Below are 56,445 nucleotides of genomic sequence, written 5' to 3'. Positions count from 1 at the left end.
GATCATGTCCTTGGAGCGGGCCATCGCCTCGTCCTCGGTAATCGTGCCCGCCTCGGCCATCTTGTAATAGCCGGCGACGATGCTCTCGGCCGATTCCACGACGCTGCGGATTTCCGTTTTCTTGAATGACTCCAGGTTGTTGTACAACGTCTGCATCTGATACAGCAACGAGACGATGAAGCAGACGGTGAAGAACAACACCAATCCATAAAGCTTTCCAGCCAAGGATTTTGGAAGTAGTTTATGCATTGGATACGCTCCGGGAGGGCCAAATAGAATTTGGTGAAAACTAATCCTCAAGCGTTAAACTTTGCTTATCGGTGACCTAATACCGGCTCGAGAATTCTATTCTTGGAAAAGGTGGTAATCTAAAAGTATTTCTACCGGAGGATGATCCGCGCCCGGCGCACCTTGCCCCCGTCCCGATGCCCTTTCCCCGTTGTGCGCAGCGCACAAAAAAGCCCCGGGGTCACCCCCGGGGCCGTTTTCGGTTGCTGCGCCGCCAACTGCGGCGCGCGCTGGAACCTGCCGTGCTAGCTCGCGGCGACCGCGCCGAGGAAATGCTCGATCTGGCCGCGCAGGCGGGCGGTGTTCGACGCCGTTTCGGTCGTGGACCGCAGCACGTCCTTGGCCGTCTCGGTGGTCTGGGCGGCCTTTTCCGTTACGCCGACCATGTTCTCGGTCGCATGGCGGGTGCCGCCCGCGGCTTCCTGGACATTGGACGAAATCTCGATGGTCGCGGCGTTCTGCTCGCCGACGGCCGTCGTGATCGCCACCGTGTAGCCGTTGACCTCGCCCATGATCCGGGAGATTTCCTCGATCACCGTCACCGTCTCGCGGGTCGAGCCCTGGATGGCGTGGATCTGGGCCGAGATCTCTTCCGTCGCCTTGGAGGTCTGGGTGGCCAGTTCCTTCACCTCGGCGGCAACGACCGCAAAGCCCTTGCCGGCCTCACCGGCGCGGGCCGCCTCGATGGTGGCGTTGAGCGCCAGCAGGTTGGTCTGCTCGGCGATGGCCTGGATGAGGCTGACCACCTCGCCGATCTTCTGGGCGGCTTCGTCGAGGCTCGCGACCTTGGCGTTGGAGGCCTCGGCGCTCCTGGTCGCCTTTTCGACGATGGCGCTCGACTGGGTCGCCTGGCGGGTGATCTCCGCGATCGAGGCCGACAGCTCTTCGGCCGCCGACGCCACGGTCTGGACGTTCGCCGTCGCCTGTTCGGACGCCGAGGCGGCGCTTGCCGAATTGTGCTCGGTTTCCGCGGCGATGTCCTGCAGGTTCTTGGCTGCGCCTTCCAGGCGTACGGCGTTTTCCTCGACCGTTCCCAGCACCTCCTGGACGTCGGCCTGGAAGCTCTTGATCAGCCGGTCGATCTCCTTCTGGCGCTCGTGCTCCTTCAGGCGCTCCTCTTCGGTCTGCTGCTCCAGCTCGCCGCGCACGAGGGCGTTTTCCCGGAACACGGCGACGGCGCGGCTCATCTCGCCGATCTCGTCGCTGCGCTCGGTGCCCTCGACCGGATCCTTCAGATTGTTGTCGGCGAGCGACAGCATGCGCTGGCTGAGCGCCCGGATCGGCACCGTGACCGACCGCACGAGCAGGAAGCCGAGGCCGACCGCGACGACGACGAAGACGAGCGAAATGATGGCGCTGCGATAGGCGGCGGTCCAGAACGCCTCCTCAAGGTCCTGCATCAGAACGCCGGTGCCGAGGACCCAGCCCCAGGGTTTGAAGTAGCTGACATAGCTCATCTTCTGCAGGAACTTGCCGTCCGGGCTCTTCCAGGAATAGCCGACATAGGCGGCGCCCTTGCTGATCGCCGCGTTCTGGTATTCCTTGACGTAGAGCTTGCCGGTGCCGTCCCGCGCGTTGGAGCGGTCCTTGCCGATATTGCCCGGATTGACCGGGTGGACGATGGTCACCGCATCCTCGTTGTTGACGAAGATGTAGCTGCCGTCCTGATAGCGCATGGCGTTGAGCGCGGCCTTGGCCCGCTGAACCGCCTCCTCCTCGCTCAGTTCGCCCTTCACCGCCCGGTCGTGATAGGACGCGACGATGCTTTTTGCGGCTTCAACGACGCTTTTGATTTCCGCTTTCTTGAAAACCTCGAGGTTTTCATGCAGCGACTGCATCTGGTAGAGCAACGAAATGCCGAAGCAGATGGTGAAAAACCCGACCAGCCCGTAGAGTTTTCCCGCCATGGATTTCGGGAAGAGACGACGCATTGGATTGTCCTCAGATGATGCGCGATCGATGCCAGAATTGGCTGGCGGGAACCTAATCTGGATACAATTAATATTCTCCTTATGCGCCAGCGGTAACCGGCTGCGCAAAAACGACGCAACCCTTTGAAATATATTACTTCGTAGGAATCGGTAATTCCGGCGCAGGCGCTACTGCATGCAGCGCTTGCAACCCTTGAAAACACGCGCCGTGGTGGCCTTGCGGCCGCATCCCGTTCAGACCCGGCCGGCCGCCTCAGGCGGTCGGCAGGCGGTAGTCGCCGAACTGGTCCCTGAGTGCCGTCTTCTTGATCTTGCCGGTCGCCGTGTGCGGGATTTCCTCCACCAGGACGACGTCATCCGGCAGCCACCATTTGGCGACCCGGCCGGCCATGAAGGCGAGGATGTCGTCCCGGCTCGGCTCCCTGCCCTCGCGCGGCACGATGACGAGGAGCGGGCGTTCGTCCCATTTCGGATGGGCGACACCGATGACGGCCGCCTCGGCGACGTCCGGGTGGCCGACGGCGAGGTTTTCCAGGTCGATGGTCGAGATCCATTCGCCGCCGGACTTGATGACGTCCTTGGAACGGTCGGTGATCTGCATGTAGCCGTTTGCGTCCATATGGGCGACGTCACCGGTATCGAAGAAACCGTCGGCGTCGCAGATCTCGCCGCCCTCGCCCTTGAAATAGGCTTCCGCCACGGCGGGACCGCGCACCTTCAGCCGGCCGAAGGTCTTGCCGTCCCAGGGAACGTCCGTCCCCTCGTCGTCGGTCACCCGCATTTCCACGGTGAAGGGCGGATGGCCCTGCTTTTCCTGGATGTCGAGCCGGGCGGCGCCCTCAAGGTCGGCATATTCCGGCGTCAGCGTGCAGATCGAGCCGAGCGGGCTCATCTCCGTCATGCCCCAGGCGTGGTAGACCTCCACGCCATAGCGGGTCTGGAACGCCTCGGTCATCGCCCGCGGGCAGGCCGAGCCGCCGATGACGACGCGCTTCAGATAATCGAGCGTGCCGCCGGTGGCCTCCAGGTGGTGCAGCAGCATCAGCCAGACGGTCGGCACGGCGGCGGTCATGGTCACGCGCTCGTCCTGAAGCAGTCCGTGGATCGCCTCGCCCTCCATGCGCGGGCCGGGCAGCACCAGCGTTGCGCCGGCGAGCGGGCCGGAAAAGGCCAGCGACCAGCCATTGGCGTGGAACAGCGGCACCACGGGCATGACCCGGTCGCGGCTCGATATCGCCATCATGTCCGGGGTCACGGCGGCCATGGCGTGGAGCACGTTGGAGCGGTGGGAATAGACGACGCCCTTGGGCGATCCCGTCGTGCCGGAGGTGTAGCACATGCCGGCGGCGGTGTTCTCGTCGAAGGTCTTCCAGGCGAAATCATCGTCCGCCTCGGCCAGCCAGTCCTCATAGACGGCGACCTCTTTCGGCAGCGACACCTCCGGCATGTGGTCCGGGTCGGTGAGGACGATGATCTTTTCAATCGTCTTGAGGTCGGCTGCGATCTTTTCCACCAGCGGCAGGAAGGTGAGGTCGACGAACAGCAGCCGGTCCTCGGCGTGGTTGACGATCCAGGTGATCTGGTCGGCAAAGAGCCGCGGATTGACCGTGTGGTAGATGGCGCCGAGGCCGAGGAGGCCGTACCAGACCTCCATGTGGCGCCAAGTGTTCCAGGCAAGGGTCGCGCAGCGGTCGCCGAGCCCGATGCCCTCCCGCTCCAGCCGCTTGGCGACCCGCAAGGAGCGGCGGCGCAGGGTCGCATAATCGGTGCGATGGACCGGCCCCTCCACCGACCGCGAAACCACCTCGCGCCGGCCGTGATAGGTGGCGGCATGGTCAAGGACTTTGGTGCACAACAGCGGCCAGTCCTGCATCAGGCCCAGCATGGCGTCTCTCCCTGAGGTTTTGTTCTCGTTGGGTGCAATTAAGCGGCGGGGGAGAGGGTTTGTCGAGGGGGATGCGTGTGACCTATCGATATCGATATGCCAACACATCAGCCACCGTACAAGGAGTTTATCGGGGTAGTGATGCGCCTAATGTGGAGATGAAGCGCCCGCTCATAGGAGGTGCTGACAAACGGTCACATCTAGAAAACACCATCTTCCAATTGCGCCAGTGTTAAAATAAGCTGGCCCCAATGGAGTAACGTGAAAATTGCAAACATCTTACATTTATTATCGGGGAGATCTATGATACTTCAGAAAGCCTTTCGAATTCTTCTGCTTCATATTAAGAAGAACATATTTTTGTGGGCATCAACAACAGTTATTGGTTTTTTTGCGTCTTTAATTACTATATATCAATATTTTATTGAAGATGAAATATCTACGATATGTCGCGTGCGCCTTGAAACACAAAAACTTAATTATGCTTTCTCTAATATTAAGAAGAACTTCATCAGGGCAGAAGCATCGTACGATGAATTTGACAATGTTTTCCGAGCAAATATCGAATTCAATGAGAATATTACATTTGGGAAAGGGGGGCAGATTTTTCGCGACACTCAAAGGAAATTTGCGGTTCAGAATGCCGCAAGAAAACTAATAAATACTTTGACCGCCCTACAGAAGGAAGGCAGCAGCTATATTGCATCCGTAAATTTCATGGGCGGGGCGGATGGAACGGGAGGGAACGAAGATTTTTCAAGAAAACTAGACATCGGTGATTTGATTATTGCGGCGCGCACACCAACGATCAATGGAAACCCAACAGAAGAGACTTTAACATTCCAATCTGGGCAAAGCATCAATAATATAAAATTAGCGTTAGTACGCGCTGCTTTTGTTTCTGATATCTTCCTAAAAGAAGTAAACGATATTGGCCAGCATATTGTTTTCTCAGATCTATACACCGCTAAAACATACACCCTTATAGGCGCTAAATACCGATACGGCAGAATCGATATGAAAATAAACTGGGAGGATAAAGCAAAAATATTGCCATACCTTCCTATTTCTATAGAAACCGTATGCAATATAACAAATTGATATGACCAAATAATACCTAATGGCGATAATTAAAGATCAAAATATTTGTTATCATTATTTTCATGTTTAGATTTTAAGTTGGAATATATTATTACACGATTCGCGATCCATTAATTGATGCACTAATTCATCTTATGCACAGGGCGCCTGATGAAGTGACATTCGATCGGTCCGGCGACAAAAACAGTCAACACGGCCTTTCTTCTACCCCGCCCCGATCACCCCCAACACCTCTCCCAACGCCTCCACCACATGATCCGCATGCTCCGTCAACACCGCCAAGTCATGCATCCCCGTCGTCACCCCGATCGCCAACACCCCGGCGGCCCTTGCCGCGTGCATGTCGTGCAAGGAGTCGCCGACGAAGGCGATTTCGTGCGCCGCCAGCCCGTTCATCTTTGCGAAGGCGTTGATCTGGCCGGGGTCGGGTTTCCAGCCGTGGCCGGTGTCGTAGCCGATGACGTCCTTTAGATGCACGTCGATGCCGACGGTGGCGAGTTGGGCTCTAGCGCAGGATTCCGTGTCGTTGGTGATGCAGGCGGTGAGGATGTTGGCGGCGGCGAGGTCTTTTAAGAGGGCTTCCGCGCCGGGGAGGGTTGCGGCGTGGCGGACGGAGTTTTCCTCCAGGAGCCGATCGATGCGGGAGATGAGGGCGGCGTCGCAGGCGATGCCCAGCCGCTCGGCGAGGAATGGGGCGTAGTCGCCGGTGGCGTTGGCGAAAATGATGGAGTCGCGGGAGAAGCGCTGGGTCGCCAGGTCGTAGCCGGCGATTGCGGCAAGGTCCGCCAGCGTCGCCGCGTCGCCTGCGCAGAGCTCCGACAGCACCGCATGGGCGGCCGGGCCGAAGGTGGCGTCGAAATCGAGTAGCGTTCCGTCCTTGTCGAACAGCACAGCCCGGATCGTCACGTTTTTTTCTCCCCCTGCCGGTCTTCACGGTTCACCAACGATCAGGCGCGTCCGGCGCCGCGCGACGACATAGCAGCCCCTTGGCGCCGCGCCAACGGCGGGCCTTGCGGTCACCCCACAACTGTGATCAGGCTTGGAGGATCATCACGACCCGGCCGCGCCCTTTTTTCGACAAAAGAGAGAGCCCGACGGCCGCGCCTTCTTTTGTCATTTGAGGAGCCGACCATGCCGCTGACCAATGTCCAGGCGCGCGATCTCGCCACCATCCTCCACCCCTATACGCCGCTGCACACGCTGCCCCAGACCGGCCCCCTCGTGCTCGACCACGGCAAGGGCGTCTTCGTCTACGACACGCAAGGCAACGAATATATCGAGGGCATGTCCGGGCTCTGGTGCGCCGGCCTCGGCTTCGGCGACGAGGAGTTGATCGAGGCCGCCACCGAGCAGATGCACAAGCTCCCCTACTATCATTTGTTCGGCGGAAAGGGCATGGAGCCGGCCATCGAGCTTGGCGAAAAGCTGAAGGAGATCGCGCCGATGCCGGTCTCCAAGGTGTTCTTCACCTCGTCCGGCTCGGAGGCCAACGACACCCAGGTCAAGCTCGCCTGGTACTACAACAACGCCCTCGGCCGGCCGGAAAAGAAGAAGATCATCTCGCGCATGAAGGCCTATCACGGGGTCACCGTGATGAGCGGTTCGCTGACCGGGCTGCCGATCGTCCATGGCGACTTCGACCTGCCGGTGGCGGGCGTCCTCCACACCGACTGCCCGCACCACTATCGCTTCGCCGAGCCGGGCGAGAGCGAGGCCGATTTCGTCGCCCGGCTGGCGGCGAACCTGACAGCCTTGATCGAGGAGGAAGGCCCGGAGACCATCGCCGCCTTCATCGCCGAGCCGATCATGGGCGCGGGCGGCGTCATCCTGCCGCCGGAGGGCTATTTCCAGGCGATCCGGCCGATCCTTGCCGAGCACGACATCCTCTTCATCGACGACGAGGTGATCTGCGGCTTCGGGCGGACCGGCAACTGGTGGGGCGCGGAGACCTACGGGTTCGAGCCCGACACGCTGTCGGCCGCCAAGCAGATGACGTCGGCCTATGCGCCGCTCGGCGCGGTACTGGTGCCGGAGCGGATGGTCGAGGCGTTCGAGGCGGAATCCGCCAAGCTCGGCGCCTTTGGCCACGGCTTCACCTATGGCGGCCACCCGCTCGGCTGCGCCGTCGGCGCCAAGGCGATCGAGATCTACCAGAAGCGCGACATCATCGGCCATGTGCGGAAACTCGCGCCGCAGTTCGAGGCGCGGCTCGCAAAGCTGGCCGACCATCCGCTGGTCGGCGAGGCGCGCGGCAAGGGGCTCATCGGCGGCGTGGAGCTGGTCGCCGACAAGGCAACGAAGCGGCCGTTCGACGCCAAGGCCGGCGTTGCCGGCCGTATGGTCAAGTTCGCCGAGGCGCGCGGCGCGATCCTCCGGCCGATCGGCGACACCGTCGCCCTCTGCCCGCCGATGGTCATCACCGAGGCGGAACTGGACCTCCTGTTCGACAAGATGGAAGCGGCGCTGAATGACGCGGAGGACTGGGTGCGCAAGGAGGGGCTCAGGGAGAAGTGAGGAGTTTTTTCGCCCGCGGCCGAGCGTTCGCTGGCGCTCACTGGCCTTTCGCGGGGGCGGCGCGTCGGCGCCGGCGGCCATTCGGCCTTGCGATCCCTTTCGGGATCATTTGTCGCTCGCGGCCGCGCGTTCGCTGCGCTCACTGGCCTCCGCGGGGGCGGCGCATCGGCGCCGGCGGCCGGTCGCCCTTGCGATCCCTTTCGGGATCGAGGTGCCAAGCGTCCGGGCTGGAGCGCGGTGCCCGCTGCATACTCAATCGTCACCCCGGGCGGAGCGAAGCGCAGACCCGGGGCCTATTGCCCACCTCGACGCGGTAGCCCGTCGCGGACCTTGATACGGCCGTCACCGGCGCAAAGACCTTATTCCGCCAACCCACGGCATACCGTGTGGTGAGGGGCATTAGGCCCCGGCTCCGGGGCCGGGGTGACGGGAGAGGGAAACGATAGCGCGTGCCGGGTCTCCAGCGCCCGTATGCACCGCCTCACCCGCATCGCCATGCCGGCTCGCTCCACCTATTCATTCTGCATGCATTAAGTGGATTCAAGGGCCGTCTTATACTTTTGATGGATAAGGGGAATTCCTGAGATTCGCAGTTTTGGACTGGTCGGGAGGAGTAAACGCGCGGGCGAAAGTGTTAACGACCTGCCGCGGATCAGGCTCACGCCTTGTAACATTCCGCCTCGAATACGGTATCATGTGCCGCTCAAAGCATTTTCGTGATCACAGATTCGCATTCGTTCGCACGCGCGGTTTTTGTGCAACAGTGCCGACGGCGAAAAACGCTTTTCGACCAATTCCTTGCGCCTCTTAACGCGTTTCGCGGGCTTCCCGCAAAAGACCGTATTATTGACACAAGGGATTCCATTTTACTGTTTTCATTGTCATTTCGGAATCCGCGGCGATGCCGCCATCGGACGCGCCTTCGGGTATAACAAGTATTCGAAATACTCTTTCATCCCCACATGCCATGCACATTGAAGATGCGGCCCCGGTAGCAGGATGCCGAAAATTGCACCATGGCGCCGAAATCGGCGGGAGATGTCATAGAGCGACACAGAATGTGATTGGCTCGATAGGGAAGGTTTCAGAAACCATCACGATTATGGCGTAATCGCCTCCTAGGTGAGCCATCGCGTCCGAGACCGGGCGCACAACTGTCACAACCCGCGGACCCGGGGAAACGTGTCAGGGTCCGCAAACCACATGACGGGTGGGTTTTCGTTATGGACTACAAGACTGCCGAAGCACTGATCCGAAACGAGAAGGAATCGGATCTGGACCGTCTGTACAAGCCGGTCGGCATCGCGGCCGTCAGCGCTGCTGCCATTTGCTGCTCGGAAAAGAAGGACGCCGGCAAGTCGCGCAAGTGACGACCGGGTCTTCTTAAAAAACATCCCGACATCGCCGCTCCCCTTGCCGGCGTCACGCCGCGAGGACGGGTTATTCGGCGATTTCGCAGGGCGCGCCGCCAATGGCGGGACGGCGTTTGCGGTGAACGGGTCGGGATGTTCGGCGTTCGCGCTCTTCCCGTCTACGGGAACAGACGCACCGTTTGCCACGGCGCCTCGTCGTGGGCGCGGCTGAAGACCAGGCGGTCATGCAGCCGGAACGGGCGATCGCGCCAGAACTCGATCGATTGCGGCACCACGCGGAACCCCGACCAATGCGGCGGCCGGGGCACCTTGCCGATGCCGTATTTGGCGGCATAGCGCGCGACTTCCTTTTCCAGGTGGAAGCGGCTTTCCAGCGGCCGTGACTGCTTCGAGGCCCAGGCCCCGATGCGGCTCTGGCGCGCCCGGCTGTCGTAATAGGCGTCCGCCTCTTCCGCTGTAACCGCGACGACCGGACCGCGCACGCGCACCTGCCGGCGCAGGCTCTTCCAGTGAAAGCAGAGCGCGGCCTTCGGCGTTGCGGCGAGTTCGACGCCCTTGGCACTTTCCAGATTGGTGTAGAAGACGAAGCCGGTCGCATCGACGCCCTTCAGCAGCACCATGCGCACGTCCGGCAGGCCGGTCTCGTCGACGGTCGCCAGCGCCATGGCGTTCGGGTCGTTCGGTTCGGTCTTTTCCGCCTCGGCGAGCCAGTCGCCGAACAGGCGGAACGGCTCGTCGCTGTCGAAAATGTCGTGTTCTTCGGCCTCTTGGGTCACGGCTGGAGATCCTGATCGTTTGTCTGTTGTTGCTACTCGATCGCGGAATACAGCAAATCGCGCTGACAATCACCCCGCCAGCCGCTACAACTCGGTGGGCGCGCCGGCGGCGCGACCGGCCGCGGCAGCATTGCCGGCGTCTGGAATTTTTTCCTATCGGTTCCCATATTGCCGGTGAGAGACAGCCGATGGGCGCAAGGCGTGCCGTTGGCGAGACAGACAAGGTACGGGACGATCTGAATGCGTGATCCTTATACCGTTCTCGGTGTTTCGCGGGACGCTTCGGAGGGCGACGTCAAGAAGGCCTTCCGCAAGCTGGCGAAGAAGTTCCATCCGGACAGCAATCCGGGGGACAAGGCCGCGCAGGCGAAATTCTCCGAGATCAACACCGCCTACGAAATCGTCGGCGACAAGGAAAAGCGGGGCAAGTTCGACCGCGGCGAGATCGACGCCGAGGGCAAGCCGACCTTCCAGGGCTTCGAGGGCCATCCAGGCGGCGGCTTCGGCGGGTTCGGTGGTTTTGGCGGCTTCGGCGGCGACCGCGGCCAGGCCCATGGCTTCCGCCATTCGGCGGAAAACATGTCCGACGTCGGCATGGACGACATCCTCAGCCAGATTCTTGGCGGAATGGGGGGCGGCATGGGCGGCGGCCGGCGCGCCAAGGCCGGCGGCTTCGGCGGCCGGGCCCAGCCCCAGGCCGTGCGCGGCGAGGACGTTGCGGTGACGGCCTCCGTCAGCCTTGAGGACGTCGTCGCCGGCAAGAAGGCGCGGGTGACCCTGCCGACCGGCAAGACCCTCGATGTGGCGCTGCCCCAGGGCGTCGAAGACGGCCAGCAGATCCGCCTCAAGGGCCAGGGCCAGCCGGGCCAGCTCGGCGGGCCGGCCGGCGATGCGCTGGTCAAGGTCGCCTTTCAGCCGCACAAACTCTTCAAGGTCGATGGCCACACCTTGCGCCTCGACCTGCCGATCGGCCTCGACGAGGCCGTCCTCGGCGCCAAGGTCCGCGTGCCGACGCTGGAGGGCGCCGTCGAAATGACGGTTCCGGCCGGCTCCAATGGCGGGCGCACCATGCGGCTGCGCGGCAAGGGCCTGCCGCTTTCCAAGGGCGGCCGCGGCGACCTCCTCATCCAGCTCCGCATCGCCCTGCCGGAAGGCGGCGACGATGAGCTCGAAGAGCTGATGAAGAAGTGGCGCGAGGCCAAACGCTATTCGGCCCGCGGCGAGGAATTCGGCGCGGCGTAGGGCCGGCGTGCTCCAATGCGGGCAACGACGCTCCCGTCATCCCGGGCGAAGCGAAGCGGAGACCCGGGACCCATTGCCCCTGTCGACACAGTAGCCCCTCTCGATTCCTGACCTGACCGACAGCCGCGCCGAGGCCTCGCTCAAGCAACGCCCGGCATACCGCGTGGAGAGGGGCAATAGGCCCCGGCTCGGGGGCCGGGGTGACGACGGAGTTTTGGGCTAACGGTGGTGCATCAAAAAAGAAGTGGAGCCTGTGGCCGACGCCCGCTGGATTGCCGCGTCGGCCTGACGGCCTCCTCGCAATGACGTCTTGTTTATAAATCAAACACTTATTGTCATTGCGAGCGGAGCGAAGCAATCCAGGAGCGACCCGCTCCAACGCCCGCGACGGCGCCCCCCTACCCCGGCTTGCCGCTCAAAAAACTGTGGAACGCCGTGCGGGCTTCCTCGGAGCGCAGGCGCTCGCGGAAGAGGTCGGCTTCCTCCTCGATGCGGGCGATGACGTCCATCGGGTCGCCGCGCAGGAGGCGGCGCGCCGCTGTCAGGGCGGCCTGAGGCTTGGCGGCCAGTTCGCGGGCCGCGGCGAAGGCCTGGGTCTCCACGTCGTCGCTGCGCACCACCGCGTTGACGAGGCCGGCGGCGTGGGCCTGTTCGGCGTCGAAGGTGGCGCCGAGGCAGAGCAGCTCGAAGGCCCGCGGCAGGCCCAGGAGCCGCGGCGCGAGCAGACTGGACGCCGCCTCCGGCACCAGGCCGAGGTCGAGGAAGGGTGTGCGGAAGACCGAGTTCGGGCTGGCATAGACCAGGTCGCAGTGCATCAGCATGGTGGTGCCGATGCCGATGGCGAGCCCATCGACGGCAGCGATCATCGGCTTGTCGACGGTCGCCAGCGTCTTCAGGAAATGGATCACCGCATCGCCGAGCGCTCCCTCCTCGGCAAAACTCAAAAAATCCTCGATGTCGTTGCCGGCCGTGAACGCGCCGGGCACGCCGGCGAGCAGATGGACGCGAACGGCTTCGTCCTGCTCGCCGGTGCGAAGCCCCTCGGTGAGCGTCTCGTACATGGCGTTGGTGATCGCGTTCTTCTTTTCCGGCCGGTCAAGGCGCAGGCACTGGACGCCGGCCTCGCGGTCGATGCGGATGTGTTCGGTCATCGCGGTCACGCCGACAGGAGGTCGGGATCGGCGGCAAGGATGCTCGCCGCGCCGCCGGTGACCGTTTCCTTCAGGCCGCCGCTGGCCGTCAGGATGTTCTCGGCAAAGAACCGGGCGGTGTGGATGTGGGCGGCGGCGGCGCCCGAGCCATCGGCGGAACTCGCCGCGGCAAGCGCGCCGCGGGCAAGGCCGGCGCCGCCGGCGGCGAGCGACAGGAGCCTCAGATAGGGCGTTGCCCCGGCCAGCGCCTCGGAGATGCGCCCCTCGCCGACGGCGGAAAGGAGCCACTCGGTGGCGGCCTCGGCATCGTCCAGCGCGGCGTTCAAACGCTCGCCGATGCGGCCGAAGTCGACCCGGTTGGAGGCGCCGGCGCGCTCCGCCACGTCCCTCAGCTCAGAGAGGTATCCGCGCACGGCCTCGCCGCCGGACTGGGGCAGCTTGCGCATCACGAGGTCGATGGCCTGGATGCCGTTGGTGCCCTCGTAGATCATGGCGATGCGGGAATCGCGCAGGTGCTGGGCGGCGCCGGTCTCCTCCACATAGCCCATGCCGCCATGGATCTGGACGCCGATGGAGGCGACCTCAAAGCCGATGTCGGTGGAAAACGCCTTGGCGAGCGGCGTCAACAGGTTCGCCCGCTCCTGCCAGGTCTTTCCGGCCTCCCCCTCCTCGATGCGGCCGCGGTCGATGGCCTCGGCGCAGGCGTAGCAGATGGCGCGCGAGGCGTGGGCGAGCGCCTTCATGGTGGCGAGGTTGCGGCGCACATCCGGGTGCAGCGCGATCGGCGCCATGCCCTCGCCCTGCCAGTCCGGGCTGCGGCCCTGGCGGCGCTCCTCGGCATAGGCAAGCGCCTGCTGGAAGGCGCGTTCGGCGATGCCGACCCCTTGCAGGCCGACGATCAGGCGGGCGTTGTTCATCATCGTGAACATGCAGGCAAGGCCGCGGTTTTCTTCCCCGACCAGCCAGCCGACGGCACCGTCCTTGTCGCCATAGTGCATGGTGCAGGTGGGCGAGCCGTGGATGCCGAGCTTTTCCTCCACATTGGCGCAGACGAGGTCGTTGGCGGCACCCAAGCTGCCGTCCTCGTTGACGAGGTATTTCGGCACGGCAAAGAGCGAGATGCCCCTGGTGCCGGCCGGCGCATCGGGCAGGCGCGCCAGCACCAGATGGACGATGTTGTCGGTGAGGTCGTGCTCGCCATAGGTGATGAAGATCTTCTGGCCGAAGAGGCGGTAGCTGCCGTCGCCGGCGCGCTCGGCGCGGGTGCGCAGCGCGTTGAGGTCGGAGCCGGCCTGGGGCTCGGTCAGGTTCATGGTCGCCATCCACTCGCCCGAGACGAGCTTCGTCAGATAGCGCTCCTGGACCTCGGGGCTGGCATGGGCGGCGAAGGCCTCGATGGAGCCGACGGTCAGCGTCGGGCCGACGCCGAAGGCCATGGAGGCCGCGTTCCACATCTCCTGGGTCGCGGCCAGCATGATCGTCGGCAGCCCCTGGCCGCCGAATTCCTCCGGCGCCGAAAGCCCCGCCCAGCCGGCCGCGCACCAGGCCTCGTAGACCCGCCGCCAGCCCTCCGGCATGGTGACCTTGCCGTCCTTGAAGTGGGCGTGTTCCGCATCGCCGACGCGGTTCAGCGGCGCGATCTCCTCGCTGGCGAACTTGCCGGCTTCCTCCAGGATGGCGTCCATCAGGTCTTCGCTGAGGTCGCCGAAACGACCATCGGCAAGAAGCTCCGAGACGCCGGTCATGTGCTTCAGGGTGAAGGCGATATCGGATACCGGCGCGCGGTAGCTCATGAAATTCCTCCCGAAAGGACCGGCCCTCAGCCCTTGACGCCTGCGGCAAGCGGCGTCAAAACCGCGCCAGTTCGTATTTTTCCAGCACTCTATCGCCCCCCGCCGCCCCGTCAATGGCGGGTTGCGCGCGCCCGGTCTGCAAACCGGCCGGCGCCGGTTTCCCGGGACCGCCATGAAAATCTGGCCCATAGACCCTCTTCAAAAGCATTTCGACGACGACCCCGGCTTTGCCGAGGCGCTCCGGAACCTTGGCGCCGGAAGGCTTGTCGCCGTGCCGACCGAGACGGTTTACGGGCTTGCGGCCGACGCCACGAACGCCGATGCCGTCGCCGGCATCTTTGCCGCCAAGGAGCGGCCGAGCTTCAACCCGCTGATTTCCCATGTGGAGGATCTGGACGCCGCGGAACGCCACGGCGTCTTCGACGCGGCGGCGCGCACGCTGGCCGAGGCGTTCTGGCCAGGGCCGCTGACCCTCGTCGTGGAGCGCCGCAGCACCTCGCCGATCTGCGATCTGGCGACCGCCGGGCTGTCGACGGTCGGGCTCCGGGTGCCGGCGACCCGCGTGACGCGGGCGCTGACGGCCGCCCTCGGCCGGCCGCTCGCCGCCCCCAGCGCCAACCGCTCCGGACGGATCAGCACGACCACGGCCGAAGCCGTCGCGGCCGATCTCGGCGAGCGGATCGCCGGCATCGTCGACTGCGGGCCGACGCCCGTCGGCGTGGAATCGACGATCGTCGCCACCGTCGGCCCCGACCCGGTGCTCCTCCGTCCCGGCGGCATTCCCCGCGGCGCCATCGAAGAGCTTCTCGGCCGGCCCCTTGCGGCGCCGACGGACGCCGCGGACAGGCCCTCGGCGCCAGGCATGCTCGCCTCGCACTATGCGCCCGATGCCAAGGTCAGGCTCGATGCGGAGGACGTGCGGCCCGGCGAGGCGCTGCTTGCCTTCGGGCCGGAATTGCCGCCCGGAGCGGACGGCGCCATTGCCGTTGCCAACCTCTCGCCGGCCGGGGATCTGACGGAAGCCGCCAAGGCTCTCTTCGGCCTGATGCGCCGGCTCGACGCCAGCGGCGCGGCGACCATCGCCGTCATGCCGATCCCCGATGACGGGCTCGGCGAGGCGATCCGCGACCGGCTTTCCAGGGCGGCTGCACCGCGAAATATGCATCGTCCGTAAAATACACTTGTTGACAAGCGTCCCGGCTCCATCGTCTGATTTCCAACCCGGGAGTTACAGGAAACGCCATTGGCCACGCTTTACATTTCGCACCCCGTGTTCCTGGAACACGTCACGCCGCTCGGCCATCCGGAGCGCGCCGACCGCCTACGCGCCATCGACCGCATCCTGGAACATGAGCGTTTCCAGTCGCTGCAGCGGGACGTGCCGCCGAAGGCCACGATGGAACAACTGCTGTTCGCCCATCCGGAAGAGCACATCCTCGACGTCGAGGCGTCGATCCCGATGGAGGGCGTTGCCCATCTCGATTCCGACACCACCGTGTCGTCGGGAAGCTGGGAGGCGGCCTCGCGGGCGGCCGGCGCGGCAATCCTTGCCGTCGACGACGTCATGAAGGGGATCGTCCAGAACGCCTTTTGCGCGATCCGCCCGCCGGGGCACCATGCCGAGGCCGACACCTCGATGGGCTTCTGCCTCTTCAACAATGCTGCCATCGGCGCCCGCCAGGCGCAGAGGAAGCACGGCGCGGAGCGTGTCGCGATCATCGATTTCGACGTCCATCACGGCAACGGCACCCAGGACATCTTCTGGAACGACCCCACCGTGATGTACGCCTCCACGCACCAGTTCCCGCTCTATCCGGGCACCGGGGCGGCGAACGAGACCGGCGTCGGCAACATCGTCAACGCGCCACTCGATCCGGGCGCGGGCGGGGCAGAATTCCGCGAGGCGTTCGACATCGCGATCCTGCCGGCGGTGGAGAAGTTCAAGCCGGACCTGATCATCATCTCGGCAGGCTTCGACGGCCACGCCCGCGACCCGCTCGCCCATCTCAACCTGGTGGAGGCCGATTTCGCCTGGGCGACCAAGAAGCTGATGGACATCGCCGACCGCACCTGCGAGGGCCGCGTGGTCTCGCTCCTGGAAGGCGGCTACGACCTGGAATCCCTCGCCCGCTCCACCGCTGCCCATGTGCTGTCGCTGATGGGCTCCTGACGCCCGGCATCGCCGGGTTGACCTTTGGGGCTCGACGGCAAATCCTTGGGCGCGAGGGGAATCAGCGGGCCGCCTGCCCGTCATCAACGAAGGGATCGCGGAGTGGCCGAGAAAAGCGCGCGCGGAGCGGAAGCCGGGGCCGACATTGCCGACATGAGCTTCGAGAAGGCGCTGGCGGAGCTGGAGACCATCGTCGAAAAGCTGGAGCGCGGCGACGTCCCGCTTGCCGAATCCATCGCCATCTACGAGCGCGGCGAAGCGCTGAAGAAGCACTGCGACACGCTCCTCAAGGCGGCCGAGGCCAAGGTGGAGAAGATCCGCACCGACGGCGAGGGCAATCCGGTCGGCACCGAACCGCTCGACGTCGAGTAACCAAAAACACGCCGCTCACCTGAAAATACTGGCAAGCCGCGCCGCGCGCCCCATCTTTCTGCACTGCAGTCTTTCGGGAGCTTGCCCATGGTTCGCCCGCCAATGCCCGGCCATCCAACGTCCAGCCACCGGACCGGCGCATGAGCGCCGACAATCCGGCCATCGACACGGTGATCGCCGCGCGCACGCGCGATCTCGGCGGCTTCGAGGTGGCGCGGGTGCTGCCCTCGGCGCGCCGGCGCATGGTCGGGCCGTTCATCTTCCTCGACCAGATGGGACCGGCCGAATTCCTCACCGGCACCGGCATCGACGTGCGCCCGCACCCGCATATCGGGCTCTCCACCCTCACCTATCTCTATTCCGGCGCGCTGATGCACCGGGACTCTGAGGGCCATGCCCAGGTGATCCGGCCCGGCGAGGTCAACTGGATGACGGCCGGGCGGGGCATTGCCCATTCGGAGCGCTCGCCGGAGGAGGCCCGTGCGAAAACGCACGACCTCTTCGGGCTGCAGTTCTGGGTCGCGCTGCCGAAGGACCGCGAGGAGACGGACCCGTCCTTCATCCATTATTCGAACGACGAGGTTGCGACCGTCGTCGGCAACGGCATCGACGTGACGGTGGTCGCCGGCACGCTGTGGGGCGCGACGTCGGAGGTGGAGACCGTCGCCGACCTCGTCTTTGCCGACATCGCGCTCGATCCCGGCGCGGCCGTGCCGGTCGATGCCGACCACGAGGAGCGCGCGGTCTATGTGCTCTCCGGACGCATCGACCTTGCGGGCAGCACCTTTTCGGCCGGCGAGCTGGCGGTGCTGGCGCCCGGCCATGCCACCATCCTGAAGGCCGAAGAAGAGTCCCGGGTCGCCCTTCTCGGCGGGCCGACGGCCGACGGGCCGCGCCACATCTGGTGGAATTTCGTTTCCTCGTCCAAGGAGCGGATCGAGGACGCCAAGGCCGACTGGAAGGCCGGCCGGTTCCCGCTCGTTGCCGGCGACGAGACCGAGTTCGTCCCCTTGCCGGAGCAGTAGTGTCTAGCCTTGTTGACAGATCGCCTGCCGCAATTGGCCGCGGAGCCTCATGTGTCAATTTTACTTGACACGTTTACGGTTCTTGTGCCCTTGCTATAAGGCTTGGTGTTTTCCGAATTCTGACAGTGCGATACGGACGTGACAGACAAACCGAACACCCCGCTGCTCGATCAGGTGAGCAGCCCCGCCGACCTCAGGAAGCTCGACCCCGCCCAGTTGCGGCAGCTCGCCGATGAGCTGCGCGAGGAGGTGATCGACACCGTATCGGTCACCGGCGGCCATCTCGGCGCCGGCCTCGGCGTCGTCGAGCTCACCGTCGCCCTGCATTACATCTTCGATACGCCGGACGACCGGCTGATCTGGGACGTCGGCCACCAGTGCTATCCGCACAAAATCCTGACCGAGCGCCGTGACCGCATCCGCACCCTGCGCCAGGGCGGCGGCCTTTCCGGCTTCACCAAGCGCAAGGAATCCGGCTACGACCCGTTCGGCGCCGGCCATTCCTCGACCTCGATCTCCGCCGGCCTCGGCTTTGCCGTCGCCCGCGACCTTGCCGGCAAGCAGAACAACGTCATCGCGGTCATCGGTGACGGCTCGATGTCGGCCGGCATGGCCTATGAGGCGATGAACAATGCCGGCGCCCAGGAATCCCGGCTGATCGTCATCCTCAACGACAACGAGATGTCGATCGCCCCGCCGGTCGGCGCCATGAGTTCCTACCTTGCCCGGCTGGTCTCGAGCCGCACCTTCCTGCAGCTCCGCGATATGGGCAAGCAACTGCTCAGGCGAATGCCGAAGATCTTTCACGAGCCGGTCTCGCGCGCGGAAGAATACGCCCGCGGCATGTGGACGGGCGGCACGCTGTTCGAAGAGCTGGGCTTTTACTATGTCGGCCCGATCGACGGCCACAACCTCGACCACCTGCTGCCGGTCCTGAAGAATGTGCGCGACGTCAAGGACGGGCCGATCCTCGTCCATGTCGTCACCCAGAAGGGCAAGGGCTACGAGCCGGCCGAGCGCTCCACCGACAAGTATCACGGCGTCGCCAAGTTCGACGTGGTCACCGGCGCGCAGGTGAAATCGGCGGGGACGGCGCCCTCCTACACCAAGGTGTTCGCCGAGGCGATCACCGAGGAAGCGGCCAGGGACGACAAGATCGTCGCCGTGACCGCGGCGATGCCCGCCGGCACCGGCCTCGACAAGTTCGCCGAGAAATACCCCAAGCGCTTCTTCGACGTCGGCATTGCCGAACAGCATGCCGTCACCTTCTCCGCCGGCCTTGCCGCGGAAGGGCTGAAGCCGTTCTGCGCCATCTATTCGACCTTCCTGCAGCGCGCCTACGACCAGGTGGTGCACGACGTCGCCATCCAGGGCCTGCCGGTGCGCTTTGCCATCGACCGGGCCGGGATCGTCGGCGCCGACGGCGCCACCCATGCCGGCGCCTTCGACCTTGCCTATCTCTCCTGCCTGCCGAACATGGTGGTGATGGCCGCCGCCGACGAGGCGGACCTCGTCCACATGGTGACGACCGCCGCCGCCTATAATGACGGCCCGATCGCGTTCCGCTATCCGCGCGGCGAGGGCCGCGGCGTGGAGATGCCGGAAAAGGGCGAGGTGCTGGAGATCGGCCGCGGCCGGATCCTGCGCAAGGGCTCCAAGGTGGCGCTGCTGTCGATCGGCGCGCGGCTCGGCCAGTGCCTCACCGCCGCCGACGAACTGGACGCGGCAGGACTTTCGACGACCGTTGCCGACGCCCGCTTCGCCAAGCCGCTCGACCGCGATCTGATCAGCCGGCTTGCCGGCAATCACGAGGTCCTGATCATCGTCGAAGAAGGCTCCGTCGGCGGCTTCTCCGCCCAGGTCTTCGACTTCCTCGCCGATGACGGGCTCCTGGAAAACAGCCTCAAGGTCCGCTCGCTGCACCTGCCCGACGCCTTCCTCGACCATGGCAGCACCGAGGCGATCTACGGCGAGGTCGGGCTCGACGCCAAGGGCATCGTCTCCAAGGTCTTCGAGGCGCTCGGCCACCAGACTGTTTCCGACTTCCGGCGGGCGTAAACGCGCGGTTGCCGCTGAACGAAACGCTCAAGCGCATGGCGCGTCCGATCCAACGGACGCGCCATCGTTTTGCTGTTCGCTTTTTTCCCCTCTCCTTGCCGCAAAACCGGTTCCCAGGTGCGGGCGACACCCGTTACAGTCGGTTTTTCCGAACGTGGCCCTTTTTGCGCCGCACGCCGCGGCTAACAACGCGGTGGCGGGGCGCTACCTCTATGCGGGGAGATTTCATGACCGTTTCGGCGACTTCAGCAGAAACCCGAGGCTTTTTCCGCCTTCCGGCGGCGTTTTTCGCGCTGGCGCTGGCCACCCTGGTGCCATCGCTGCTGGCGACACCGGCCGCGGCCCAGCGCGGCGACGTGCAGCGCTGCGCCCGGACCTGCCTTGACGATTTCGGCAGCATCAACCATCCCGGTTACCGGCGCTGCGTCTCGCGGCGCTGCCTCGGCTCCGGGCCGGTAATCCGACGCGCGCCCGATCCCGTGGCGCCGCCCGCACCCGTTGTCCGCCAGGGACCCGACCAGCCGCAGGTGCGCTCCGTGCAGCGCCAGCTCACCGAACTCGGCTACGATCCGGGGCCGGTCGACGGGCTCTATGGCGAGCAGACGGCGGAGACGATCCGCCAGTTCCTCGCCGACCGTGGCATTCGCGGCAACGGCCGCATCACCAGGCGCCTCCATCGCGAACTGGCCGCGGCCCGCGCCGAGCAGCGCCGAGGCGTCGCCCGGCAGCAGCCCCGGACTGAGCCCCGTACCGAGCCGCGCGCTGCACCGCGGACCGAGCGCGCCAGAGCGCCGATTACCGACGACCTGGCGCCGACCGCACCGGCCGCAAAGCCGAAGCCTCCCCAGCCGAAGGTCGCCGAGGCCGCGCCGGCCGACGAGCCGGATACCGCCGACGACGCAGCGGACGACCGCGCTGCCGATGAGGACATGGCCGACATGCCCGAGGATGCGAACGGTGCCGACGAGGCCACTGCCGAGGACGCGCCGAGCGACGAGGCCTCGGCCGAGCCGGCCGAAAGCGAGGCGCCCGAGGCGACCGCCCCGCGCCGCGCCAAGCCGCGCGACATCCTTGCCGAAGCGGCCGAAGCCAGACGGAAGGCCGAGGAGGCCGAAAACGCAGGGGCCGAGAACGCGGACGACGGCGCCGAGCAGCCCGACGCCATCGCCGAGACCGCTGAAGCCTCCGAGGCGCCCGACGCCGACGAGCCGGAAGCGGCCACGGCCGATGTGACGGATGACGGCCCGCGCGCGCTCATTGCCGACATCTACACCCTGCCCGACCCGGATGTGGGCGTATGGGCGAAGAACCGCCGGCTCTGGTACTTCTCCGACCACATGCTGGAGCTGGTCGAGGCGGCGGAAGCGGCGATGAAGGAAAAGAACGGTTCGGAGGAACTCGACTTCAACCCGATCGTGCCGGGCCAGGACTACAACATCACCGACCTGTCGATTTCCGAACCGAAGATCGACGGCGATACGGCGACGGTGACGGTCAAGTTCACCAACACGCTCGGCGGGGACTCCAAGACCCACGAACTGGTCTACACCCTCGTCACGCTGGACGACTCCTGGCTGATCGACGACATCGTCACCGACGGCACGGCGCTCTCCGACACGCTTCAGGACATCGCCGGCAACTGACGGACCGTATCGTGTGACAGACAAAAGGCGGAGCGACCCAGTCGCCCCGCCTTTTTCGTCAGCTCGGAAACGTTGCGTCGCCATAAAGCATGTTGCGTTTTTTCTGAAACACGTAACATGCTTTAGGTCTTTGTTTTGCCGCGATTTCTTATCCAAAAAGTCTATCAACTTTTTGGGAAAGCGCTCTAAGGATTGGACACCAGCGGCCGGGCGCACTGGCGGCGCATCTTGGCGAGGTGCTCCTCGGCGCCCTCAAGCGAGTGCTCGGAGCGCTTGCCGTCGATCTCGATGGCGAGCGAGGTCCCTTTGACGAGGCGGCCCAGCAGCGGATCGAAGCGATTGATGGTGACGAGCGGCAGCCAGGCGGCGTTCATCTCGTCGCGCACGATCCCGGCCGCGCGGCGCAGCTTGCGATCGTCGACGAAGAAGGTCGCCTGCATCTGCCGCGGCTTGGTCGGCGGCTCGGCAAGGTGGCTGGAGAACAGCGAGATGCGCACCGTCTGGGTGGCGCGGTCGCAGTCGAGCCAGAGGGCGATGTCGTCGCATTCATTGCAGCCGACGAGGCCGGCCGAGGCGCCGGTATCGGTCTTTGAACTGACCCAGAAATAGTCGGCGCCGGCGGCCTGGATCACCGAGGCGGCCAGCAAGGCGATTGCTGTCAGGATGAGACGCACGGCGATTTTCTCCCGAAAAACAACTGGATGGGGCGAGATTACACGAATGGCGCGACGTCGCCATTACGATTTCGCAGTGCCGCCTATAGGCCGAGCGAATGGCTCGGACAATTAATTTATACGAGATGTAACCAAATTTCGATTGCAATGCCATTTTTCGTAACATAGGTTTCGATCCAGCATCGGCTGCGACCAGTTGCCGCAAGAAACCCGGACCGCTGACGCGCCGGAAACAACAACGACATCGGGAGCGCCTTTTTTAGAAAAGGCGCCGAAACGACCCCAAGGACAGGAGCCGAAAATGGCCGAGAGAGAACGCTTCGCCGACAAGATGGAATTCCCGCCGGAGACGGATCAGCCCAACGTCTATCCGCTGACCTGGGTCCGCAAGACCCAGAAGATGGAAGAGATCTGGGACGCCGCCCAGCGCGAGGTCTGGGACCCCAAGAAGCTGTCCTGGGACACCTTCGACCCGGAGCGCTATTCCTGGGAGGAACGAGAGGCGATCGCCTATTGGTGGACGATCCTGTCGGTGTTCGATGCCTCCGCCCCGCCGGTCTTCGCCGAGGCGCTGATCAAGTGCTACGAGGAGCATGAGGAGGACCCGGTCCGCCGCTGCTTCTTCTCGGTCACCCGCGACGAGCAGAACCACGAGCAGATGTGCGGCCTGACCATCACCAAGCTGCTCGACCATCCGGACGCCATTTCCTACGAGCCGAAGACCGACCTCGGACGGCGCCTGCAGCGCAACGCCAAGTGGCTCTATTTCAACGGCGGGCGCTACTGGAACGGCTACAAGAAGGCGGTGCCGAAATATTCGCTGGCCGTCCTCTTCTCCTCCTTCCTGATGGGCGAGATTGCCGCCGCCACCATCTTCCACCAGATGGCCAAGGGCTGTTCGGAGCCGGTGTTCCAGGAGGCATTCAAGAATATCGGCCGCGACGAGGGCCGGCACATGGCGATCTGCATGTCGCTGATGGAGCGCGACTACCCGAACCTCACCGACGAGGAAAAGCCGATCATCACCAAGCAGATCCGCGCCGGCTACCTGTTCCTGTCGGCGGTCCTGTTCGAGCCGCCGGAGGAGTTCTGGGACATCCCGTCCGACTTCATCGCCACCCAGCGCGAGGCCGAGGAAGTCGCGCGCGCCGCCGGCTTCGGCATTCCGACCTATGAGGAAAAGAAGGAAAACTGGAAGCGGGCGATGCTCAACCTGAAGGCCGTGCTCGACAAGTACGACACGGAATTCCCGGCGATCCCGGAAGTCGGCATTACCGGCCGCGAGATCACCGACGTCGACATGGACGAGATCATCCCGGTCTTCTGATTCTTTTGGAATGGGACGCAGCCCCGGGGATAGCCCCCGGGGCTGCGTTGCTGCCGGGCGGCGTGTGCGTATGCTCGAAGGTCTCCGATCCGACGCTTGGTGAGACCTTTGTGCCATGGCAGGATCGGCAACCAGACAAAAAGCAAAAAAACGGGAGGCGCGCCGATGGCGACGATCCGCATGTTCCCTTCCGGCCAGGAGGTGGAATCCCTTCCCGGCGACACCGTGCTGGCGGCGCTGGAGCGCACCGGCTATGCGCTGCCGAACAACTGCCGGGCCGGCGCCTGCGGCGAGTGCAAGGTCAAGGTGCGCTCCGGCGAATTCGACCAGGGCATGGTGCTCGACATGGCGCTGTCGCCGGAGGACCGGGAGGCCGGCTTCGGGTTGATGTGCATGGCCAAGCCGATCTCCGACGTCATGGAGATCGAGTGGGGCACGGAAGACGCCCAGCCGAAGCTGTTCCCGTCGGCCGAGAACATGTTCTACGTGCTGACCGACCGCGTCCCGCGCACGCCGAGCATCCTGGAAATCCGCCTGAGGCCCATCGGGTCCGCCATGCGCTACTGGCCGGGCCAGTACGTGACCCTCGGCGACGAGCGCAACGGCGTGCCGACCCGCTGCTACTCCATCGCCAACCCGCCGCAGCCGGACGGCGAGATCACCCTCCACGTCACCCGCATCGACGAGGGCACCACGAGCCTGTGGGTCCACGACACGCTGAAGATCGGCGACAAGGTGCGGCTCTCCGGCCCCTACGGCACCTTCATCGGCGATCCGTCGGCCAAGACCCCGGTGCTGTGCCTTGCCGCCGGCTCCGGCCTTGCCCCGATCCTGTCGCTGGCGACGGCGGCGCTGACCCGCGGCGGCTTCAAATACCCGGCGACGGTGCTCTTCTCCGCCCGCACTGAAGCCGACCTCTACGAGACCGGCCTCCTGAAATTCCTGGAAGCGAAATACCGCAATTTCCGGTTCCGCACGACACTGACGCGCGAGACGGGGCCGGACCTTTCGGGCCGCATTCCGGAACTTCTGCCGGACCTTTATCCGGACCTTTCCGGCTACAGCGTCTATATCGCCGGCAGTCCGGAATTCGTCGACGAGTGCACGGCCGTCGCAAGGCGCCTCGGCGCAAAGGACGACCTCATCCACACGGAAGGCTTCGTCGGCCAGAACGTTGCCACCGAGCCGCCTTCGGAGCGGTTGATGGGGAGCGGCTGATGGGGAACGGCTGATGGGCAGTGCCTGATCCGGCCCTTGCCGCAAATCACCTGACAGATCGCACCGGCCGCCACATGCGGCCGCGCTCGTTTCGCGCGATTTGGTATACATCTGCAACCGCGATTTTCACCAATCTTTCATAGCTTTGCAGCAATGTGACCGGGCACGTTGCGAGCGCGATTGACCGTGCCCACATTTCGTGCCAGAGGCCGCTGCAGGAAAAGTTCTGAGCGTTCCAACCGACCCAAAGCCGGCACCGACGCGCGTCGTTTCCGTATCGGCTTTTTGACTGTTTCGACCGGGTTTGGAGTTTGCCATGGCAACGCTCATCGCTCCCATTTCCGCGCTGCTCTTTGCCGTTGCCGCCATGCTCGTCGGACACGGCCTGCAGTCGACGCTGCTGCCGATCCGCGCCGAGCAGGCGCATTTCGGCGACGTCGCCATCGGCCTGATGTCCTCGGGATATTTCGCGGGCTTCGTCGCCGGCTGCCTGCTTGTGCCCTTCGCCATCATGCGGGCGGGACACATCCGCGCCTTCGCCGCCATCGTCTCGATCGCCTCGGCCGCCGCCCTGATCCACCCGCTCCTGGTCGATCCGGTGTCCTGGACGCTGGCCCGCGCCGTCTCCGGCTTCGGCGTCGCCGGCTTCTACATGATCGTGGAAAGCTGGCTCAACGAGCGCGCCACCAACACCACCCGCGGCATGGTCATGTCGATCTACGTCGTCGTGAACTATGCGGCGATCTCGGCCGGCCAGGTGATGACGACACTGTTTGACGGCAACCTCTTCGTGCCGTTCATCATCGCCTCCATGTTCGTCTCGCTCGCCGTCGTGCCCGTGGCGCTGACGCGCTCGCAGCAGCCGGCGCCGATCACGCTCGTGCGGTTCCGCCCGCGGCTCCTCTACCAGAACTCGCCGACGGCAATCATCGGCTGCATCCTCATCGGCTTTGCCATCGGCTCGTCCTGGACGCTGGCCACCGTGTTCGCCACCCGCATCGGCTTGAGCCCCGACCAGGCGGCGTTCTTCGTCGCCGCCATCCTGCTCGGCGGCGGGCTCGGCCAGTGGCCGTTCGGCCGCCTGTCCGACCGCGTCGACCGGCGCATCGTGCTCGGTGCCACCTGTGCCGGCACCATCGTTGTCTGTGGCGTGCTGGTGTTCGCCACCACCCTGCCGCCGTTGACGATCATCCTCTTGGGCGGCCTGTTCGGCATCTTCAGCCAGCCGGCCTATGCCATCGCGGTGGCCCACGCCTTCGACTATGTCGAACCGGACGGCCACGTGGAAACCTCGTCGGGCATGCTGCTGGCCTTCGGCATCGGTTCCATCATCGGCCCGTTCTGCGCCTCCATGATGATGCGGGCAGCCGGCCCCGAGCAGCTCTTCGTCATGATCGGCATCACCGAGGCCGTGCTGCTCGCCTACATCATCTACCGGGTACGCATCCACCAGGCGCCGACGGAGGAGGACAAGAGCGACTGGGATCTCGGCTCGACGGCCCCGGTCGGCGGCGTCATCACGCCGGAGCCGCTGGACGCCGACGACCCGGACGTCGTCATTCCCGAGGAGGTCTTCTTCGAGGCGAGCCTCGACACCCCGGATGCGGAAATACCGGAGGGCGAGGAGGCGGCCGAGCCGGAACTGGCGACGGCCGACGGCCCGGAACGCTGACCGCCACCCCCTCCGCTCGGGACCGGTAATAACGGCAGATCGCCTGCGTATTTCGTCGCGCGACCCATTCGGGTCTTGCGTTGCGCCCGTGTCGTGCGGCATCACTGGTCATCCCCAATCCCCCGCGAGCGTCAATCATGAAAAGCCTCGGAGTCCTGCGTATCGTCCTCTGGGTCCTGGTCGCCGGAGCCGCCTTCGGCGCGGTCGCCGTCGGCATCGGCTGGTACCGGGTGGAGTTCGCGCAAAATGGCGACGACCTCGGCACTCCGGTGACGGAGATCGGCGGGCCGTTCACGCTCACCGACACCGATGGCAACAAGGTCTCCGACAGCGACTTTGCCGGCAAGCCGCGGGCGATGTTCTTCGGCTTCACCTATTGCCCCGACGTCTGCCCGACGACGATGTCTGAGATCGACGGCTGGATGGACGCGCTCGGGCCGGACGCCGACAAGATCGCCTTCATTTACGTCACCGTCGACCCGGAGCGCGACACGCCGGAAAAGCTGAAGGAGTTCATTTCCGCCTTCGACACCCGCATCATCGGCCTCACCGGCACCCCGGAAGAGCTCGATCCGGTGCTCGACGAATTCCGGGTCTACCGCAAGAAGATCCCGCTCGACGACGGCGACTACACCATGGACCACACCGCCTCGGTCTATCTGCTGGACGGCCAGGGCCGCTTCGTCGGCGCCATCACCTACCAGGCGGAAAAGGACAAGGCGCTCGCCAAGCTGCGCAAGCTGATCGAGCGGTCCGAGAGCTGACCGCGCCGCCCGCCCTTGTCGCCATGACCGAGCGCCAGCGCCTCGACCAGCGCCTCGTCGCGCTGAAGCTTGCCGACAGCCGGGCGCGGGCCCGCGACGCGATCCTGCGCGGCACCGTCACCGTCGACGGCACGGTGGTCGAAAAGCCCGGGGCCCTCGTCTCCGAGGCCTGTGCGATCGCCATCGACGATCCCGCGGCCGGCTATGTCTCGCGGGCCGCGCTGAAGCTGATCGCCGGGCTCGATGCTTTCGACCTCGATCCGGCGGGCCGTTCCTGCCTCGACATCGGCGCCTCCACCGGCGGCTTCACCCAGGTGCTGCTGGAACGCGGTGCGCGCGACGTCACCGCCCTCGACGTCGGCCACGGGCAATTGCACGACCGGCTACGAGCCGACGACCGTGTCCTTGCGCTGGACGGGTACAATGCGCGCGACCTCACGGCCGACGATCTTCCAGGCCCGCCGCAGGCACTCGTCTCCGACGTCAGCTTCATCTCGCTGAAGCTCGCCCTCGGCCCGGCGCTGGATTTGGCCGCGCCCGGCGCCTTCGGCGTTTTTCTGATCAAGCCGCAATTCGAGGTCGGACGGGAGCATATCGGCAAGGGCGGCATCGTCCGCGACACGGGCATCGCGGAAGCCTCAGTTACCGGCGTCCTCGACTGGATCGGGACCCGGCCCGGCTGGCGCGTCGTCGGCACCGTCCCCTCCCCCATTTCCGGCGCCGACGGCAACCGCGAAACGGTTGCTGGCGCCATCAAGGATGCCTCCTGATGTCACTTGCCGACCGCATCGAAACGCTCACCATCGACCAGCTCGGGCACCGCGGCGACGGCGTCGCGACGCTGGACGGCGCGGCCGTCTATGTGCCCTACGCCCTTGCCGGCGAGACCGTGCGCGCCCGGATCGAAGACGGCCGCGCCGAGCTCCTGGAAGTGGTGGAGCCTTCGCCGGAGCGGCAGGCGCCGGCCTGTCGCCATTTCGGCTCCTGCGGCGGCTGCGCCCTGCAGCACCTGGCGGCCGAACCGTACCTCGCCTTCAAGCGCGACCTCGTCGTCGAGGCGCTGAAGGCGCGCGGGCTCGATACTCCCGTTGCCGCAACGACGCCGATCGCGCCCGGAACGCGCCGGCGGGCCGTCCTTTCCGCGGTCAGGACGGGCAAGGGCGTCGCCCTCGGCTATCACGCGCTGAAATCCCACCAGGTCGTGCATATCTCCGAATGCCCGGTGCTGGTGCCGGAGATCGTCGCCGCCCTGCCCCGGCTCTCGCGCCTAGCGGCGATCGCCGCCCCGCGGCGGGGCGCCTTGCGCATGACCGTGCTCGCCGCCGACAACGGCCTCGACATCCACCTGACCGACACGGCAAAGCTCACGGACGATTTGCGCCAGCAACTGGTCCGGCACACGCTGGAGGCCGACCATGCGCGGCTCGCCATCGACGACGAGACGATCCTTGAGACCCGCCCGCCGGTGCTCGACATGGCCGGAACGAAGGCGCTGCCGGTGCCCGGCGGCTTCACCCAGGCGAGCGCCGCCGCGGAGAGCGGCCTCTTTTCCGCCATCGCGCCTGCCCTTGCCCGAACCAAAAGGGTCACGGAACTCTTCTCCGGCATCGGCACCTTCACCTTGCGGATTGCGCGCGAGCATGCCGTCGAGGCCTTCGAGGGCGATGCGGCGGCCGTGGACGCCCTTCGTACGACCGCACGGCACGGCAGCGGCCTCAAGCCGATCGCCGCGGAGCGCCGCGACCTCTTCCGCCGGCCGCTGATGGCCAGGGAGCTGAAGAAGGCCGAGGCGGTCGTCTTCGACCCGCCGCGGGCCGGCGCGAAAGACCAGGCGACGGCGCTCGCAAGCTCGAACGTTCCCACCGTCGTCGCCGTCTCCTGCAATCCGGCAACGCTCGCCCGCGACGTGCGCCTCCTCGTCGACGGCGGCTATCGGCTCACCACCGTCCAGCCGGTGGACCAGTTCCTGTGGTCGCCCCATATAGAGGTGGTTGCAACGCTGACCAAAGGCTGAGCGCGACGCCAGCGACCCGACCGAAGGTCGCAAGCGCAATCGCGCGCCGGCCGGTCAGGCCGCCCCCGCGGAGGCATGGGCGAAGCCCATTGACCGTGAGCGAGAAAAGGAGCTTTGCGCATGGAGACAAGCCCGGTCGAACGCCTGATGCTTCGCACCCAATACGCCCTCGGACAGGGCGCCCGCCTTGCCTGGTACGGAGCGCAGGAAGCCGCGGCAAGGCGGGTGATCGCGCGTCTCGACAGGAAGGCCGGAGACGCCAGGCCGAAGGCGCCGAAGCCGAAAGGGCCGGTGCCGGACCGCGACCAGGTGTTTGCCGACATCACCGCGCTGCTGCGGCGGGACATGGAGAATGTCGAAAACGGCCTTTATCCGGTGCCGGAGGAGGCCGACAGCCTGGCCGAACTCCTGACGCTCAGCCGGCGCTATTTCGCCGATCTTCCGAAGGTGCACCGGCGGCAGGTGGAAAAATCCCACCAGGAGGTGTTCACCACCAGCCGCAAGAACGCGATGCCGCGTTACTATCTGCAGAATTTCCACTACCAGTCCGGCGGCTGGCTGTCGGAGGAGTCGGCCGACCTCTACGACTTCCAGGTCGAGGTGCTGTTTCGCGGCGCAGCCGCGGCGATGCGCCGACAGGCGTTGCTGCCGATCGCCGAAATGGTGCGCGAGGCCGACCAGCGCCATCTGGTGCTCGCCGACATCGCCTGCGGCTCCGGCGCCTTCCTCAACGATATCGCCCGCGCCTTCCCGCGGCTCAGCAAGATCGGCATCGACCTCTCCGAGCCCTATCTGAAAACAGCGCAACGCCGGCTGAGAAAGGCTTCGCACCAGGGGTTTGCCGTTGCCAACGCGGAGGCCCTGCCGCTCGCCGACGACAGCCTCGATGCGGTCAGCAACATCTATCTCTTCCACGAACTGCCGGCCAAGGTGCGCAGGATCGTCGCCGCCGAATTCGCCCGGGTGCTGAAGCCCGGCGGACGCCTCATCTTCGTCGACTCGCTCCAGCGCGGCGACCGGCCCGACTATGATGGCATGCTGGAAAACTTCCCCCACCTTTTCCACGAGCCCTACTACGCCCACTATCTCGACGACGACGTCATGGGCGTCTTCGAGGCGAACGGGTTGGTTGCCGAGAAAAGCTGGACGGCGTTCCTGTCGAAGATCGTGGTGATGCGGAAGGCCTGAGGCCGACTGACTGTAACCGCCGACGGCTCCCTACTTCGTCAACTCGCGCAGCAGCTTCACGACCGTCTGGGATTCCAGGTCCATCTGCTCGTATTCGGCAAGTGCCGTTTCCTTGTCGCCGCGGGCGCAGGCGGCGGCGGCGGCCTTGCCGTGGCTGTGGACCGCCTTGTGCGGCTCCTTCAGGGCGCGGAAGGACGGGTGGGCGAGGAGCTTGGGGTCGCTGACCTTGTCGTACCAGCGGCCGAGCCGGCAGGAATGGTGCTCCGACAACTCCTCGGCCTTCAGGCTGGTGCGGCCGACCAGCATCTCGGCGAGCCGTTTCTTCCACAGCACGTGGTCGGACTGGGCGCGGTAGAGCACGCAGTTCGGGATGTTGTGGCTTTCCAGGTGGTCGAACTGCTCGTCGATCAGCTTTTCCGAGGCACCGACGGCCGAGATCACCATCTCGGCGCGGTCGCGGGCGACGTTGGTGAGGTCTGCGATCCTGGTCACCTTGCCGGCGATCTCCGCCGTCGCCTCGCGCTGCTGGGCGAGCACGTTGGCGATCTCGCTCATGCGGGCGGCAACGCCTGAGGCCTCTTCGTTCATCTCGCGGATCCTGGCGCCGACGGTGTTGACCGTCCCCTCGCCCTCGCCGACGAGGTCGGCGCTGCGTTGCACGGCGCTCGACATCGCCGTCATCTCCTCGTTGAGGGTGCCGACGCGGGCGCGGATCTGCTCGGTGGTCCTGGAGGTCTGCTCCGACAGCGCTTTGACCTCGCTGGCCACGACCGCAAAGCCCCGGCCGGCCTCGCCGGCACGGGCGGCCTCGATGGTCGCGTTCAGCGCCAACAGCTTGGTCTGGTCGGAAATCTCCTCGATCGACCGGGTCATTTCGTTGATCTGCTCGGCCGCCTGTTCCAGCACATGCAACCGGTCGGACATGGAGCCGACCTGGTCGCTGATGTCACGCATGGCGCTCGCCGAGCGCTCGACCTCCGCGATCGCCCCTTGCGCGCCCTCCTCGACCTTGCCGGCCTCGGCGGCGGCGTCGCTGCTACTCTGGGCGACCTGGTCCGTCGAGGTCGCCATTTCCTCGATCGCGACCGCCATGGTCGTGCTGTTGGTGTTGATGTCGCGGATGTCGCCGGTCAGCCGCGAGACCGCGGCCATGGCATCGCTCGCCTGCATCGAATAGGAGACGGTGCGTACCAGCGCATCGTGGGCGTCGTCGGCGAGAAACTCGGCCAGCCGCTGCACGGTCCTGCCGACATCGCCCGGCAGGTCGTCCGCGGTGTTGAAGACGCCGTGGGTGAGATCGTTGAGGACCCGGATCAGATCCGCCTTTGCCGGTGCGTCTTCGTCGGGCAATGCAGCCATGGCGATGGGTCCGGACGCAGCGTCCGGAGACCGGCGAAACAGTTCCAGCATGGTGGCATCTCCGAATGCGGGGGCAGTTGAGGCTTGGTGAACAACCCCTAACAATTATAGGTTAAGCAGGGGTTTCCAGCTTCGCGCAGCAGCACCCGGGAAAATGCGTAAATCGGCGGATATCCGGGGGCTTTCCGCCTACGGGTATTTCTGCCACATACAATCTTGAGGGGGCGCGATCGGGCTATGCGCCCACCTGCCCGCGGTGGCGCAGGAAGTGGTCGGCAAGGACGATGGCGGCCATCGCCTCGCCGACGGGCACCGCGCGGATGCCGACGCAGGGGTCGTGGCGGCCCTTGGTCATGACGTCGACCTCTTCGCCCGAGCGGGTGATCGACTTTCGCGGCGTCAGGATCGAGGAGGTCGGCTTGACGGCGAAGCGGGCAACGACCGGCTGGCCACTGGAAATGCCGCCGAGGATGCCGCCGGCCTTGTTGGAGAGGTAGTCCGGGGCGCCGTCCTTGCCGATGCGGATCTCGTCGGCGTTCTCCTCGCCGGTGAGCGCGGCGGCCTCAAAGCCGGCGCCGATCTCAACGCCCTTCACCGCATTGATCGACATCAGGGCGGACGCGAGATCCTGATCGAGCTTGCCATAGATCGGCGCGCCGAGGCCGGCGGGAACGCCGTCGGCGACGACTTCGACGACCGCGCCGACGGAGGAGCCGGCCTTGCGGATGCCGTCCAGATAATCGGCCCAGAGCTCGGCGGTCTTTGCATCGGGGCAGAAGAACGGGTTTTTCGCAGTCTCGTCCCAGTCCCACCTGTCCCGATCGATCTTGTGCGGGCCGATCTGGACGAGGGCTCCGCGGATGGTCACGCCTTCGACGACCTTGCGGGCGACGGCGCCGGCGGCGACCCGCATCGCCGTTTCGCGGGCGGAGGAGCGTCCGCCGCCGCGATAGTCGCGGATGCCGTATTTGGCGTCGTAGGTGATATCGGCATGGCCGGGCCGGTAGCGCTCGGCAATGTCCGAATAATCCTTGGAGCGCTGGTCGGTGTTCTCGATCAGGAGCGAGATCGGCGTTCCGGTCGTCACCTGCTCGCCGGTCTCCGGGTGCGAAAAGACGCCGGAGAGGATTTTTACCGCGTCGGCCTCGCGGCGCTGGGTGGTGAAGCGCGACTGGCCGGGCTTGCGGCGGTCGAGCTCGGCCTGGATGTCGGCCTCGCTCAACGGGATCAGCGGCGGACAGCCGTCGACGACGCAGCCGATGGCGGGTCCATGGCTTTCGCCCCAGGTGGTGACGCGGAAAAGATGGCCGAAACTGTTGTGGGACATTGCCGATCAACTGCTCAATCGTGTGACCGGTCTTTTAGGAGGGAAGACGCGGCCGCGTCAATTCGCGGCCGCGCTGTCATTTGTTTTGTTGCCGCCTCAGCGCAGCTCAGGCAGCGGCGCCGGCACGCCAGCGAACGGCCATCTCGGCGACGCGCTTGCCGAGATGTTTTGCCGTGGCGCGATCGGCCGGCGGCGGCGCCACGTCGGGGCCGGCATCGATGTCCGACTGGGCCATGGCGCCGAGATAAGCGCCGATCCGGTTGAGGTCCTCCGGGCTGCCGGTGGTCGAATTGTTGCCTGGCATCATGCCGAGGCTGACCCAGACCATGCTCTGCTGGGCGGCAAAGAGGGAAAGCTCCACGAGCGTGTTCAGCTTGTCGCCCGACTGGCTGCCGGAATTGGTGAAGCCGGCGGCCAGCTTGTCCTTCCAACTCTGCTCCATCCACGCCTTGGAGCCCTTTTCCATGAACTGCTTAAAGCGGGCCGAGGCGCTGCCCATATAGGTCGGCGCGCCGAAGATCATGGCATCGACCCGGTCCAGAAGGTCGAACTGCTCCTCGGCCTCGTCGACGGTCAGGAAGTGGACGACGGCGCCGGGCACCTCGGCAACGCCGTCGCGAACGGCCTCGGCCTGCACCTTCGTGTGGCCGTAGCCGCTATGATAAATCACGGCAACTTCGGCCGCGCCCTCGGTGGTCATCTGGATATCTCCTTGCAATGGACGGGCGATCGGGAGGGATCGCCGCTAATCGGTGTCAGACCCGCAAGTGGCGCATCGCATCCGAAATTGCAATTACGTACAAAAATGATAGGTAGTATCAAAATAGGTACTGAGAACACGTGGCAGGACGCGTATTGAGCGCCAGAAACACGGACGAAGCGGACAACAGGCAGATGGCCAAAGACATCGACCCCGACAGCATGCACTGCAATTGCCCGGTGACGACGACGCTGGAAATCCTCGGCGGGCGCTGGAAGCCGATCATCCTCTACTGCCTGCAGGACGGGCCCGTGCGCTTCAACGCTCTGAAGCGGATGATCCCGGGCATCACCCAGCGGATGCTGACGCTGAGCCTGCGCGAGCTGGAGAGCGACGGGCTGATCCTCCGGCATGTGCGCGAGGTGGTGCCGCCGCATGTGGACTACGCCATGAGCCCGCTCGGGGAGAGCCTCAAGCCCGTGCTCCACGCCATGAGCGAATGGGGCGCCTACTACCGCACCCAGACGGCGCCGCCTCAGGCAACGTCGGACGCCGCCTGAGGCCGGCGTAGCCGGACGCACGAGACATAGCGTCGCTGCCGGTAACGGCTGCCCGCCGCCCACAGGAATGTGAACGGCTTCCCGCAATTTTTTCGCAATTGCAGATTATCCGGGCGCTTGCCATAACGATTGCCGACTCCCGGCCACGGCATAGACGCCGAAGGATGCCGGGCCAAAACGACAAGGATCCTAGCTATGCGTTCACCTCTGAGGGCTCTGGCCGTTGCGGCCGTTCTGGGCAGCCTGGCCTTCCTGCCGGCCGGCGCGCTGGCGGTGGAAAAGGAAGGCACGATCGCCAGGATGGACACCAATATCGGCGCCATCATCCTGACCGACGGGACCCAGATCATGCTGCCCGAGGAGTTCAACGTCGAAGGCCTCGATCCGGGCAAGCACATCTATATCGATTACGACGTCATCGAGGGCCAGAACGTGGCCCAGATCATCGAGATCATCGGCGAGGACCAGCCGGCCGAATAGGCCGCGGTCCCGTCCCTCAGATCCAGATCAGCGCGCCGTCCCGCCAGCGAAAGACCCGGTCCTGGGGCGCTTCCTGGATGGGGATTTCCTGGCTCTCAAGGCCGAGGAGAAAGCCGCGCAGGGCCCGGCTGGTGCCGCCATGGGCAACGCACAGCGTCGGCGCCGTGAGGCCATCGTACCAGGCCTTCACCCGCTCCGACATGGTGGCGTAGCTCTCGCCGTCCTCCGGCGTGAAGGCCCATTTGTCGGCCTTGCGGGAGGCAAAGGCGGCCGCGTCGCGGGCCTTGATCTCCTTGTAGGTGAAGCCCTCCCAGATGCCGAACTTCACTTCGGCGACCCGTTGCTCGATACGATAGCCGTCGCGCGAGAGGCCCATCGCCTCGCGGGCGATCTCCATCGTCTCGCGGGCGCGGCCGAGCGGCGAAGCGATGAAATCGAGATCGGCGGTGTCGATCCCTTCTTTTTCGAAGTGCTCCTTGAGCGCCAGCCCGTTGCGGCGTGCCTCGCCGCGGCCGGTGTCGTTCAGGGGGATGTCGGTCTGGCCCTGCAGGCGGCCCTCGACGTTCCAGTCAGTCTGGCCGTGGCGCAGGAAATAGAGCACGGGAGGGGCCATCGCGGGCACCTTTCGGACGATACTGTCTTGATCTTCGGGCCGGGGGAGGCCGGCCGGGAGTTGGTCAGACCTTCAGCACCAGCTTGCCGACATTGCCGCCGGTATAGAGGAGCTTCAGGGTCTCGGGGAAGGCATCGATGCCGCCCTCGCGCACGTCCTCGCGGAATTTCAGGCGCCCCTCGCCCGCCCACATGGCAAGCGCGGTCGCCGCTTCCTCATAGCGGTCGGCGAAGTCGAAGATGACGAAGCCGCGCACGGTCAGGCGGTTGACGAGGATGGAGCGCAGGTTCTTCGGGCCGGGCAACGGCTCGGTGGCGCTATAGGCGGAGATCAGGCCGCAGAGCGGAATGCGGCCGAAGGTGTTCATCAGCGGCAGCACGGTGTCGAGGATCTCGCCGCCGACGTTTTCGAAATAGACGTCGATGCCGTCCGGACAGGCCGCGGCCAGTTCACCGCCGAGATTGCCGGCCTTGTAGTCGACACAGGCATCGAAGCCGTATTCCTCGGTGACGATGCGGCATTTCTCCGGCCCGCCGGCAATGCCGACGGCGCGGGCGCCCTGGATCTTGGCGATCTGGCCGACCAGCGAGCCGACCGCGCCGGCGGCGGCGGAAACGACCACGGTCTCGCCCTTCTTCGGCCGGCCGATGTCGATGAGGCCGAAATAGGCCGTCGTGCCGGGCATGCCGAAGCCGCCGATCCAGCGCTCCAGCGGCGCGTTCTTGGTGTCGACGACGAGGGCACCCTGGCCGTTCGAGACGGCGTATTTCTGGGCACCGAAGAGGCCGGTCACCTTGTCGCCCGGCTTGAACAGGGGATGGTTGGAGACCTCGACCTCGCCGGCGGAAAAGGCGCGCATGATGCCGCCGACGGAGATCGGCGGGGCGTAGCTCTTGCCGGCGTTCATCCAGCCGCGCATGGCCGGATCGAGCGAGATGCAGGAGATGCGGACGCGGAACTCGCCCTCACCCGGCTCGGGGATGGGCTCGTCGGCAATGATGAAGTCGTCATTCGAGACGAGCCCGACCGGACGGCGGGCCAGGCGGACGACGCGGTTCTGTTCAGTCATGGCACCCTTGGCGTGGCGGGCGACCGCAGCGGCGGTGCGGCCAATCCCTAAACGGTGGAGATGTCCGGCGCGTCCACGGCCTTCATGCCGACCACATGGTAGCCGGAATCGACGTGGTGGATCTCGCCGGTGACGCCGCGGCTGAGATCGGACAACAGATAGAGCGCGGAATCGCCGACCTCGTCGGGCGTGACCGTCTGCCGCATCGGGGCGTTGTACTCGTTCCACTTCAGAATGTAGCGGAAGTCGCCGATGCCGGACGCGGCGAGCGTCTTGATCGGGCCGGCAGAAATGGCGTTGACGCGAATGCCGCTCGGTCCGAGGTCGGCGGCGAGGTAGCGCACGCTCGCCTCAAGCGCCGCCTTGGCGACGCCCATGACGTTGTAGTGCGGCATCACCTTTTCCGCGCCGTAATAGGTCAGCGTCAGGATCGAGCCGCCGTTCGGCATCAGCTTTTCGGCGCGCTGGGTGATCGCGGTCAGCGAATAGCAGGAGATGAACAGCGAGGAGGTGAAGTTCTCCGGCGAGGTGTCGACGTAGCGACCGGTAAGCTCGTTCTTGTCGGAATAGGCGATGGCGTGGACGACGAAATCGATCGTGCCCCAGGTGTCCTTCAGGCCGTCGAAAACGGCGTCGATGGAGGCCGGATCGTTGACGTCGCAATGGCCGGCGACGATGGCGCCGAGCTCTTCGGCGAGCGGCTCGACCCGCTTCTTCAACGCTTCGCCCTGGTAGGTCAGGGCGAGTTCGGCGCCGTGAGTCTGCAGGGCCTTGGCGATGCCCCAGGCGATCGAGCGGTTGTTGGCCACCCCCATGATCACCCCGCGCTTGCCCGCCATCAATGCACGCGATTCAACCATGTCTGCCCCTTCGTCACCGCTCGCCAAGAACGCGCATCACTTACCGGTAATCCGGCTTCCTATGGCACAGCGGGGGGATGCCTGCAAGCCGGCGAAGCATGGGAGGCGGGCGCCGCGGCGCACCCGTTGCGGCCGCCAAGGGTGGCCAAACAGCGCAGTTTGACAGCCTTTCCCAAAGGCGCGAACGCAAGGGAAACGGCGGCTTGCCGGCGGCCGGATCGTTTCACAAATTATTTCAGTCAGATACATCGCGGGCCGCGGAGAAAGGCGGACAATGGCGCGATCCGGCGTTATGGTCGCGGCAACGGGCCCGGCCGTCGCGGCCCCTCAGACATTCGCGAAAAACGCAAGCTGCCATGACTGAAACCGCCATCGATTCTGCGACCCTCGACGCCCTTGCCGCCATCGTCGGCCCCGGCAATGCATTGACCGCCGACGAGGACACCCATCCCTACTGCATCGAGATGCGCGACCTCTTCGTCGGCAGGACGCCGCTGGTGCTGCGTCCCGGCTCGGCCGAGGAGGTCTCGCAGATCCTGAAGCTCGCCAACGAGCGCGGCATCGCGATCGTGCCCCAGGGCGGCAATACCGGCCTCGTCGGCGCCCAGGTGCCGGACGAAACCGGCGCGGAGATCATCGTTTCGACCGACCGGCTCGTTGCGATCCGCTCCGTCGATCCGGTGGAGAACACCATGACGGTGGAGGCCGGCGTCATCCTTGAGACCATCCATGCGGCGGCGGACGAGGTCGACCGGCTGTTCCCCCTGACGCTCGCAGCGCAAGGCTCCTGCCGGATCGGCGGCAACATCTCCACCAATGCCGGGGGCACGGCGGTGCTTGCCTATGGCAACACGCGGGCGCTGATCCTCGGCCTTGAGGTGGTGCTGCCGACGGGCGAGATCTGGAACGGGCTCCGCAGCCTCCACAAGGACAACACCGGCTACGACCTGAAGCAGCTCTTCATCGGCGGCGAAGGCACGCTCGGCATCGTTACCGCCGCGGTCCTCAAGCTCTTTCCGAAGCCCCGCAGCCAGGAGGTGGCACTTGCCGGCCTTGCCGATCCGGCGAAGGCGCTGGAGCTTTTGAACGTGGCGCAGGCCCATGCCGGGCCACTGCTGACCGGCTTCGAACTGATGCCGCGGCGCGGCATCGAGTTTGTCCTGAAACACCTGCCGGGCGCGCGCGATCCGCTCGAAGGCCCCCATCCCTGGTATGTGCTCGTCGAAATCTCCTCCAACTCCGACGACATCCCGGCGCGGCAGCTCCTGGAATCGCTGTTCGAGGAGGCGTTCGAAAAGGAGATCGCGGCGGATGCCGTCGTTGCCGAATCGGTCGCCCAGGCCGAGGCCATCTGGCAGATCCGCCACTCCCTGTCGGAGATGCAGAAGCCGGAAGGCGGCTCGATAAAGCACGACGTCTCGGTGCCCGTCTCGAAGATCCCGGCGTTCCTGGAAAAGGGAATGGCGGCGGCCGACGCCCTTATCCCCGGCATCCGGCCGGTGCCGTTCGGCCACATGGGCGACGGCAACATCCACTTCAACTTCTCCCAGCCGGAAGGCGCCGACAAGGCGGAGTACCTTGCCCGCTGGGACGAGCTCAACGCCGTCATCCACGGCATCGTCGCGGAATTCGGCGGCTCGATCTCGGCCGAGCACGGCATCGGCAAGCTGAAGAGGAAGCTGCTGCCGGACGTGAAAAGCGAGATCGAACTGGACCTGATGCGGCGCATCAAGGCGGCCTTCGACCCGAACGGCATCCTCAATCCGGGGCGCGTGCTCTGAGCCTCACGTCCTTCAATCGGGGAAGTCGGAGCGGCGCAGGAGGGACAGCACGATGGTCAGCCCTGCCCCCATGGCGCCGATGGTGAACAGCACCTGCAGGCTCGACGAGGCGGCGATCGCCAGGGTCGCCTCCGGCAGCGCCGGGTGCCGGGCGCTCAGCGCCATCAGGCTGGCGATGCATTCCGTCGCCGCGCTTCCCGGCACCATCGGGATGCAGCCGGCGAGCGCCAGGGCGCTGCCGGCGCGCTGGTGACCGCCGAGCGACAGGTCGAGGCATTCCACGGCAAGCGCGACAGCGGCCGCCGCCAGGAAGGACGCGGCCTCCAGCGGCCAGCCGACCTCAAGCCCGAGGGTCCGCACGCCAAGGGCGATACCGCCGGCCGCCCCGGCCCAAAGGAGCGCCAGCGGCGCGAAATTGAAGAGAACGCCGAAACCGGCGGCGGCGAGTGCGCCGAAGAGGGCCTGGTGGAGGACGCCGTGGCTTTCGGCCACCGGATCGGCGGCGACGCCGTCGAGCGCCACATGGGAGAGCGCAACGCCGACGGTAACGAACACCAACACCATGGCGACGGAAACGAACCGCGCGCTGCCGAGCGTCGGGAAGCCCTGCATGATGTCGGTCTGGGCGTTGAGGGCCGGAACGCCGGGCACCAGCATCAGCACGGCCGCGCTCATGGCGATCGCCACCATGGCGCTGCCGGCGGCAAGAGCCAGGCCGCCGGCCAACAGCGAGGCGACAAGGGCGACGATGGCGGTGACGACAAAGACATTGACGCCGCGGGCCATCAGCAGGAGCCGGACGGCCTGGCCGGCCGAGGCGGCGGCGAGCACCGGCAGGAAGGCGGCCCAGTCGGCGCCGAGCAACCGCCCGAAGGAGGCGCAGGCGATCCCCGCGGCAAGGGCGTTGAGGACCTTCGGATGCCGGGCGGTATTGCGGAGCCGGTCAGCGAAGGCGGCAAGCGCGTCCTCCCGGGTCATGGTGCCGGCCTCGATGCGCCGGCAGATATCGCGGACGGCGTGGTTGAGGCGCATGTTCACGCCGTGAGGGCCGACCGACATCATGCGGGTGATGGTCTGGGCGCCGCTGGTCACCGTCAGCGAGACGGAGGCAAAGCCGATGCGGCTGTGGATGTGGCTGGCGCCAAGCCCGCTTGCCGCCTTTTCCATGCCCTGGCGCACGACCTCGCAGCGCGCGCCGGTCTCCATCAGGATGCGGCCGGCCTCCAGCGCCGTCATGGCGATCTGTTCCAGGTCGCGGTGGCGCAGGATGACGGGATCGGTCTCGGTGCTCATCGGGACACTTTCGCAGGCTATCGATTGTCGGGCGGTCTTGGGGAGGACCATCCCCATAACAACCGATGGCGAGCCGCCGTTCCACGACGCCGGGGTTGAGCGAGCGATTTTGCCCCAGCCGGCAATGTTGCCGGCTAAAGAAAGCTTACCTGGTCGCCGGCAGGGCGTCGGGGGTTGCGAACAGATCGCCGAGGAGGCTGTCGCGGGCCCTGAAGCCGGGCGCGACGGGCTGGCGTTCGCTGTCCTGGATCAGCCGGGCGAACACGACGGCCCGCCCGTCCTTTCGCGCCCAGCCGACGAACCAGCCATAGGGCTGGCCCCTGAGCAGGCTGCCATCCGCCTTTCGCGGCAATCCGGCACCGGTCTTGCCGTGGACGTGCCAGCCGCCCGGCTGCACGCCATAGTCGGTGAGCGCCTCCGTCATGGCAAAGGCGCGGTCGCTGACCGGAAGCTTTTGCGTCACCAGCTTGCGCAGGAAGGCCAGTTGTTCGAGCGGCGAGATTTGCAGGGATGAACTGAGCCAGGCCCTCGCCAATCCGTTGTTCTTTCCCGGATCGCCGGAGACGTCGGCATTGCCATAGGCGAAGGCGCGCACATAGCCGCGAAAACGCTCCTCTCCGAGAGCCTCTGTGACCTTTTGCGAATACCAGACCACGGACTTTTCCATCCAGCGGGCCGGGTCCGTCGTCGCGCGCCATGCCGGGTTCCAGTCCACATAGCCGTCGCGAAACGGCAGGGCCGGCGTGTGCTTATCCTTCAGGATGCCGGCGTCAAAGCCCATCAGGCTGATGGCGATCTTGAACGTGGAGGCAGGCGTCACGCGGCGATCGCAGGTGCCTTGCTGCTCGATGAGCGTTCCGGTGGCTGCGTCGGCAACGACGGTGCACAGCGTCACCGTTTCCGCGCGTGCCGGCGACGACACCGCAAGGCCGGCGCCAAGGATGAGGGCAAAAGCTTGTTTCATCGGCCGTTTTTCTCCATCTCCGGGACCGGTTCGACGTCACTCGATCGTGAGCCTTGCCATGCCGCGGCGACGGCATCGCGCACAAGAGCGGCGACAATGCGGAGCTAGAGCAGCGACATCTGGCCGTCGTCGGGAGGCGGCGTCGCCTTCTTCTTCGGCGCCGACTTTTTCTCGGGCGCCGGCACCATCTCCTCCGGCGCAATTTCGGCGACGAGCGCGGCATCGTCGTTGGCGACCGCGTTGACCCGGGTGGAGACGGGGACAGCCTCGAAAAGGTCCTCCGGCGCCGGGCGCAGCATTTCGGAGGCTTCCTTTGCGGAAACCTCGACCGTGTTGAGCCAGGCCTCGAAATGTTCAGGCGCGATCACCGCCGGCATGCGGTTGTGGATCTCGGCCATCGGCGCGTTCGCCGCCGTCGTCAGGATGGCGCCGGTTTCCACGTCGCCGCCGTCGGGGCCCGCCCAGCTCTCCCAGAGGCCGGCGAAGGCAACGAGGCCGCCATCCTTCGGCGCCACCCAATAGGGCTGCTTGCGGCCGTCGCGGCGCTGCCATTCATAGAAGCCGTTCGCCGGAATGAGGCAGCGGCGGTGGCGCATGGCGGCGCGGAACGCCGGCTTTTCCGCCGCGGTCTCGGAGCGGGCATTGATCAGTAGCGAGAAATCGGCCGGATCCTTGACCCAACCCGGCACCAGACCCCAGCGCACCAGCACGAAGCGGCGCTCGCCGTTTTCCAGCCGCACGGTGGCGATCGGCTGGGTCGGGGCGATGTTGTAGCGCGGCGGGAAGTTCGGCTGGTCCTTGTAGCCGAAGACGCGCCGGATCGTTGCCGGGATTTCGGAAAGGGCGAAGCGGCCGCACATCGATCGTAACCCCTCCTCCGGGCGCTTTTCTCATAGGTTGCATTGTTCTGCGGGTAAGCATTTCGCAACCACGAGCGCATACAGTCTCGTAAAGTTGGGTCACGCCCCCCTTTGGCAAGACCCTAGCACCCGGCGCCCGCCAGCGGGCAAAGCGATGGATGGATCGACAGGTGGCAACGGCGGCAAATGCGGCTGCAGATGCGTTGAGCCCGGAGCGGCTTGTCGAAGCCAATATCCATCCGGAATCCCTGCTCGCGACCGACTATCTCAACCATTTCAATGAGATCATCATGCTCATGGAGATGCTGCCGGAGATGCCGGACTGCGCCGAGGACGTGCTTGCCTGGGAGCCGTGCAGCTACCAGCAGCATTTCGAGGTCTCCGGCTTCAAGGACCGCGACCTTGCCATCCTTGCCTACGAATCGGCCCCGGCCGCGATTCGCGCCGACTTCGACACGACGATCGCCCGCATCGACGGCCACCTGGTCGCCGCCCAGAACATGCTGCGCGAGGCCGAGCCGGGCGATTTCGAGAGCCACGGGCGGCTGGCAGCCCTCGCCGTCGACGAACTCAGGCCGCTGATTTCCCGGGCCCGCGCCCTCGTCCACGGCGAGATCGCGGCGATGCCGTCGATCGACGACGCCTCCGAGGAAAATACCCAGTCGGCCATCGACGAACTTTTCGAGTAAGCTCTCCCTTTGCTCCCTCAGGGGAGCGCAAGGAGGCATCGATGGCCCGCCAAACACCATCCCACACGCGCCGGCGGACCGGCAGCCGCAGCGGAACCGGTTCGGGAACCCGCACCGGGACGGGCATGAAGCATCCCGTTGCCGAGGCCGCAGCCGGTGCGTTTCCAAGGCTCGGCGCCTCGATCGCGGTGTGGCGCGGCGACGAGGTACTGCTCGTCCAGCGCAAGAAGCCGCCGTTTGCGGGCATATGGAGCCTGCCCGGCGGCCATGTGGAGCCCGGCGAGACGGTGGCCGCGGCCGCGCTCCGGGAACTCGGCGAGGAGACGTCGGTGACGGCGGAGGTCCTCGGCCTCGTCGACGTCGTCGACGTGATCCGCCGCAACGATGACGGCGACCTTGCCGCCCATTACGCGATCGCCTCGTTCTGCGGCCGCTATGTGGACGGCACCGCCGCGGCCCTCGACGATGCGGCCGCGGTGCGCTGGACCGGGTTCGACGCGCTCTCCGCCATGAACCTCACCGAGGGGACGGAGGCGATCGTGCGGCGGTCCTACGCCATCGCCTGCAACCGGCCGTCCTGAGCACTGCCGGCAAAGCCCCCGCAAGGGGTCTTGCGCGCACGCAGCGTTCGGCCCATGTTGGCGCCCGCATTCGACCACGAACGGGGACGGCGTCTTGAGACATGCCTTCAGGATATGGCTTGCCGGCGCGGTGACCGCGGCTTTCGCGATTGCCCTTTTCGCCGCCGCCCCGGCACCGGCGCAGACGACGGCCGACCCGGATGCCCCGGCGGCCAAGTCGGAGGCGCCGCCCTACGATCCGCAGCTCCTCCGGCTTTCGGAGATCCTCGGCGCGGTGCACTACCTGACGACGCTTTGCAAGTCCGACGGCGAGCAGGTCTGGCGCGAGGAGATGTCGAAGCTGATCGAGGCCGAGGCGCCGGACGCGGAGCGCAGGCGCCTCATCGTCGATGCCTTCAACCGCGGCTATCACGGCTTTTCCAACGTCTACACCCGCTGCACGCCGTCGGCGGAACTGGCCATCCAGCGCTATCTGCGCGAGGGCGCGACGATCGCCCGGGACGTGGTCAACCGCTACGGCCGCTGACCGCGAAGCCCGGCCAATGAGGCGGCGGCGCCGCGCCGGTCCAGTTTTTCAACAGGTTAACGGGCTCGGTGCAATTGTTAGGATGCCGTTAACGTTTTCTTCAGAAACGGCGGGCGGCCCGCGGTGTGTTAATGTAGGGTAACCCGACTGCCACCGTCGGCGCATGCGCCGCGAACCAGGTTTGAGACACATGATGACGGACAGGACCGACCTCGGCGACACGGGCATCGACGCCCAGAAGCGCGCGGCGCTCGACCATCTCTATGACGCCTGGGCCGAGGCGACGACGGAGGGCGTCGACAGCGACGTCTTCGTGCATGCGGCCCTCTTCGTCGCGCTCGCCGAAATGGTCGAGACCTATGGCGAGGTGGCCGTTGCCGAGCTCGCCGCATCGCTGCCGACCCGCATCCAGAGCGGCGAATTCACCGTCAGGCGGCTCTACCAGTAGGGTAAGGCGCCACCGCTGTGGCAGCTTCGCCACGGCCGGGGATTCCCCGTCGCCTCCTCTTATTTCGGTCATCGAAATCCTGTATTCCATTGGCGATCGGCGCGCCCTTCTCCCGGGCACGCGTTACAGCCAGATGCGGGATGAGACGATGATCCGCAGTGCCGTTTTCCTGTCAGCCGCCCTCCTTGCGACGATGCCGTGCGCCCTTGCCGCGCAGGAAAAGACCGTTCCGACCGAACGGATCGTCATCGACGAATTGTCCAAGGAGCAGCCCGCCGGCGACAGCGCGGCACCCGTGCCGTCGCCCGATGCGGTAACGCCGGACGCCACACCGGAGGCCGGGGTGGAAGGGGACGCGGACGCGACGTCGGAAGATCCCAAGCAGGCCGCGCCGCTGCCGGAGGTGCGCTACGGCACGGCCGAACTCCCCGAGCCCGTCCAGCGGATGCGCGAGGCGCTGATCGAAGCGGCGAAATCCGGCAACGTCGAAGAGCTGCGCACCGTCTTTGAAATGAACGAGCTGATGCCGACGCTTTCCTTCGGCGACATCACCGATCCGATCGAGCACCTGAAGAAGGCCTCGGGCGACGGCGAGGGCCGCGAGGTGATGGCGATCCTCCTGGAAGTGCTGGAGGCCGGCTGGGTCCATGTGGATGCCGGCAAGCCGTCGGAAATGTATGTCTGGCCCTATTTCGCCCAGTATCCGCTGGCCGACCTGACGCCGCCGCAGCTCGTGGAGCTGTTCCGGATCGTCACCTCCTACGACTACCAGGAGATGCAGACCTACGGCACCTACATCTTCTACCGCGTCGGCATCGGCCCGGACGGTACGCTGCACTATTTCGTCGCCGGCGACTGAGCGGACCGTCACAGGGTGAGGACGAGGCCGTCCTCGGCGCACTCGTAGGGCACCTCGCCCCGCCGGGCGAGCATCTCCTCGCTCATATGGGTCAGCACCAGGCGCTTGGGAGATATCTCCTCAAGGTGTTCTTCAAGGCTTGCCAGGTCGAGGTGGAGCGGCACCTTCTTGTCGCGGAAATAGGCCTCGGCGACGAAGAGATCGGCTTTGCGGCCGAGATCGACCAGGGAGTCGGTCCATTCGGTGTCTCCGGAATAGGCGATCACCCGTCCCTCAACCTCGAACCGGTAGCCGAAGAACGGTCCGCGCGGATTGCCGTGGGAGACGCGGCAGCCGGTGACCGTGACGCCGTCGATGTCGGCGGGTGTCTTCGGCTCCAGCTCGACGAGCCGCGTCTCGAACTTGCGGAACACCGTCGAAGAGCCTGGGAACGCCGTTTCCAGCGCCCGCACCAGCCAGTCCTCGGTGCCCGGCGGGCCGACCACCGTCAGCGGCTCGGTTCGCTTTGAAAAGAACTGGGCATCGAGGATGAAAGGCGGCAGGCCGCCGAAATGATCGGCGTGGAAATGGGTGACGAAGATCGTCCGGATGGCATTGAGGTCGACGGCCTGGCGCTTCAGCGCGACCAACGAGGTGGCGCCGCAATCGATGAGGAAATTGGCGCTGTCGCCGGCAACATGAAAGCAGGTGTTGAAGCGGCCGCCACTGCCAAAGGCATCGCCGCAGCCGACGAAGCGGAATTCCATGGTCTTCTCCCCCGGTATCGCCCCCTTTGCGGGACGCCTTTCGGGGCAGTCTACCAGAAACGCACCGGCTTGCCGCGCGACGGCGTTGTCACCTCGCCCTCCCACATGACGCGGGCGCCGCGCACCACCGTGCCGACCGGCCAGCCGGTGACGGTCATGCCGTCATAGGGCGTCCAGCCGCTCTTCGTGCCCATCATGTCGTCGCGGATCGTGACCTGGCGCTTCAGGTCGAGGACGGTGAGGTCGGCGTCGTAGCCGACGGCGATCCGGCCCTTGCCCTTGATGCCGAAGAGGCGGACGGCACCGGCCGAGGTCAGGTCGACGAAGCGCTCCAGCGACAGCCGTCCCGCGTTCACATGATCGAGGAGGACCGGCACCAGCGTCTGCACGCCCGGCATGCCGGACGGGCTTTTCGGATAGGGGTTGGCCTTTTCTTCCAGCGTGTGCGGGGCGTGGTCGGAGCCGATGACGTCGGCAACCCCCTGCGCAACGCCCCACCACAGGCCCTCGCGGTGGCGGGCATCGCGCACCGGCGGGTTCATCTGCAGCCGCGTGCCGAGCGTCGCGTAGAGGTCGGCGGCGAGCGTCAGGTGCTGCGGCGTCACCTCCACGGTGGCGACGTCCTTGTTGTCGGCAAGGAAACGGATTTCCTCCGCCGTCGTCACATGCAGGACGTGGATCGGCGCGCCGGTCTCGCGGGCGATCTTCACGAGCCGCTTCGTGCAGCGGATCGCCGTTTCCTCATCGCGCCAGACGGGATGGGAAGACGGGTCGCCCTCGATCCGCTCGCCCTTGCGCTCCTCCAGCCGGTATTCGTCCTCCGAATGGAAGGCGGCGCGGCGGCGGGTCTTTTCAAGGATCGCGCGGACGCCCGGATCGTCCTCCACGAGGAGATCGCCGGTCGAGGAGCCCATGAACACCTTGATGCCGGCGGCGCCCGGCAGGCGCTCAAGTTCGGGAATGTCGGCGACGTTATCGTGGGTGCCGCCGACCCAGAAGGCGAAGTCGCAATGCATGCGGTCGGTGCCGCGCGCGACCTTGTCGGCGAGCGCCTCGGCGCTCGTCGTCAGCGGATTGGTGTTCGGCATCTCAAAGACCGCGGTGACGCCGCCGAGGACGGCGCCAAGCGAGCCGGTCTCCAGGTCCTCCTTGTGCTCCAGGCCCGGTTCACGGAAATGCACCTGGCTGTCGATGACGCCCGGAACGATGGTGAGGCCCGCGCAGTCGATCACCTCGCCCGCTGCGGCCGCATCGATCGTGCCGATAGCGGCGATGCGGCCGTCCTTGACGGCGATGTCGCGGGCGCCGATGCCGTCGTGATTGGCCACCGTCGCGTTCTTGAAAAGGGTGTCGTAGGTCGCGGGCATTTGGGGCTCCTTGGCTGTCCGTCCGGTTATAGGGGCGCGGGCGGGCGGCGCCAAGCCGAAGCGGGCGCCTTGTGCTGATCCCGGCCCGGCCCTATCTCTTCGGCAACAATGAGAGGCGGGGATTCGGGGTCAAAATGGCATTCTGCGAGTTATCCAATCGAGCCGTGGTGCGGATTTCCGGCGAGGAGGCGCACCACTTCCTCCAAGGGCTCGTCACCAACGACATGGGCGTCGTCGACGCTGACGGCGCCGGCTTCGGCGCGCTGCTGACGCCCCAGGGCAAGATCCTGTTCGACTTCCTGATCGCGCGCGACGGCGACGGCTATCTGTTCGACACGCCGAAGGCGACGGTCGCCGACCTCGTCAAGCGCCTGACCTTCTACAAGCTGCGGGCCAAGGTCGAGGTCGCCAACCTGTCCGACAGCCACATGGTGGTGGCGTTCTGGGGCGTGGACGGCGCGCCCGACGTCGTCGGCACCGTCTTTTCCGACCCGCGTCACAGCGGCCTCGGCTACCGCGCCATCGTGGAACGCGACGGGTCCGCGCCGAATGGTGATGCCGCCGACATTGACGCCTATACCGCGCACCGGGTCGCCGTCGGCGTGCCGGAGGCCGGCGTCGATTTCGACTATGGCGAGGTGTTCCCCCACGACGTCGACATGGATTTCCTTTCCGGCCTCTCCTTCGCCAAGGGCTGCTTCGTCGGCCAGGAAGTGGTCTCGCGCATGCAGCATCGCGGCACGGCACGCCGGCGCGTCGTCAGGGCGCGCGCGGAGGCCGCGCTGCCGGCGCCGGGAACCGCCATCACTGCCGGGGAAAAGGCCATCGGCAGCCTCGGCTCGGTCGCCGGCAATGACGGCCTTGCGCTCGTGCGCCTCGACCGGGCCAAGTCCGCGATGGACGCCGGCACGCCGCTCCTTGCGGGTACGGCCGAGCTGACGCTCGCGATCCCGGACTGGGCCGGCTTCAGCTGGCCGGGAGCCGACGCGGAAAGCGCCTGACGGCGGCAACGAGACGGGGATTTTGTCCATGGCCGACCGCGCCGGCGCTCCGCCCCGTGCCTGGCAGCGCATGCTGTCCGGGCGCAGGCTCGACCTGCTCGATCCCTCGCCGCTCGACGTGGAGATCGAGGATATCGCGCAAGGCATCGCCCGGGTTGCGCGCTGGAACGGCCAGACGGTCGGCGCGCACGCCTATTCCGTCGCCCAGCACTCGCTGCTGGTGGAGGCGATCGCCGGGCGCATGGAGGCGGGGCTTTCGGCCAGTGACCGGCTCGCCGTGCTGCTCCACGATGCGCCGGAATACGTCATCGGCGACATGATCTCGCCGTTCAAGGCCGTCATCGGCGGCGACTACAAGGTGGTGGAGGCGCGGCTCCACGGCGCCATCCATCTGCGCTTCGGCCTGCCGGCGAAGCTGCCGGGCGCGCTGACGAAGCTCACCAAGCGGGCCGACATCGTCGCCGCCTATTTCGAGGCAACGCTGCTCGCCGGCTTCGAAGAGGCCGAGGCGGCAAAATATTTCGGCCGGCCGAACGGCCATCCGCTCGACAGCGATCCGTCCTGGCGGGCGCTTTTGGAGCCCTGGCCGGCTGATCTGGCGCAGCAGCGGTTCCTGGAGCGCTTTTTCGCGATCGACGCGGCACGCTGAAAATGGTTGTCCACGCAGATGTTACCGCTTCGGCGTGAATAGGCCTTGCCAGCAGCGGGCCGGGCGTCAACACTTAAATGGTTCAAAGGTGACGCGAATGATTCATGTCTGTCCCCTTTCGCGGATCGACGAGACCGTGAAGCGCACGGGCGCCAAGCGCCTCGTCACGCTGATCAATGCCGGCACCCCGGTGCCGCGACCGGCTTCGATCGCGCCGGAGGATCACCTGTTCCTCGGCTTCAACGACATCACCGACTGCCAGGACGGCATGACCGAGCCCTGCGAGACCCATGTGCGGGAGTTCCTGGATTTCGTCGGCAGCTGGGACCGGGCCGACCCGATGGTGATCCATTGCTGGGCAGGCGTCAGCCGGTCGTCGGCCGGTGCCTATGTGGCGGCCTGCGCCCTCAATCCGAAGCGCGACGAGGCGATCATCGCCCGCCGGCTGCGCCGCGCCTCGGCCAAGGCGACGCCGAACGCCCTTTTCGTTGCCATCGCCGATCAGGTGCTGAAGCGCGAGGGGCGGATGACCGCAGCGATCCAGGAGATCGGCCGCGGCGCCATGGCGTTTGAAAACGACCCGTTCGAGCTTCCAATCGATTGACGGCGCCCTGCTGCTGGTAGAGCATCGGTAATCGGACCCTTTGGACCGGCATGGCGGAAGAGACCACCCTGGCCCCCCTGAAAGCCGCGGAAAACGCGAGTTCCGGCGCGCGCATCGAAATCGGCCTCAACGCGGCGATCGTCGCGGTGGAGGACCCGACGCCGCTGATCCTCGTCGTCGGCGGGTGCGATCCTTCGGGAGAGCCAGAGAGCCTTCCCTACGGCCCGTTCGATCCCCTCACCCACCGCACGTTCGAAATCGGCCTTCGGTCCTGGGTCGCCGAGCAGGCGGCGCTGAAGCTCGGCCATGTGGAACAGCTCTACACCTTCGGCGATCGCGGCCGGCATACGCTGCAGCAGCGGGGGTCCAACCCGCACGTCGTCTCCGTCGGCTATCTGGCGCTGACCCGGCCGGAGCCGCAGGCCCAGCTCGGCTTTGCCCGCGAGGCCGCCAACTGGCGCTCCTGGTATGCCTATTTCCCGTGGGAGGACTGGCGCGCCGGGCGGCCGGCCGTGCTCGACCAGACCATCCTGCCGCTGCTGCGCGACTGGGCGGCAGAGCCGCCCGCGGCCGGCGCGCCGATGCGCGCGCTCGGGCGCATCGAGCGGCTCCGGCTTTCCTTCGGCGTCGACGGGCCGCCCTGGGACGAAGAGCGGGCGCTCGACCGCTACGAACTCCTCTACGAGGCGGGGCTCGCCATGGAGGCGCGGCGCGACGAGCGCCCGGCGGCGCTGAGACGCGACGACATTCCCGCGCTCGGCCGGCCGATGCGGTTCGACCACCGGCGCATCCTTGCCACCGCCATTTCGCGTCTGCGCGCCAAGCTGAAATACCGCCCGGTGGTGTTCGAGTTGATGCCCGACACCTTTACCCTGACGGAACTGCAACGTACGGTGGAGGCGATCTCCGGGCGCCACCTGCACAAGCAGAATTTCCGCCGGCTGGTGGAAAAGACCGCCCTCGTGGAGCCGACCGGGGCAACCAGCGACCGCACGGGCGGGCGACCGGCCGCCCTCTTCCGGTTCCGGCGCGAGGTGCTCCTGGAGCGCCCGGCGCCGGGCCTCAGGTTCGGATCGGCGGGGGCCTGAGGCCGACTAGAGCATTTCATGCGATTACGGAATCGCCCGAAACGCTCTAGCTTGTTGTTTTGATGCGTATTCTTATCCGAAAACCGGTTTCCACTTTTCGGGAATACGCTCTAGGTCACATTCTGCACGTCGACGGTCGCGATACGATCGCCTTCGCACATGATGTCGACCTGCGTATAGCCGGTCTCAATCTTCTTGTCGTAGCGAACCGGCTTCCAGACCCACACCCGGGGCCAACCGCCCGGCCGCTGACACAGGAACAGGTTGAGAATGAGGATTGTCGGGTTTATCCCTTGGGGTTCGGCCGGCACAAGCAAGGGATCGACGCCCGGATTGGCAACGTAGACCTCGCCGGTGATGTGGAAATAGTCGGGCAGTGGCGGCATCAGGTCGTTCCACGCGAACAACTCGCGGGTCTTGGCGTCCTTGCACGGCAGGCAGCCGGCCTCTTTCGCTTCATCGGACATCGGATCCCTCCCTGAATGTATTTTATATCGGCAATATATATCTATCAGAATTGCTCGTAAAGATTGCGCGCCCGGCAAGCACCGGGCGCGCGGATCGGCCCGCCCCAACGGACGGACCACATCAACGGATTTCGCCATCCAATCGGGCGACTTTCCAAATGCCTGGAATGGAGACCCGTGCCGAGCCTTGCCCTGGCCGCTATATTTCCACCACCGTGCGGCCGCGGACCTTGCCTTCCAGGATTGCGCCGGCTTTGTCGATGACGTCTTCCAGCGAAATCGTGGTCGTCAGGGCTTTCAGCTTGTCCTTGTCGAGGTCGCGGGCGAGACGGTCATAGGCCTCGATCCTCAGCGGCTTCGGCGCCATCACCGAGTCGATGCCGAGGAGCGACACGCCGCGCAGGATGAAGGGGGCGACGCTGGTCGGAAGATCCATGCCGCCGGCAAGGCCGCAGGCGGCGACCGCGCCGCCGTATTGCGTCATGGAAAGGACGTTGGCGAGGGTGTGGGTGCCGACCGTGTCGACGCCGCCGGCCCAGCGCTCCTTGCCGAGCGGGCGCGCCTTTTCCGACAGCTCCGCCCGGTCGATGATCTCCGTCGCGCCGAGGTCCTTCAGATAGTCGCCCTCCGCCGGCCGGCCGGTGGAGGCAATGACGTGGTAGCCGAGCTTGCCGAGCAGCGAGATGGCGACGGAGCCGACGCCGCCGGCCGCGCCGGTGACGACGACCGGGCCGCGGTCGGGCGTCACGCCGTGGCGCTCCAGCGCAAGGACGCAGAGCATTGCCGTATAGCCGGCCGTACCGATGGCCATCGCCTCAAAGCGGGTGAGCCCCTCCGGCAGGCCGATCAGCCAGTCGGCCTTGACCCGGGCCATGCCGGCAAAGCCGCCCATATGGGTCTCGCCGACGCCCCAGCCGTTGAGCAGCACCTCGTCGCCCTCAGAGAACTCCTCGCTCTCCGACGACACCACCGTGCCGGCGAAGTCGATGCCCGGGATCATCGGGAACCGGCGCACCACGGGCCCTGCCCCGGTGACGGCAAGGCCGTCCTTGTAATTGAGGGTGGAGTGGCTGACCTTGACCGTGACGTCGCCCTCCATCAGATCGTCGATCCCGATCTCTTTCAGCGCCACCGACTGCTTCCTGGTCTCCTCGTCGCGGGTGACCACCACTGCCTTGAAGGTATCCACGTCTGCCGTCCTCGCCTCTGGAGTTCTGACCTGGCCCCTTGTTTGCCCGTTATCCCGGCGCCCTGCAAGGGTCGACGGCTGCAACTGGCCGCACCAAAGCGCCGTCCGTTCGCCGGCGAGTGGCGGATTTCCGGGAATTTTCACCCGTCGGCCTCGCCAATGAACCGCTTGCCGGGTGCGGCGCTTTCGGACTTTAAAAAATCGGTAAGGTACCCTATATTAGGCTCCGAGTGAGCATAAGCTGACGGCACCCGGCATTCTGCCGGCTGTTTTTTCCACCTACTTATGCTCAAAACGAGTATATTTACGATGGAGGCCCCGATGGCGCTCGCAACCCTGATGCCTACCGGCGCGAACCGGACCCTTCAACGGGCTCCGAAACACGACGTCCTGCCGATGCCGTCGCTGGAATACACCGATGCGGTGGCGAAGGAGACGGCGCATCTCTACGAGCGCGTCAAGGACGTCGTCCCGGCGATCGAGTGGCCGTTCTTTGCGCCCTACATCAAGGCCATCAACGACCTCAAGGCGGCGCGCAACGCCGTCATCCTGGCGCATAACTACATGACGCCGGAGATCTTCCACTGCGTTGCCGACAAGGTCGGCGATTCCCTGCAGCTCGCCCGGCTCGCCGGCGAGACCGACGCGGACGTCATCGTCCAGTGCGGCGTCCACTTCATGGCCGAGACGTCGAAGATCCTGAACCCGGAAAAGACCGTGCTGATCCCGGACATGGAGGCCGGCTGCTCGCTGGCCGAGTCGATCACCGGCGCCGATGTCCGGCTCTTGCGCGAGGCCCATCCGGGCGTGCCGATCGTCGCCTATGTCAACACCTCGGCCGAGGTGAAGGCCGAGGTCGACATCTGCTGCACCTCGGCCAACGCCGTGCAGGTCGTCGAGAGCCTCAACGCGCCGAAGGTGATCATGTTGCCGGACCAGTACCTGGCCCAATACGTTGCCAGCCAGACCGATGTGGAGATCATCTCCTGGAAAGGCGCCTGCGAGGTCCATGAGCGGTTCACCGGCGAGGAGCTGCGCGCCTATCGCGAGACCGACCCGAACCTTCGGATCATCGCCCATCCGGAATGTCCGCAGGACGTCATTGCCGAGGCCGACTACACCGGCTCGACCTCGCAGATGACGAAATGGATCGAGGACCACAAGCCGTCCAAGGTCGTGCTGGTCACCGAATGCTCGATGGCCGACAACGTCGCCGCCGACATCCGCGACGTGGAGTTCGTGCGGCCGTGCAACCTGTGCCCGCACATGAAGCGGATCACGCTGGCGAAAATTCTCGACTCGCTCGTCCATATGCGCGAAGAGGTGGAGGTCGACCCGGCCCTGATCGAGCGCGCCCGCGCTTCGGTCGAGCGGATGGTCAATCTGAAGAGCTAACGGCAGCCCGGCTGCCGCGCTTTCCTGGGAGTGGGGCGCCGCTGCGGCGCCTCACGGCGAGTACCCGGACGCGCAACATGATCGAACTCTACGAAAAAAGCACCCATCCGCCGGCCTCCTGGAGCGGCATCGACGATGTGGTGATCATCGGCGGCGGTCTCGCCGGCCTGTTCTGTGCCCTGAAGCTGGCGCCGCGGCCGGTCACGCTCCTGTCGGCGCGGGCAATCGGCGAGGGCACCTCCTCGGCCTGGGCGCAAGGGGGAATTGCCGCGGCGGTCGCGGAGGGCGACAGCCCGGAAAACCACGCCCGCGACACCGTCACCGCCGGCGCCGGCATCGTCGCGGAGCGCATCGCCCGGCTGATGGCGAACGAGGCCCCTGCCCGCATCCACGACCTCCTCGCCTATGGCGTTCCCTTCGACAAGGACCTTGAGGGCCGGCTGCAGCTCTCCCGCGAGGCCGCCCACTCCTACCGGCGCATCGTACGCGTCGAAGGCGACCGGGCCGGCTGGGCGATCATGGACGCGCTCATCCGCACCGCCCGCGCCACGCCGTCGATCCGCATGCTGGAAGGCTATATCGCCGAAGAAGTGGTGCTGGAGGGCCGCTACGTCGCCGGCGTCGCGGCGCGCTCGCGCCATGCCAGCGGTACCGTGTTCTTCCCGGCCCGCGCCGTGGTGCTGGCCAGCGGCGGCGTCGGCCACCTTTATTCGGTGACGACCAATCCGGTCGAGGCCAATGGCGACGGCGTCGCCATGGCGGCCCGCGCCGGCGCCATCCTCGCCGACTGCGAGTTCGTCCAGTTCCACCCCACCGCCATCGACATCGGCCGCGATCCGGCGCCGCTCGCCACCGAGGCGCTGCGCGGCGACGGCGCGACCCTCGTCAACGGCGCCGGGGAACGCTTCATGGCGGGCGTCCACCCCGATGCGGAACTCGCCCCGCGCGACATCGTCGCCCGCGCGGTCTTCGAGGAGGTGATGAGCGGGCGCAAGGCGTTCCTTGACTGCCGCAAGGCGATCGGCGCGCATTTCGCGGAGAAATTCCCGACCGTCTACCAGACCTGCGTCGACGCCGGCATCGATCCGGCCAGGGATCCTATCCCGGTGGCGCCGGCGGCGCATTACCACATGGGCGGCGTCCTGACCGACGCCAATGGGCGCACCTCGCTCGACGGCCTGTGGGCCTGCGGCGAGGTCTCCTCCACCGGCGCCCACGGCGCAAACCGCCTCGCCTCCAACTCATTGCTGGAAGCCGTCGTCTTTGCCGCCCGCATCGCCGAGGACATCCAGGGCCTGTTGCCGACGCCGAAGACGGCGGCCTGGATGCCGCTGAAGCCTGTCGCCGAACTTGGCGAAGAGGCGATGCCGGACGCCAAGATCGTCGACCTGGCGCGCACCACGATGATGGAAAATGTCGGGGTCGTCAGGAACGCTGACGGCCTGAAGCGGGCGCTCGCCGTCTTTTCCGCGCTGGAGCGCGGCTGCCGCACCACCGCCGTCCAGCACATGCTGACGGTCGCCCGGATCATCGCCGCCGCCGCCCTTGCCCGCAAGGAAAGCCGCGGCGGCCATTTCCGATCCGACTATCCGCAGACCGATCCGGCACTCGCCCGGCGCAGCTATTTGACGCTGGAAGACGTCGAGACGATGGCCGCGCAAGCCCCCGCCGCCGACGGCACATTGGAAAAGATCCGCAAGGAGATGGTCGCGTGACGCAATCCGACGAGAGCTTCCTGCCGGAGTTGCCGGCGCTGTTCGTGGAGCGCGCCGTCGAGGCAGCCCTGCTTGAGGATTTCGGCCGCGCCGGCGACATCACCACCCAGGCGACAATCCCGGCGGGTGCCCGTGCGACCGCACGGCTCGCCGCCCGCGCCCCCGGCGTCGTCGCCGGCCTCGACCTTGCCGAGACGGCGTTTCGCAAGCTCGACCCGGACGTCGATTTTCGCCGTCACCTTACCGATGCCGCGGACGTCGAGCCGGGCACCGCGCTCGCGGAAATCTCAGGCTCGGCGCGGGCGCTGCTTGCGGCCGAACGCACCGCCCTCAACTTTATCGGCCACATGTCCGGCATCGCCACGGCGACCAACCAGTTCGCCCGGCTGATCGCCCACACCAGGGCCCACATCGTCTGCACCCGCAAGACGACGCCGGGGCTCCGGGCGTTCGAGAAATACGCCGTTCGCTGCGGCGGCGGCCGCAACCACCGCTTCGGGCTCGACGACGCGATCCTCATCAAGGACAACCACATCGCCGTTGCCGGCGGCGTCGTTGCCGCGATCGAGCGCGCCAAGGCCTTTGCAGGGCATCTCGTCAAGGTCGAGGTGGAGGTCGATACCCTGGAGCAGCTTCAGGCGGCGATGACGGCGGCGCCCGATGCGGTGCTGTTCGATAACATGACGCCCGACACCATGCGCGAGGCCGTCGGCATCGTCGACGGCCGGGCGATCACCGAGGCCTCCGGCGGCATCACCCTGGAGACGGCGGTCGCGGTCGCCGAGACAGGCGTCGACCTTTTGTCGAGCGGCTGGATCACCCATTCGGCCCCGGTCCTCGACCTCGGGCTCGATATCGTCATCGATTGATTTTTCGGGGTGGCGTCGGCGGTCGTGGTCAGCAGGCGCTGATCGGGCCGCTTTCTGGATTGCCGCGTCGGCCTACCGGCCTCCTCGCAATGACGCCCAAATGACTGAGAAACCGTCATTGCTGTGCAAGTTCACGAATTCGGTGATGGGTTTTCGGTTTTCTTTTGATCGGCGAAGGCCTTTGGGGGGATGTTTCCGATCGCCTGG

General features: G+C 66.0%; 53 protein-coding genes (1 of these 53 only partly in view). 32 read left to right on the top strand and 21 right to left on the bottom strand.

Features of this window, described 5'->3' with window-relative positions:
- From M2319_RS21915 to M2319_RS21905, 3 genes are all read right to left on the bottom strand, one after another.
- Nucleotides 1–201, bottom strand: the beginning of a protein-coding gene (locus tag M2319_RS21915) for a methyl-accepting chemotaxis protein (RefSeq protein ID WP_264603609.1). 1,437 nt of this gene lie to the left of the window's left edge; 201 of the gene's 1,638 nt are visible here — the first part of the coding sequence; it begins with the start codon at nt 199–201; its stop codon lies beyond the left edge, outside the window.
- A gap of 332 nt (nt 202–533) precedes the next feature.
- Nucleotides 534–2,219 carry a methyl-accepting chemotaxis protein gene (locus M2319_RS21910; protein WP_264603608.1) on the bottom strand — a complete coding sequence of 562 codons (1,686 nt, stop codon included), beginning with the start codon at nt 2,217–2,219 and terminating at the stop codon, nt 534–536.
- A gap of 253 nt (nt 2,220–2,472) precedes the next feature.
- Nucleotides 2,473–4,104: a long-chain-fatty-acid--CoA ligase gene (locus M2319_RS21905; RefSeq protein ID WP_264603607.1), complete on the bottom strand. Its 1,632-nt coding sequence runs from the start codon at nt 4,102–4,104 to the stop codon at nt 2,473–2,475.
- Nucleotides 4,105–4,407: 303 nt separating this feature from the next.
- On the opposite strand from M2319_RS21905, the gene M2319_RS21900 reads away from it, so the two are divergent.
- Nucleotides 4,408–5,205, top strand: a complete 798-nt coding sequence (locus tag M2319_RS21900; protein WP_264603606.1) for a hypothetical protein — start codon at nt 4,408–4,410, stop codon at nt 5,203–5,205.
- A gap of 204 nt (nt 5,206–5,409) precedes the next feature.
- Here M2319_RS21900 and M2319_RS21895 read toward each other — a convergent pair whose 3' ends face one another.
- On the bottom strand, nt 5,410–6,111 hold the full coding sequence (locus M2319_RS21895) for an HAD family hydrolase (RefSeq protein ID WP_264603605.1): 702 nt from the start codon (nt 6,109–6,111) through the stop codon (nt 5,410–5,412).
- A 225-nt stretch (nt 6,112–6,336) separates the two neighbouring features.
- On the opposite strand from M2319_RS21895, the gene M2319_RS21890 reads away from it, so the two are divergent.
- Both M2319_RS21890 and M2319_RS21885 read left to right on the top strand, forming a co-directional pair.
- Entirely contained in the window at nt 6,337–7,719 is a 1,383-nt protein-coding gene (locus tag M2319_RS21890; RefSeq protein ID WP_264603604.1) for an aminotransferase, read from the top strand.
- Nucleotides 7,720–8,942: 1,223 nt separating this feature from the next.
- Nucleotides 8,943–9,089 carry a hypothetical protein gene (locus tag M2319_RS21885; protein ID WP_264603603.1) on the top strand — a complete coding sequence of 49 codons (147 nt, stop codon included), beginning with the start codon at nt 8,943–8,945 and terminating at the stop codon, nt 9,087–9,089.
- 161 nt (nt 9,090–9,250) lie between these two features.
- Here the strand turns inward: M2319_RS21885 and pdxH are convergent, their stop codons facing one another.
- Nucleotides 9,251–9,868, bottom strand: coding sequence for a pyridoxamine 5'-phosphate oxidase (gene pdxH, locus M2319_RS21880; protein ID WP_264603602.1), 618 nt, complete (start codon nt 9,866–9,868; stop codon nt 9,251–9,253).
- Nucleotides 9,869–10,108: 240 nt separating this feature from the next.
- On the opposite strand from pdxH, the gene M2319_RS21875 reads away from it, so the two are divergent.
- Nucleotides 10,109–11,110, top strand: coding sequence for a DnaJ C-terminal domain-containing protein (locus M2319_RS21875; protein ID WP_264603601.1), 1,002 nt, complete (start codon nt 10,109–10,111; stop codon nt 11,108–11,110).
- Nucleotides 11,111–11,508: 398 nt separating this feature from the next.
- Here the strand turns inward: M2319_RS21875 and M2319_RS21870 are convergent, their stop codons facing one another.
- Nucleotides 11,509–12,261 (bottom strand): crotonase/enoyl-CoA hydratase family protein, encoded by a 753-nt coding sequence (locus M2319_RS21870; RefSeq protein WP_264603600.1) that lies wholly within the window; start codon nt 12,259–12,261, stop codon nt 11,509–11,511.
- Between the two features lie 5 nt (nt 12,262–12,266).
- The gene (locus M2319_RS21865) at nt 12,267–14,054 is read right to left on the bottom strand and encodes an acyl-CoA dehydrogenase (protein ID WP_264603599.1); all 1,788 of its coding nucleotides are present in this window, start codon (nt 14,052–14,054) and stop codon (nt 12,267–12,269) included.
- 172 nt (nt 14,055–14,226) lie between these two features.
- Here M2319_RS21865 and M2319_RS21860 point away from each other — a divergent pair, with 172 nt between their 5' ends.
- From M2319_RS21860 to M2319_RS21835, 6 genes are all read left to right on the top strand, one after another.
- Nucleotides 14,227–15,228, top strand: a complete 1,002-nt coding sequence (locus M2319_RS21860) for an L-threonylcarbamoyladenylate synthase (protein WP_264603598.1) — start codon at nt 14,227–14,229, stop codon at nt 15,226–15,228.
- A gap of 69 nt (nt 15,229–15,297) precedes the next feature.
- The gene (locus tag M2319_RS21855; protein WP_264603597.1) at nt 15,298–16,224 is read left to right on the top strand and encodes a histone deacetylase family protein; all 927 of its coding nucleotides are present in this window, start codon (nt 15,298–15,300) and stop codon (nt 16,222–16,224) included.
- 102 nt (nt 16,225–16,326) lie between these two features.
- Nucleotides 16,327–16,596 carry an exodeoxyribonuclease VII small subunit gene (locus tag M2319_RS21850; protein WP_264603596.1) on the top strand — a complete coding sequence of 90 codons (270 nt, stop codon included), beginning with the start codon at nt 16,327–16,329 and terminating at the stop codon, nt 16,594–16,596.
- A gap of 140 nt (nt 16,597–16,736) precedes the next feature.
- The gene (locus M2319_RS21845; protein ID WP_264603595.1) at nt 16,737–17,621 is read left to right on the top strand and encodes a pirin family protein; all 885 of its coding nucleotides are present in this window, start codon (nt 16,737–16,739) and stop codon (nt 17,619–17,621) included.
- A 138-nt stretch (nt 17,622–17,759) separates the two neighbouring features.
- Nucleotides 17,760–19,679: a 1-deoxy-D-xylulose-5-phosphate synthase gene (gene dxs / locus M2319_RS21840; protein ID WP_264603594.1), complete on the top strand. Its 1,920-nt coding sequence runs from the start codon at nt 17,760–17,762 to the stop codon at nt 19,677–19,679.
- Between the two features lie 227 nt (nt 19,680–19,906).
- On the top strand, nt 19,907–21,322 hold the full coding sequence (locus tag M2319_RS21835) for a peptidoglycan-binding protein (RefSeq protein WP_264603593.1): 1,416 nt from the start codon (nt 19,907–19,909) through the stop codon (nt 21,320–21,322).
- A 185-nt stretch (nt 21,323–21,507) separates the two neighbouring features.
- On the opposite strand, the gene M2319_RS21830 is transcribed toward M2319_RS21835, so the two are convergent.
- On the bottom strand, nt 21,508–21,996 hold the full coding sequence (locus M2319_RS21830; RefSeq protein ID WP_264603592.1) for a hypothetical protein: 489 nt from the start codon (nt 21,994–21,996) through the stop codon (nt 21,508–21,510).
- Nucleotides 21,997–22,297: 301 nt separating this feature from the next.
- Between M2319_RS21830 and M2319_RS21825 the strand changes: the two genes are divergently transcribed.
- From M2319_RS21825 to M2319_RS21795, 7 genes are all read left to right on the top strand, one after another.
- A complete protein-coding gene (locus M2319_RS21825; protein ID WP_264603591.1) occupies nt 22,298–23,323 on the top strand; it encodes a hypothetical protein in 1,026 nt (341 codons plus the stop codon).
- A 165-nt stretch (nt 23,324–23,488) separates the two neighbouring features.
- The gene (locus tag M2319_RS21820; RefSeq protein ID WP_264603590.1) at nt 23,489–24,541 is read left to right on the top strand and encodes a 2Fe-2S iron-sulfur cluster-binding protein; all 1,053 of its coding nucleotides are present in this window, start codon (nt 23,489–23,491) and stop codon (nt 24,539–24,541) included.
- A 316-nt stretch (nt 24,542–24,857) separates the two neighbouring features.
- Nucleotides 24,858–26,213, top strand: a complete 1,356-nt coding sequence (locus tag M2319_RS21815) for an MFS transporter (protein ID WP_264603589.1) — start codon at nt 24,858–24,860, stop codon at nt 26,211–26,213.
- 137 nt (nt 26,214–26,350) lie between these two features.
- The gene (locus M2319_RS21810) at nt 26,351–26,977 is read left to right on the top strand and encodes an SCO family protein (protein ID WP_264603588.1); all 627 of its coding nucleotides are present in this window, start codon (nt 26,351–26,353) and stop codon (nt 26,975–26,977) included.
- A 23-nt stretch (nt 26,978–27,000) separates the two neighbouring features.
- Nucleotides 27,001–27,747, top strand: a complete 747-nt coding sequence (locus M2319_RS21805) for a TlyA family RNA methyltransferase (protein WP_264603587.1) — start codon at nt 27,001–27,003, stop codon at nt 27,745–27,747.
- Nucleotides 27,747–28,991, top strand: a complete 1,245-nt coding sequence (locus M2319_RS21800; RefSeq protein ID WP_264603586.1) for a class I SAM-dependent RNA methyltransferase — start codon at nt 27,747–27,749, stop codon at nt 28,989–28,991. The genes M2319_RS21805 and M2319_RS21800 overlap by 1 nt, the downstream gene beginning before the upstream one ends.
- A 120-nt stretch (nt 28,992–29,111) precedes the next feature.
- The gene (locus M2319_RS21795) at nt 29,112–30,179 is read left to right on the top strand and encodes a class I SAM-dependent methyltransferase (protein ID WP_264603585.1); all 1,068 of its coding nucleotides are present in this window, start codon (nt 29,112–29,114) and stop codon (nt 30,177–30,179) included.
- Between the two features lie 30 nt (nt 30,180–30,209).
- Here M2319_RS21795 and M2319_RS21790 read toward each other — a convergent pair whose 3' ends face one another.
- From M2319_RS21790 to M2319_RS21780, 3 genes are all read right to left on the bottom strand, one after another.
- Entirely contained in the window at nt 30,210–31,589 is a 1,380-nt protein-coding gene (locus M2319_RS21790; protein ID WP_264603584.1) for a methyl-accepting chemotaxis protein, read from the bottom strand.
- A 184-nt stretch (nt 31,590–31,773) separates the two neighbouring features.
- Complete coding sequence (gene aroC, locus M2319_RS21785) at nt 31,774–32,865, bottom strand: chorismate synthase (protein WP_264603583.1); 1,092 nt, start codon at nt 32,863–32,865, stop codon at nt 31,774–31,776.
- A 106-nt stretch (nt 32,866–32,971) separates the two neighbouring features.
- Entirely contained in the window at nt 32,972–33,565 is a 594-nt protein-coding gene (locus tag M2319_RS21780; RefSeq protein ID WP_264603582.1) for a flavodoxin family protein, read from the bottom strand.
- A 194-nt stretch (nt 33,566–33,759) separates the two neighbouring features.
- Here M2319_RS21780 and M2319_RS21775 point away from each other — a divergent pair, with 194 nt between their 5' ends.
- Complete coding sequence (locus tag M2319_RS21775; RefSeq protein WP_264603581.1) at nt 33,760–34,125, top strand: winged helix-turn-helix transcriptional regulator; 366 nt, start codon at nt 33,760–33,762, stop codon at nt 34,123–34,125.
- 195 nt (nt 34,126–34,320) lie between these two features.
- Entirely contained in the window at nt 34,321–34,605 is a 285-nt protein-coding gene (locus M2319_RS21770) for a DUF1344 domain-containing protein (protein WP_264603580.1), read from the top strand.
- Nucleotides 34,606–34,621: 16 nt separating this feature from the next.
- On the opposite strand, the gene M2319_RS21765 is transcribed toward M2319_RS21770, so the two are convergent.
- From M2319_RS21765 to fabI, 3 genes are all read right to left on the bottom strand, one after another.
- A complete protein-coding gene (locus M2319_RS21765; RefSeq protein WP_264603579.1) occupies nt 34,622–35,218 on the bottom strand; it encodes a histidine phosphatase family protein in 597 nt (198 codons plus the stop codon).
- 64 nt (nt 35,219–35,282) lie between these two features.
- Nucleotides 35,283–36,287: an NADP-dependent oxidoreductase gene (locus tag M2319_RS21760; protein WP_264603578.1), complete on the bottom strand. Its 1,005-nt coding sequence runs from the start codon at nt 36,285–36,287 to the stop codon at nt 35,283–35,285.
- 47 nt (nt 36,288–36,334) lie between these two features.
- Nucleotides 36,335–37,147: an enoyl-ACP reductase FabI gene (fabI, locus tag M2319_RS21755; protein ID WP_264603577.1), complete on the bottom strand. Its 813-nt coding sequence runs from the start codon at nt 37,145–37,147 to the stop codon at nt 36,335–36,337.
- 356 nt (nt 37,148–37,503) lie between these two features.
- On the opposite strand from fabI, the gene M2319_RS21750 reads away from it, so the two are divergent.
- The gene (locus M2319_RS21750; protein ID WP_264603576.1) at nt 37,504–38,928 is read left to right on the top strand and encodes an FAD-binding oxidoreductase; all 1,425 of its coding nucleotides are present in this window, start codon (nt 37,504–37,506) and stop codon (nt 38,926–38,928) included.
- 12 nt (nt 38,929–38,940) lie between these two features.
- Here the strand turns inward: M2319_RS21750 and M2319_RS21745 are convergent, their stop codons facing one another.
- From M2319_RS21745 to M2319_RS21735, 3 genes are all read right to left on the bottom strand, one after another.
- On the bottom strand, nt 38,941–40,221 hold the full coding sequence (locus M2319_RS21745) for a threonine/serine exporter family protein (protein WP_264603575.1): 1,281 nt from the start codon (nt 40,219–40,221) through the stop codon (nt 38,941–38,943).
- A 145-nt stretch (nt 40,222–40,366) separates the two neighbouring features.
- Nucleotides 40,367–41,185 carry a class D beta-lactamase gene (gene blaOXA, locus M2319_RS21740; RefSeq protein WP_264603574.1) on the bottom strand — a complete coding sequence of 273 codons (819 nt, stop codon included), beginning with the start codon at nt 41,183–41,185 and terminating at the stop codon, nt 40,367–40,369.
- 104 nt (nt 41,186–41,289) lie between these two features.
- Entirely contained in the window at nt 41,290–42,045 is a 756-nt protein-coding gene (locus M2319_RS21735) for an SOS response-associated peptidase (protein ID WP_264603573.1), read from the bottom strand.
- A 158-nt stretch (nt 42,046–42,203) separates the two neighbouring features.
- Between M2319_RS21735 and M2319_RS21730 the strand changes: the two genes are divergently transcribed.
- From M2319_RS21730 to M2319_RS21710, 5 genes are all read left to right on the top strand, one after another.
- Complete coding sequence (locus M2319_RS21730; protein WP_264603572.1) at nt 42,204–42,734, top strand: hypothetical protein; 531 nt, start codon at nt 42,204–42,206, stop codon at nt 42,732–42,734.
- A 125-nt stretch (nt 42,735–42,859) separates the two neighbouring features.
- Nucleotides 42,860–43,315 carry an NUDIX hydrolase gene (locus tag M2319_RS21725; protein WP_264603571.1) on the top strand — a complete coding sequence of 152 codons (456 nt, stop codon included), beginning with the start codon at nt 42,860–42,862 and terminating at the stop codon, nt 43,313–43,315.
- A 94-nt stretch (nt 43,316–43,409) separates the two neighbouring features.
- Nucleotides 43,410–43,841: a TIGR02301 family protein gene (locus tag M2319_RS21720; RefSeq protein ID WP_264603570.1), complete on the top strand. Its 432-nt coding sequence runs from the start codon at nt 43,410–43,412 to the stop codon at nt 43,839–43,841.
- 193 nt (nt 43,842–44,034) lie between these two features.
- Nucleotides 44,035–44,289, top strand: a complete 255-nt coding sequence (locus M2319_RS21715) for a hypothetical protein (RefSeq protein WP_406682259.1) — start codon at nt 44,035–44,037, stop codon at nt 44,287–44,289.
- Between the two features lie 148 nt (nt 44,290–44,437).
- Nucleotides 44,438–45,148 carry a hypothetical protein gene (locus M2319_RS21710; protein ID WP_264603568.1) on the top strand — a complete coding sequence of 237 codons (711 nt, stop codon included), beginning with the start codon at nt 44,438–44,440 and terminating at the stop codon, nt 45,146–45,148.
- Nucleotides 45,149–45,156: 8 nt separating this feature from the next.
- On the opposite strand, the gene M2319_RS21705 is transcribed toward M2319_RS21710, so the two are convergent.
- Both M2319_RS21705 and M2319_RS21700 read right to left on the bottom strand, forming a co-directional pair.
- Nucleotides 45,157–45,894, bottom strand: coding sequence for an MBL fold metallo-hydrolase (locus tag M2319_RS21705; protein WP_264603567.1), 738 nt, complete (start codon nt 45,892–45,894; stop codon nt 45,157–45,159).
- Between the two features lie 50 nt (nt 45,895–45,944).
- Nucleotides 45,945–47,261: a dihydroorotase gene (locus tag M2319_RS21700; RefSeq protein WP_264603566.1), complete on the bottom strand. Its 1,317-nt coding sequence runs from the start codon at nt 47,259–47,261 to the stop codon at nt 45,945–45,947.
- 134 nt (nt 47,262–47,395) lie between these two features.
- Here M2319_RS21700 and ygfZ point away from each other — a divergent pair, with 134 nt between their 5' ends.
- The 4 genes from ygfZ (at nt 47,396) to M2319_RS21680 (ending at nt 50,603) form a co-directional block, all read left to right on the top strand.
- Nucleotides 47,396–48,262: a CAF17-like 4Fe-4S cluster assembly/insertion protein YgfZ gene (ygfZ, locus tag M2319_RS21695; protein ID WP_264603565.1), complete on the top strand. Its 867-nt coding sequence runs from the start codon at nt 47,396–47,398 to the stop codon at nt 48,260–48,262.
- A 22-nt stretch (nt 48,263–48,284) separates the two neighbouring features.
- The gene (locus tag M2319_RS21690; RefSeq protein WP_264603564.1) at nt 48,285–48,911 is read left to right on the top strand and encodes an HD family hydrolase; all 627 of its coding nucleotides are present in this window, start codon (nt 48,285–48,287) and stop codon (nt 48,909–48,911) included.
- Between the two features lie 97 nt (nt 48,912–49,008).
- Nucleotides 49,009–49,515 (top strand): tyrosine phosphatase family protein, encoded by a 507-nt coding sequence (locus M2319_RS21685; protein ID WP_264603563.1) that lies wholly within the window; start codon nt 49,009–49,011, stop codon nt 49,513–49,515.
- Between the two features lie 50 nt (nt 49,516–49,565).
- A complete protein-coding gene (locus tag M2319_RS21680) occupies nt 49,566–50,603 on the top strand; it encodes an NUDIX hydrolase (protein WP_264603562.1) in 1,038 nt (345 codons plus the stop codon).
- Between the two features lie 110 nt (nt 50,604–50,713).
- Here the strand turns inward: M2319_RS21680 and M2319_RS21675 are convergent, their stop codons facing one another.
- Nucleotides 50,714–51,070 carry a hypothetical protein gene (locus M2319_RS21675; protein WP_264603561.1) on the bottom strand — a complete coding sequence of 119 codons (357 nt, stop codon included), beginning with the start codon at nt 51,068–51,070 and terminating at the stop codon, nt 50,714–50,716.
- 199 nt (nt 51,071–51,269) lie between these two features.
- Nucleotides 51,270–52,259, bottom strand: coding sequence for an acrylyl-CoA reductase (NADPH) (gene acuI / locus M2319_RS21670; protein ID WP_264603560.1), 990 nt, complete (start codon nt 52,257–52,259; stop codon nt 51,270–51,272).
- A gap of 339 nt (nt 52,260–52,598) precedes the next feature.
- Here acuI and nadA point away from each other — a divergent pair, with 339 nt between their 5' ends.
- From nadA to nadC, 3 genes are all read left to right on the top strand, one after another.
- Nucleotides 52,599–53,654 carry a quinolinate synthase NadA gene (gene nadA / locus M2319_RS21665; protein WP_264603621.1) on the top strand — a complete coding sequence of 352 codons (1,056 nt, stop codon included), beginning with the start codon at nt 52,599–52,601 and terminating at the stop codon, nt 53,652–53,654.
- A 77-nt stretch (nt 53,655–53,731) separates the two neighbouring features.
- On the top strand, nt 53,732–55,369 hold the full coding sequence (locus tag M2319_RS21660) for an L-aspartate oxidase (RefSeq protein ID WP_264603559.1): 1,638 nt from the start codon (nt 53,732–53,734) through the stop codon (nt 55,367–55,369).
- The gene (nadC, locus tag M2319_RS21655; protein ID WP_264603558.1) at nt 55,366–56,238 is read left to right on the top strand and encodes a carboxylating nicotinate-nucleotide diphosphorylase; all 873 of its coding nucleotides are present in this window, start codon (nt 55,366–55,368) and stop codon (nt 56,236–56,238) included. Before M2319_RS21660 ends, nadC begins: the two co-directional genes overlap by 4 nt.
- Nucleotides 56,239–56,445: the final 207 nt, after the last annotated feature.

This window comes from Rhodobium gokarnense (genome assembly GCF_025961475.1).
Classification (GTDB): domain Bacteria; phylum Pseudomonadota; class Alphaproteobacteria; order Rhizobiales; family Rhodobiaceae; genus Rhodobium; species Rhodobium gokarnense.
This window is presented reverse-complemented; position numbering and strand designations above follow the sequence as displayed.

What these genes read in the sequence shown, in the direction of transcription:
- M2319_RS21910 (WP_264603608.1), bottom strand. Translation starts at nt 2,219, where the DNA reads ATGCGTCGTCTCTTCCCGAAATCCATGGCGGGAAAACTCTACGGGCTG.
- M2319_RS21905 (WP_264603607.1), bottom strand. Translation starts at nt 4,104, where the DNA reads ATGCTGGGCCTGATGCAGGACTGGCCGCTGTTGTGCACCAAAGTCCTT.
- M2319_RS21900 (WP_264603606.1), top strand. Translation starts at nt 4,408, where the DNA reads ATGATACTTCAGAAAGCCTTTCGAATTCTTCTGCTTCATATTAAGAAG.
- M2319_RS21890 (WP_264603604.1), top strand. Translation starts at nt 6,337, where the DNA reads ATGCCGCTGACCAATGTCCAGGCGCGCGATCTCGCCACCATCCTCCAC.
- M2319_RS21885 (WP_264603603.1), top strand. Translation starts at nt 8,943, where the DNA reads ATGGACTACAAGACTGCCGAAGCACTGATCCGAAACGAGAAGGAATCG.
- M2319_RS21875 (WP_264603601.1), top strand. Translation starts at nt 10,109, where the DNA reads ATGCGTGATCCTTATACCGTTCTCGGTGTTTCGCGGGACGCTTCGGAG.
- M2319_RS21870 (WP_264603600.1), bottom strand. Translation starts at nt 12,261, where the DNA reads ATGACCGAACACATCCGCATCGACCGCGAGGCCGGCGTCCAGTGCCTG.
- M2319_RS21865 (WP_264603599.1), bottom strand. Translation starts at nt 14,054, where the DNA reads ATGAGCTACCGCGCGCCGGTATCCGATATCGCCTTCACCCTGAAGCAC.
- M2319_RS21860 (WP_264603598.1), top strand. Translation starts at nt 14,227, where the DNA reads ATGAAAATCTGGCCCATAGACCCTCTTCAAAAGCATTTCGACGACGAC.
- M2319_RS21845 (WP_264603595.1), top strand. Translation starts at nt 16,737, where the DNA reads ATGAGCGCCGACAATCCGGCCATCGACACGGTGATCGCCGCGCGCACG.
- M2319_RS21835 (WP_264603593.1), top strand. Translation starts at nt 19,907, where the DNA reads ATGACCGTTTCGGCGACTTCAGCAGAAACCCGAGGCTTTTTCCGCCTT.
- M2319_RS21825 (WP_264603591.1), top strand. Translation starts at nt 22,298, where the DNA reads ATGGCCGAGAGAGAACGCTTCGCCGACAAGATGGAATTCCCGCCGGAG.
- M2319_RS21820 (WP_264603590.1), top strand. Translation starts at nt 23,489, where the DNA reads ATGGCGACGATCCGCATGTTCCCTTCCGGCCAGGAGGTGGAATCCCTT.
- M2319_RS21815 (WP_264603589.1), top strand. Translation starts at nt 24,858, where the DNA reads ATGGCAACGCTCATCGCTCCCATTTCCGCGCTGCTCTTTGCCGTTGCC.
- M2319_RS21810 (WP_264603588.1), top strand. Translation starts at nt 26,351, where the DNA reads ATGAAAAGCCTCGGAGTCCTGCGTATCGTCCTCTGGGTCCTGGTCGCC.
- M2319_RS21805 (WP_264603587.1), top strand. Translation starts at nt 27,001, where the DNA reads ATGACCGAGCGCCAGCGCCTCGACCAGCGCCTCGTCGCGCTGAAGCTT.
- M2319_RS21800 (WP_264603586.1), top strand. Translation starts at nt 27,747, where the DNA reads ATGTCACTTGCCGACCGCATCGAAACGCTCACCATCGACCAGCTCGGG.
- M2319_RS21795 (WP_264603585.1), top strand. Translation starts at nt 29,112, where the DNA reads ATGGAGACAAGCCCGGTCGAACGCCTGATGCTTCGCACCCAATACGCC.
- M2319_RS21790 (WP_264603584.1), bottom strand. Translation starts at nt 31,589, where the DNA reads ATGCTGGAACTGTTTCGCCGGTCTCCGGACGCTGCGTCCGGACCCATC.
- aroC (WP_264603583.1), bottom strand. Translation starts at nt 32,865, where the DNA reads ATGTCCCACAACAGTTTCGGCCATCTTTTCCGCGTCACCACCTGGGGC.
- M2319_RS21780 (WP_264603582.1), bottom strand. Translation starts at nt 33,565, where the DNA reads ATGACCACCGAGGGCGCGGCCGAAGTTGCCGTGATTTATCATAGCGGC.
- M2319_RS21775 (WP_264603581.1), top strand. Translation starts at nt 33,760, where the DNA reads ATGGCCAAAGACATCGACCCCGACAGCATGCACTGCAATTGCCCGGTG.
- M2319_RS21770 (WP_264603580.1), top strand. Translation starts at nt 34,321, where the DNA reads ATGCGTTCACCTCTGAGGGCTCTGGCCGTTGCGGCCGTTCTGGGCAGC.
- M2319_RS21765 (WP_264603579.1), bottom strand. Translation starts at nt 35,218, where the DNA reads ATGGCCCCTCCCGTGCTCTATTTCCTGCGCCACGGCCAGACTGACTGG.
- M2319_RS21760 (WP_264603578.1), bottom strand. Translation starts at nt 36,287, where the DNA reads ATGACTGAACAGAACCGCGTCGTCCGCCTGGCCCGCCGTCCGGTCGGG.
- fabI (WP_264603577.1), bottom strand. Translation starts at nt 37,147, where the DNA reads ATGGTTGAATCGCGTGCATTGATGGCGGGCAAGCGCGGGGTGATCATG.
- M2319_RS21750 (WP_264603576.1), top strand. Translation starts at nt 37,504, where the DNA reads ATGACTGAAACCGCCATCGATTCTGCGACCCTCGACGCCCTTGCCGCC.
- M2319_RS21745 (WP_264603575.1), bottom strand. Translation starts at nt 40,221, where the DNA reads ATGAGCACCGAGACCGATCCCGTCATCCTGCGCCACCGCGACCTGGAA.
- blaOXA (WP_264603574.1), bottom strand. Translation starts at nt 41,185, where the DNA reads ATGAAACAAGCTTTTGCCCTCATCCTTGGCGCCGGCCTTGCGGTGTCG.
- M2319_RS21735 (WP_264603573.1), bottom strand. Translation starts at nt 42,045, where the DNA reads ATGTGCGGCCGCTTCGCCCTTTCCGAAATCCCGGCAACGATCCGGCGC.
- M2319_RS21730 (WP_264603572.1), top strand. Translation starts at nt 42,204, where the DNA reads ATGGATCGACAGGTGGCAACGGCGGCAAATGCGGCTGCAGATGCGTTG.
- M2319_RS21725 (WP_264603571.1), top strand. Translation starts at nt 42,860, where the DNA reads ATGAAGCATCCCGTTGCCGAGGCCGCAGCCGGTGCGTTTCCAAGGCTC.
- M2319_RS21715 (WP_406682259.1), top strand. Translation starts at nt 44,035, where the DNA reads ATGACGGACAGGACCGACCTCGGCGACACGGGCATCGACGCCCAGAAG.
- M2319_RS21710 (WP_264603568.1), top strand. Translation starts at nt 44,438, where the DNA reads ATGATCCGCAGTGCCGTTTTCCTGTCAGCCGCCCTCCTTGCGACGATG.
- M2319_RS21705 (WP_264603567.1), bottom strand. Translation starts at nt 45,894, where the DNA reads ATGGAATTCCGCTTCGTCGGCTGCGGCGATGCCTTTGGCAGTGGCGGC.
- M2319_RS21700 (WP_264603566.1), bottom strand. Translation starts at nt 47,261, where the DNA reads ATGCCCGCGACCTACGACACCCTTTTCAAGAACGCGACGGTGGCCAAT.
- ygfZ (WP_264603565.1), top strand. Translation starts at nt 47,396, where the DNA reads ATGGCATTCTGCGAGTTATCCAATCGAGCCGTGGTGCGGATTTCCGGC.
- M2319_RS21685 (WP_264603563.1), top strand. Translation starts at nt 49,009, where the DNA reads ATGATTCATGTCTGTCCCCTTTCGCGGATCGACGAGACCGTGAAGCGC.
- M2319_RS21680 (WP_264603562.1), top strand. Translation starts at nt 49,566, where the DNA reads ATGGCGGAAGAGACCACCCTGGCCCCCCTGAAAGCCGCGGAAAACGCG.
- M2319_RS21675 (WP_264603561.1), bottom strand. Translation starts at nt 51,070, where the DNA reads ATGTCCGATGAAGCGAAAGAGGCCGGCTGCCTGCCGTGCAAGGACGCC.
- nadA (WP_264603621.1), top strand. Translation starts at nt 52,599, where the DNA reads ATGCCTACCGGCGCGAACCGGACCCTTCAACGGGCTCCGAAACACGAC.
- M2319_RS21660 (WP_264603559.1), top strand. Translation starts at nt 53,732, where the DNA reads ATGATCGAACTCTACGAAAAAAGCACCCATCCGCCGGCCTCCTGGAGC.